The sequence below is a fragment of the Coleofasciculus sp. genome, from assembly GCF_046565525.1.
Taxonomy (GTDB): domain Bacteria; phylum Cyanobacteriota; class Cyanobacteriia; order Cyanobacteriales; family Coleofasciculaceae; genus Coleofasciculus.
The window spans coordinates 1-56,731 of the sequence record NZ_JBKHUP010000047.1 but is presented as its reverse complement, the minus strand read 5'-3'; the positions used below and the strand labels follow the sequence as shown (position 1 = coordinate 56,731).

The window sequence follows — 56,731 nt, the reverse complement described above, 5'->3', positions numbered from 1 at the left end:
CTATGACATCCTCTCAAGGCTCAATCAAAGACTGTAGGACAGACTTACAGCACAAAAGGTGAAATTCATCGATTACTGACCCCCTGAGAGTTGATATAATCGCTACTCGAACTACTATTACGAGTTGAGGGGGAAGCATCATGTCAGATTGGCGGGAAATTACAGGTGGCGTCACAGCACCGAGAGGATATCGAGCATCTGGAATAGTGGCTGGACTTAAGCCTTCAGGGCTGCCGGATTTGGCATTGATTATGTCTGATGTGGAGGCGATCGCAGCCGGAGTCTTTACTCTAAATCAGGTTTGTGCTGCACCAGTTACCTATTGTCGTCAGCGTTTGCATTCAAAAGCCAGCGCTCGTGCTATTTTAGTGAATTCGGGTCAAGCGAATGCGGCAACAGGGGAAGCGGGATGGCAGGATGCTTTGGACTGCGCTAAAGCATTGGCACAAGCCCTGAACATTTCTCCAGAGTCTATATTATTAGGCTCCACGGGTGTGATTGGAAAGCGTATTCCCATGGATACTCTTCTCGCCGGAATTCCCCAACTGGTGGAATCAGCATCAGAAGTGGGTTCCGATGCTGCAGCCCAAGCGATTATTACCACGGATTTAGTGACAAAATCCATTGCCTTGGAAACCACGATTGACGATCGCCCAGTACGGATTGGTGGAATTGCCAAGGGTTCAGGGATGATTCACCCGAATATGGCAACGCTGCTGGCGTTTGTTACCTGTGATGCGGTGGTTTCTACACCTTTATGGCAAAAAATGTTAAGTCGGGCGGCGGATAAAAGCTTTAATCAAATTACCGTCGATGGGGATACCAGTACCAACGATACCCTCATTGCTTTGGCGAATGGTCAATCTCGCACCTCAGCGATTACGGAAATGGGACCTCATGCCCAAAAGTTAGAAGCGATGCTGACGGCGGTATGTCAACATTTAGCCAAGGCGATCGCACGGGATGGAGAAGGGGCGACGTGTTTGATGGAAGTACAAGTCACAGGCGCACCCAATGATCAAGCGGCGCGTCAAATTGCCCGGACAATTGCGGGTTCATCCCTGGTTAAATCTGCCATATTTGGTCGTGATCCGAATTGGGGGAGAATTGCAGGTGCGGCGGGGCGTGCGGGTGTCCCTTTTTCCCAGGAAGCGTTGCGGATTCAGATGGGGGATTTTGTGCTAATGGACAAGGGTCAACCCTTACCCTTTGACCGAGATGCAGCGAGTGCTTATTTGAAAAATGCCGCAAGTGGGGCGTATTTGAAAGAGGATACTGTTTTAATTTCGGTGAGTATTGGCAATGAGCCGGGTACGGGTCAGGCGTGGGGCTGTGATTTGAGTTATGACTATGTGAAGATTAATGCCGAGTATACGACGTGAGGGCGATGGTTCGGTTCAGCTTCTACACAAACAAAGGGGCGATTGAAATCGCGGCTACACAAACAAAACCCGCCTGCGCGGGTTCAAGAGTTCAAGAAAAATGAGAGCAAATTCTATGTAAAATTATGCCAAGACCGGACATGATATTAGGTGCAATTAGAAATCATGGTTACAAAAACCAAACCCACCGGAGTTTACCCTTGAGCGAAGCAAAGGGCGGGTTCAAGAAATATGAGGTCTAATTTCACGCAGTTGTATCTCCATTGTGTTTGGGCAACTTGGAATAGATTGCCTTTGATTACGAGTGATATTCAAGAGGCAGTTTATGCAGCAATTATTAGGGAATGCCAACAGCTAAAATGTACAGTTATTGCCTTGGGCGGTATTGAAGATCATGTACATCTATTAATAAGTTTTCCCCCTACTCTAGCGGTTTCCAACTTAATCAAAAAAGTTAAAGGAAGTTCTTCTCATTTAGTTACCCATGAAATCAAGCCAGGGGAATTCTTCAAATGGCAAGGCAGCTACGGCGCATTCAGTGTTAGCCATGATAATCTTGATCAGGTAGCTAACTACATCAAAAATCAGCCGCTTCACCATCGCCAGAAATCAATAATTTCTACTTGGGAATTAATGGCTAACTGATTAATTAAATCATTCCTAGTAGTTATAAATCGCGTTTATAGGTAAAAACCTGCTTCTATTGGTTTCCGATAAAGTACAAGTTGTAAGTCCGCGAAGGCGGACTTTGTTTGTGTAGCTGCGAATTCTATTCGCCCAGCTTGTTTAATTGTTTCAATCCCTGATAGGGATTCAGGGGCGTTTCAACTGCCCGCCTCAGAAACGCTTGCTCTATTTAGTTTTCAATGTACAGATCCGAGAGCCTTTACTTAATCTATCATTTCCGGCTTCAGCCGACAAGATAAATCTTGGAGCCAACCGACTAAAACCCAATCCCAGTAATACTTTCAGCGTTTCCGAGAACCTCAATGTGACGCAAAATCCCTTAAACCCATACCACATAAGGAATACAGCCCTAAAATAAAACCTGCCTAGAAAAACACCTACCCCCTCTCGGATTTCATCCAAACTAAGAACTTGGTCATGTTTCACAGTCAACGCATCTCCATTATCGGCACATCAGGTTGCGGCAAAACTACCCTAGCCCGCCAACTCTGCCAACGTCTTGCCATTCCCCATATTGAACTTGACGCCCTTCACTGGGAAGCAAATTGGACAGAAGTCCCGACTAATTTTATTGAATCAATCCGCTTACGCCCATCTCAACCTTGTCCATCTCAAATTCCCCAGGCAAACATATACTTGGTTGTCGAATTTGGCAACATAGAAAGTGGGATAAGCTTATTCGCGATCGCTCTACCACTACCCCAAAATAATCATGCTTAAAAAAGTTGGTATAATCTGCCTAGCATTCCTTATAGGAATTCTTGTCTTTCCCCCTTTAACTTCCGCCCAATCCACCGCCGCTTTAGCCTCACGCATCTCTCGCCTAGAAACCGAGAATTTCCAGTTGCGATCGCAAATCAACCGCATCGAGTCTCAGTTTGCTACCTTCACTCGGCAAGTTCCCAGCCCAAATCGTAGTCCCAACCCACCAGCGCCAGCACCATCAGTCCCTCCCAGAACCCCGCCGCGAGTCTTATCATCTGATCCAATGTTTGACCGACTAGCCACCCTAGTCATCGAACTCAAGGAACGGATTCAAGACTTAGAAGCCCAAGTCGCTGAACTCCAGGAAAAATTATAATTGATTGGGGCGGGTTTAGTTATATTGGGGTCAGGGAAGAAACGATAGTAGTGAAAGTGAGCCCCTACAAACCATGCTTTTCCTACTCACTTTTTCGCCTGAATCACCTGCAAACTTCCCCCCGCATACAGACGCTGTTCACAGGATGTAAACCCTGTCTGCTTCAGCAATCCCACCAAATCCGTCTCCAATAACTGCCAAGCCGTTTCCGTTTCAAATAACCACAGAAACAGGGCGACTCCCGGTATAAATAAAACATTAGTCGGCTTGTGGAAATCCACCAACGTAAACACACCACCCGGTTTAAGCACCCGATACACTTCCTTGAGAATTTGCTGCAACACTGACGGCGGCATCTCATGTAGTGCTACACTGGTATGCACCAAATCAAACTGATTCTCGCCAAACGGCATATCCTCGGCAAAGGCTTCTACATACTTGGCTTGAGGTACATTCTTTTCGGCACGTTGCAGTGATAAGGGTGAAACATCTAGTCCGGTGACATTCTGGGAATACTCCACCAGAAAGCGGGTAGCCTGACCCCCGCCACAGCACAGGTCTAACACTTGCGTTTCTGAGTCAATTGTTAAACCTTGCAAAGGCAGATGGTGGAATCGCCGTTCTCCACCCACGCTTGTGGCGGCTAATCGAGAAATGGTGTCATAGAGCCACTGATACTTATAGCTTAACGGTCTTAATAGGGTTGCCATGGTTCTGCTAGGATCAAGATTCTAGATTTTTTCCGGGAAACTCAGACCATTACCAGCATATATTGTTAAAATCAGTAACAAATATGAAATATTTGGAATGCCGTGATCGCTATGGGTCGTGTTGGGGTATTATTACTTAACTTAGGTGGACCGGATAATTTAGAGGATGTCCGCCCCTTTCTGTTTAATCTATTTGCCGATCCCGAAATTATTCGCCTGCCCTTTTCCTGGCTGCAAAAGCCCCTGGCTTGGTTAATCTCGACAATGCGGGCAAAGAAGTCGCAAGAGAATTACCGCCAAATTGGTGGGGGTTCCCCCCTGCGGCACATCACTGAAGCCCAAGCCCAAGCTTTACAGGAGAAGTTAAAACAGCAGGGGCAAGAGGCGAATATCTATGTAGGTATGCGTTACTGGCATCCCTTCACCCAAGAAGCGCTAGCCTATGCCAAACGCGATGGCATTGAACAATTAGTTATTTTACCCCTATACCCGCAATTTTCCATCAGTACCAGTGGTTCCAGTTTCCGGCTTCTGGAACAACTTTGGCAGAATGATGCTAAACTCAACCAAATTGAATACACGGTTATTCCCTCCTGGTATCAAGAACCGGGCTACCTGCAAGCCATGGCGGACTTAATTGATGTGGAACTGCAACGGTTTGATGATCCTGACGCCGTTCATATTTTCTTCAGCGCCCATGGTGTTCCGAGTAGCTATGTCACAGAAGCTGGAGACCCCTACCAGCAAGAGATTGAGCATTGCACAGCCCTAATTATGCAGACGCTCAACCGTCCCAACTCTCATACCCTGGCGTATCAAAGCCGGGTGGGACCTGTGGAATGGCTGCAACCCTATACTGAAGACGCATTAAAAGAGTTAGGGAATCAAGGGGTCAAAAACTTGCTAGTTGTCCCGATTAGCTTTGTCTCTGAACATATTGAAACCCTCCAAGAAATTGATATTGAGTATCGGGAAATCGCAGAAGAAGCCGGGATTGACAACTTCCAGCGGGTTCCAGCCCTCAATACCCATCCCGTTTTTATTGAATCCCTCGCCACCTTAGTCGTAGACGCTTTAAACACGCCGCCACGAACATTTGCTGAAGTTGTACGTCCCAGCAAAAAAGTTAAAATGTATCCTCAAGAACGTTGGGAATGGGGTATGACAACGGCGGCTGAAGTGTGGAATGGTCGTTTGGCGATGATTGGCTTTCTGGCTTTAGTTTTGGAGTTAATTAGTGGTCAAGGACCCCTCCATTTTGTTGGCTTATTATAAAACAAGGGGGCAGGGAACAGGAAAAGAGAAGCTGAAGAAAGTGTCAAAAACCGCTAAGCTAACTCAGCAAATAGCGGAATCCCTACCCAAGTGTGTTAGCCGAGTAGGGATGAGGTTAATTTTATGGTTTTTGCGACTATACAAAACGACACCCCAATTGGGATGTCTGTTTGTATGAGAAGAAATTGAAAAATCCCTTAGCGGACTCTGCGCTTACGCCGTCTAGCCACCGCTTTGCGCTTTTTCTTTTCAATCGGCGTCTCAAAGTGACGCAAGCGCTTCATATCTGCAAAAATTCCTGCTTTGGACACTTGCCGCTTAAATCGGCGCAGCGCTGACTCAATTCCTTCATTTTCGCCTACAACCACTTGGGTCATATTATATCCTCCTTCTAGCGTACAGTAACTAATGGATGATGATCATCATCCAATTCAATCTCTAACAAAATTAGCCTATTGAAACCATCAGCGATGCTCATCACTATGTAACTTCGCTTAGGCGACACTTGCTCGACCAGTGAGTAATTCCAAGGTAACTTGGACGGTTTCACTCATGAAATTAGCACAAACACTTTAACCGTCTTGACAATTATTGGCTGCGATTGACTAACCCTGACACATAAGCATCAACCTAGTCATTTTAGAGGCGACTGGTACCGCTGGACACAGTTATTTGAATACTTTAACGACTGCTCCCATAGTAACGATTAGTTCATAAGGAATCAAACCTGTCTCCTTATCCGGTGAGACAGGACTGACCTGGGCTTGCCATCATCCCTAGATTACAACTTCGCGATCGCACTGTCAATCAACGTCACCCCCTGTTCCACAGTATCAATGCGACTAAGCTGATCTCGCAAGTCGCTGGCTCCCACAAAACTTTTAGTATACCACGCTAAATGTTTTCTGGCTTGCTGAATGCCGCGATCGCCTTTATACTCCCATAAAGCCTGTAAGTGTTGCTTAGCACAGGTTAGCCGTTCCGCCGTCGTCGGTGGAGTTAGTCGTTTCCCCGTTTTCAGAAAATGGTCAATTTCTCCCACCAAAAACGGATACCCCAACGTTCCTCGCGAACACATCACCCCATCCGCCCCCGTCTGTTCCAAACATTTCACGGCTGACTCTATCGAGAAAATATCGCCATTAGCAATAACCGGAATAGACAGAATCTGCTTAACCTTACCAATCCACTCCCACTTCGCCTCACCCTTATACCCTTGGGCGCGGGTACGGGCGTGTAAGGTTAGCATTTGCGCCCCCGCATCCTCCATACGCTTGGCGAAGTCGAGGATATTAATTTCATCATCACTCCAGCCAATCCGCGTTTTCACCGTAACCGGGATAGATACCGCCTCCACCACCGCCCGTACAATCGCCACCGCCGTTTCCGGTTCTCGCAGTAAGGATGAACCCCCTCCCTTTTTGGTAATTTTATTCACCGGACATCCCATATTAATATCCACCGTATCCGCACCTTCGGCTACGGCTCTCTGGGCGGCTTCTCCCAGAAAATCGGGGCGACAGTCAAATAACTGAATACTAATCGGCTTTTCATTCGGATCAACATCCATTATTTTGGATAAACCCTTGACATGATGCAATCCGGCTGCATGTACCATTTCCGTATACATCATCGACTCCGGCGCATAGCGGCGCACCAGGCGACGGAATACCAAATCCGTGACACCAGACAGAGGGGATTGGAGTACGCGACTCTTAACTTCAAACGAACCAATTTTCAGAGGGGTGGCGAGTCGCTGGTGTAATTGAGGGCAAAGAACACTCATGTTTGCTGAATAATAGTCGTTCCCGGTGACTGGTCATTAGGGGACTAAGGATTAAGTCTAAAATAGATTAAAATCAATCTATGTTGAGTATACTCCTAATTTCCGGGTAATGGATATTTAGAGAATAACTGAATAGTGAAGCGTATTTTTTTGATCAGGAAGGCGCAAAATGTCGTCAAATGCCAAAAATAAATGCCAAAAAGCGAAATAAAAAAACTTTGCTAGCTTTAATACCACAGAAGCCTTCAAGCAGTTAAGCCTAACTGAATTATTACTCTGGAATGTTGAGTATAAACCCATTGCACCTAGTCCTTTTTTTTAGGAAGGATGGGCTAGATTACAATGTTTTGATCGGCAAAAGTATGAGGAATCAAAATTTAAATTTTGTGTAGGGGCGGGTTTTACTATTACCGTTTCTTACCTCACAAAAGATGTAACTAAACCCGCCCCGACTGAGTGTAGTTGGAAATCTAGTGCAAGAAGGCAGAAATAACGCCAACAGCTAACATCTCCCCCAGCTAAGAGACGTAGCATGCTACGTCTCTACAACCCCAGCTCCCCCTGCTTCATCGTATCTACGAAGCTGCTCAAGTATTTCCATGCCCGCCGCAATAGCGCCAGCAATCACGCCATCGTACCCGTAAACACTCGCTGCGCGGGTCCTGTCATGTAAATCCGTTGATCAACTTGGGACCATTCAATATCCAAACACCCCCCAGGAAGTTCCACCGTACAGGCGCGATCGCACTTTCCAGTCAATACCCCAGCAACCACCGCCGCACAAGCCCCCGTACCACAAGCCAAGGTAGCTCCAGCCCCCCGTTCCCATACGCGCATCTTGATATAATCGGGGCGCACAATTTGAATAAATTCGGTATTTGTCCGTTTGGGAAAGGCTGAATGATGCTCGAACTTTGGACCAATACTTTCCAAAGGAATAGCCGTCACGTCTTCCACAAACGTAATACAGTGAGGATTGCCCATACTCACACAAGTGACCTGCCAAACCTTCCCCCCGACATCTAAGGGAACGTCAATCACCTTTTGATCAGCTTGAGCCAAGGTTGTCGGGATTTGAGATGCCAGAAGCTGAGGCATACCCATATTCACCTTAACTTTGCCATTTCCTTCCAGTTTTGGCGTAATCACCCCAGCTAAAGTATGAATCCGATACTCCGTTGAATCGGTGACTCCCTGTAAATCGGCTAAAAACTGAGCTAAACAACGAATCCCATTGCCACACATTTCCGGTTCTGAGCCATCCGCGTTGAAAATCCGCATACTATAGTCAGTACCCTCAAGTCCTGGTAGGGCAAAAATCACACCATCAGCACCGATGCCAAAGTTGCGATCGCACCACTGCACGGCTTGCTCTGAAGTGATTAGCGGGTCTGGCTTTGACCGATTATCAATCAGAATGAAGTCATTCCCCAAACCGTGGTACTTTGTAAATTCAATCGCCATTATCGTCTCCAGCTTAACCATCTAATTATGAGTGAATTGTCCACCAATCTACCTAGTGTTCGTCAAGTTCAAAGCTTGATTCGAGACGCCCAAGAGGTTGAACTCAAACTCATGACAAATGAAATCTTCATGGGCAGACTGCGCTGGCAAGATCAATCCTGCATCTGTCTTCTGGATGAACAGGAGCAGCCGATTATTATTTGGCATCATGCGATCGCCTATATCAAGCCTAAGGGAGGCGGTGGCGTAAATCGATCCCTGCAAGTACGCCAAGAGTCTGCCGTGGCGAGTACCCAAACGGCGGAGAGTGCTGACAATCCCTTTGAATTTGCCGAATAGTCTACGCATCAGCTAACATCATGAATTTGTTGATGAACCGGGACATCAGCGACACTACTATCAGGGAGTGGTGCTAACCAGTCCTGTAATTGATTTAGCGGATAACTTCCGCCACACAATAACAGGTGATCTTGCTCTCGGATTTCGGCATTCCCATCGGGAAAAGGGATAAACCTCCCTTCTCGGCGGATTGCTTGCACCTGAATCCCATATTGACGCCGCCAATGGAGTTGGGACAGGGTTTTGCCATGGGCGGGACTTTCTGGAGGTATCAACACCCATTGACAGGGACTGCTGGTGGCAGGATTTGTCATTTCTCCCTTTGCCAATTTCTTAAACGCAGACAGTTCATCGGGTTCACCCACCGCCAAAAGGCGATCGCCTTCCTCCAGAGTCGCCCCAGAATCGGGATAATCGATTTCCTCACCTTCAGCCCGACGAATCGCCACCAAGCTAACCCCAGTCAAACGGCGAATATCGGCTTGTTCTAACGTCATACCCGTCAGCGGAGAATCCTCTGGCAAGTCATACCACTTACTATTCATCATCTCAGCCGCTGCCCGCAAATCTCGGGCAATCTGAGACTGAGGTTGTTCGGGGCGCAAATCCAGATAATGAGAACTGCGAATTTTTTCCATTTCCTGCTGAATTACCCAATTGGGTACACCAATTCCTGACATCAAATGCGTCGCTAACTCCAAAGACGCCTCAAACTCTGGTTGCACCACCTCTCGCGCCCCCAGTTGGTACAAAAGTTCGATATCCCGATCCTTATTCGCCCGCACGACGATATCTAAATTCGGGTTTAATTCTAGCGATCGCTTTAAACATAACCGACTACTCATGGCATCAGACAAAACAATCACCATGGATTTTGCCCGTTCTACCCCAGCTTTATCCAAAACATGTAAACTAGCCGCATTACCGTAAACATAAGGAATTCCCGCGTCTCGTAATTGCCCAATTACCTGCTCTGACTGCTCAACCACCAAAATCGGATAATTATGTTCCTGCATCAGTCGCACTAAATTGCTACCGCTGCGCCCATACCCACAAATCACCACATGGTCTTTTAGCTGTTGGCTATTCACGGATATGTCTTTGGGAGCATCCATTGGTTCAAAATACCGTTTTAAGGGCGGGAAATTCTCTAACCAGTTCAATGCTAAGGGTGTTAATCGTAACAGAAACGGTGTCACAATTAACGTCACCGCCGTTGTTCCTAAAATTAAAAGATACACCGGGCGAGAAACCAGTCCCAAGGTTTGCCCTTCACTAGCTAACACAAAAGAAAATTCCCCAATTTGAGCTAACCCTAGACCTGCCAGAATTGCCGTTTTTAAGGGATAGCCAAATAGTTTAACGATTGGTGTTATAATTAAAGACTTACCCACCGAAACCAGCAAGACCAATCCCAAAATTAATTCCAGGTTATTCCACAGGAAAATAGGATCAATTAGCATCCCAATCGCCGCAAAAAATAGGGCAGCAAAGACATCCCGCAGAGGTTCGACATAAGTTAGGGTTTGATCGGCATATTCCACCTCGGAAATCATTAACCCCGCGACAAACGCCCCCATTTCAATCGAAAGTCCCAACTCTTCCGTCAACAGGGCAATTCCCATACATAAACCCACAACTCCAAGTAAAAATAACTCTCGGCTTTCAGTACGGGCAAGGAATCGTAATAACGAAGGAATCAACCATATCCCTACAGCGATGGCACCCGCTGCAAATAGACCAATTTTCAATAGGGCAAGTCCCACGGCTATGCCAATCACTTCAGTGGGTTGGTCTAAAGCCGGGAGTACCGCCAACATTAACCCCAATGCCAAGTCTTGCACCACCAAAATGCCTAGCATCACCTGCCCGTGGGGGGTTTCGGTTTCGTTGCGTTCCATCAAGCATTTGAGAACCACCGCCGTGGACGACAACGACAAAATTCCTCCCAAAAACACACCTTGGGCGGGAGACGTGACCCAACCCATACCCAGAGAGACTAATGTGGTGACTAAGATAGTCAGGACGATCTGGAGTCCACCACCACCTAAGGCAATCTTTTGCACTTTTTTCAGTTCCGCCAGGGAAAACTCCACCCCTAGGGCAAAGAGCAAAAATGCCACACCAAACTGAGCCAGGGTTTCAATTTGGATGACCTCTTTAATCAGACCCAAACCCGCAGGACCCACAATCATCCCCCCGACGATATAGCCCAAGAGCGGGGGTTGACGGCATGAGGATGCCAAGAGTCCGCCAGCCGCTGCTGACGCCAGAACAGATACGAAGTCGATAATCAGTCGGAAGTCTTCTTGCACCGGTGCGTTATCAAAATTAAAGTGCTATATCCTTCTAGGATACAAATTTTCTTAAGATTTCCAACATTTTGTTAACTCCAGCAACATTCTGTGTTAAAAAACCGGGTTTGGAGTCAACGGGCGGATCGAGCCATTCCTCGTCACTCGGCGACCTTCACCCTATCTAGGTTGTTGGTGATAGCTCTGTAAATCGCTATCGAGAGACCAGATGAAAACTTCACTCATCTCAAAACGGTCACAAGCCTTATCAAATTCCCGAATAATACTCAAATCCCCAAAACTTGTTCCTTCGGGTTTGTTATGAGCTTTGTTCCTACCCGCAAAATCGGGGAACTCCTCAATCCAGGAGAGAATCTCTTTCATATCGGGAAAAACGACAGGTTGCCAAGGTGCTTCACCAGAAAATGCGGCTTTAACAGCGACAACAAATCGTTGAGCTGTGGTTCGACGGATGTTGCCATCACCATTCTGGGCAATGTGATTACCTGTTTCAACTATTGTCACCATGGGTAAGAGAAAGGTACATCCAGCCTCCACATAAGTCTTAAAATCTTCGGTTACTTTTTCCTTTGATTCATTGCAGTTGGGGACATCTAGCAAGTTGAGAAATATGCTGGTATCAATCAGGCAAACGCTGCTCATTCGCCCTACCCCTGCAAACGAGCAAGCCAATCCATTGCTCGCTGTTTTCGTTCCTCAGGAGTGTGCGGTGATTTAATAAATCGATCAACGACTCCAGTTGTGACCAACTGCCCCAGTGGACCTTGAGATACGAGACCCGGAAATTCATCCATATCTCCGAGTCTGATCAGACGGCTATTTCCGTCCTGTGGATCACGAAAACAGAAGACAACATCTCCGAGGGCGCGATCGGGCAAAGCATTCATCAGCGCTGGATTATGGGTGGACAGGAGTACCCGCAAGTTACGGCGCTCAGCGATTGCCCGAATACTGGCGAGTAAATGTTCAGCTCTGGTAGGATGAACCCCATTGTCGATTTCCTCAATAACCACTAGGCTCCCTTCAGTGGCAGAAAGCATAGCCGCAGCAATTGCCAGTACCCGTAAGGTTCCATCCGATAATAAGGCAGCTTCACAAGGGCGCTCGATGTTCCCAAATGTCTCTGTGAGGCTTACCATTACCTCATCCCTGGGTCCAATCAAAAAATCCAATCCGGAAATTGCCTGTTCTGGGAGACTCTGGATAAAATCTAAAATTGCCTGTTGATTGCTAGCATTACCTTTCCATAACCGAAATAGTACGCTGGAAAGATTGCTGCCATCTCCTTGCAATCGCTTATCCGTCTTGAAGCTATACTCGCGCATTCTTGCCGGAATGGGATCGAGAAACAGAATGTTCTCCAACACACGTTGATAGTTACGGACGATTTCTGGAATAACCTGTTGAGACTTTTTGTGCTTAGCATTAAAACTAGCAGGGCTGTCCAGTTGAACGAATATCGCCATCTGATCGCTACAGGTGATGTGGGGCTTATTTCGTCCTCTGGCAAAGTTGTTATAAGCCACATCAACATCCGTTCCCATACCCTGAGAAGGTCTATCCAAATCGTAGAGTACTTGATCTGAGGCTCCAGTTATTCGCTCACTACTGATATGTAGATCGCCATCCCGAACAGTGAGAGTCAGGGTGAGTTCGTTCCATTCAGTCCGATCGAGCTGGCAACCGATAGTAAAACTTGATTCTTCTTGATAACATAAATCGCTGATCCGACCTCGAACAATGCGATCAGAACGGTTTGTCTCATATCGAATGCTGGAAAGTTTTTTCCCTTGAGCCAGCCAGGACAGAAAGCGCAAACCTTCTAATGCATTACTTTTGCCAGAAGCATTCGCACCAATTAGGACAGTCAGCGACCCAAGGGGTAGTCGTCCTTCACGGTAACTTTTGAAATTTGCCAGAGTGAACTCAGACAGGATAACGCTCATGTGACATCCTCTTAATAAACTGGCATTTCCAGATATCATGTATTTTAGTTCAACGGTTGGAACTTACCCGATCGCCTTATTTTGTGGTAACAGTTTGAATTGAGGTTCAAGACGCTAAATGGTTGAAGACATTGAAAAAGCCAGACTCAACACCCAGAGTTCAGGAATTCCCAGTCAACCGCCTCCGGTCACTCCGCGACGTTTCCCTGCCAAACCATTGAGGATCAAAGGACGGTGGACTACATCGCTAACTGTAGGTATAGCAACAGTTTTGGCGATCAAGAGTCAAGCTGCGATCGCGCTGCAAGTGCGAGTAACCCCAGAAAGTCCACAGTTAGGGGATACGCTGTCTGTGATGATTGAAACTCAAACCACGACTCAACCGCCTAGGGTGTCCATCGGGCAAAAAACCTATCCCACCTTTCCTGTCGCCGCTAATCGCTATCGCGCCTTACTCCCAACCAGTCCTCTGGATAAACCTGGAAGTCTGCAAGTTCAGGTGACTGGGGATGGTGAGGTGAGGAACCTGGCTGTATCCCTGAGAAATCGTTCGTTTCCTACCCAACGCATCCGACTATCAGGTGGCGCCAACCGCGCCGCCACCGAACTAGAACTCAATCGGGTTGCTGAGTTTAAAACATTGGTGACGCCCCAAAAGTTCTGGAATGGACCTTTGCTTAAACCTAATGCGGGTCGAGTGTCTACGGTGTTTGGCGTGCGTCGTTATTATAACGGAGTATTCGCTGAGGATTATTATCATCGAGGCGTTGACTACGCCGCCGGGACGGGTTCGCCTGTCGTTGCACCCGCAGCCGGACGAGTGGCGTTAGTGGGACGAGAATCCGAGGGGTTTCAGGTGCATGGCAATACAGTAGGAATTGACCATGGTCAAGGAGTATTGAGTATTATGCTGCACCTCAATCAGATCGACGTTCAACAAGGAGATTTTGTCCAAACCGGTCAAAGAATTGGTACAGTGGGATCAACAGGGGCTTCTACCGGACCGCATTTGCACTGGGGACTGTATGTTCATGGCATTGCCGTAGATCCAGTTCCCTGGAGATTTGAAGGTATCGAATAAAACCGTGTTTAAGTTTTTCTGAAGTTTTCCCGAATCTTATGCACTTGTGGGGTTGGTTTAACAAATCGTTTTCTGTAAATACTGGCAAATAAAGCCGAAAAAGCTGGTTTGTTGGTTGTTTCTGTAAGCGCTCATAAGACTTCACAAGATTGCTCCAAGTGCAACGAGAAAGTACCTAAAAAGCGGCATATTCGCACTCCAGACTGTCCTTATTGTGGTTGTAGACTTGACCGCGATCATAATGCAGCTATAAATATCAAAAACAGGGCTGAGGGTCATCCAGTCCTTAAAGTGCAACGCCTCAATAGCGATAGCCGGATTGGTTGCGAAGCCTAGCACAACCACCTGTACGCAGGTTGGTGTAGGAGATGTCACTTCATGGTAAACTCTGGTAAGTCTCCCCTGATCTGAGCGACGAATGGGCAACACAATCCAACTACCATGAGTATTGAAAAAATCGTAGAACAAGCTCTGCAAGATGGTTACTTAACCCCAGTCATGGAAACTGAGGTTGGACGTATTTGTGATACAGCATCAGAGCTTTCGATCGAAGAATATATGGCGTTGGATCGCCTGATGGGAGCGCTGTTGACGGGTGAAGTTGTCGCCGTTCCTCGCAAGCAGTTCATTAACGTGATGGAGGAGTTGGTACTCACCGAAGCGATCGCGCAAGTGGCGGAAATTGAAGCAACCACTGACCAAGTGCTGGATGTGGGTGATATCGCCGCCTATGCTCTGAATCGACTCCCCCCTCTGTATGCTACGACAGAAGAAGGGGCAAAATACCAACGTCAACGAGCCAAAGAAGAATTGCAAGAGTTGATAACTCAGCAAGTTAATACCGCGATCACGCAAAATCTGCATCGACCTGATTTTGGCTCTGAACGCCAAGCGATTCGTAGAAGTAGCGGCAAAGATTTGTTCCAGCAGGTGAGTTCCTTACTCCAAGATTACGCCCCCAACTTTGAACCCAAATCTGATCTCAAAAGTCAATAGAGACGCAGGGGGAGCAGGGGGAGCAGGGGGAGCAGGGGAAGCAGGGGGAGCAGGGGGAGCAGGGGGAGCAGGGGGAGGATGTCAATCTGTTCCCTAACGAATGACCAATGACCAATGACGAATCATTTCCGTACTAAGATAGGCGTTCCAACTTGAATTTGTTCATACAGCGCCTGAATATCAGTATTTCGCATCCGTAAGCAGCCGTGAGAAATTGGCTTACCCACGAGATCTTCATCATTAGTTCCATGAAAGCCAATCTGATGGTGTTCGTCAGACCAAAATCCAATCCAGCGATCGCCTAAGGGATTATCCGGTCCAGTCGGGATTAAATCACCAGTGATGGGTTGTCGCCAGATGGGATTACGCTGCTTGCGGAGAACCTTGAAGCTACCTGTAGGGGTTTCCCAACCCGGTTGACCCACAGCAACTGGATAGCTAGCGAGTTCTTGCTCCCCCCAGTAACTATACACCTTGGCATCACTCAAATCCACCACTAAGCGCACATTCAGAGCGGCTATTGCCTGGTTCAGATGGGGAGTCAGGGGTAATGCTTGTGCGATCGCGTTTCCCTCAGAAGAACCTGGATGAGGTAGAATTAATCCGGCTAAGGGAACAGGCGCATCTACTCCCCATCCCCAATCAAGCGTCATTCGCTTTCTCATCCATTCACCGTACTTCCCCAGTGGCTGGGGCGAATCCAAGTCACTCTCATTCTCTCCATCCAGAAATGTCCTCTGAACCGATTGGGCAATCTCAGAGGGGAGTGGTATCGATTGACTTTGTTGCCAAGCCACTGACAATAATAATCCTGCTGCTCCAAAGCAAAGCAGCATCAAGCTAGTTTTGAGTGAGAAGGTTCCGCCCATAATTGCTTAGGAGGGTATCACACCGGGACAAGTCTAACCTATCAAAACCACTTTAAACTTGACAGGAAAAACCGCCAAACCCTTTTTTCCGGATAGGATGTCTTTCCTCTAGAAGAATGATGATAGGCTTTTCCAGATGCCACAGTAGGACTTGACGGGAAACACTACCCGTTTGGAGGATGTATTTGGTAGGTTTGAATAGAGATAATTAAAAGTTAGTTTATTCACCCCAACCAAGCCTTTGCTAATCTGAGCGGGAACTCTACGTGAAGTCAGGCGTCTGTGGAGAGTAAGGATGTTCTAGCACCCATTCCATCCATGAGCCAATCGATTTCTCTATCCTGGTCACCGGTTGAGGTCACACCCAATAATGTGACGGTGCAACCTGACAAACTCTCGAACTACGATTTAATTTTGCGCTGTCAGGACGGTATTACTCCTGACCGGGCTGCTTTTGCTGAACTGCTGCGCCGATATCAGTCCCATGTGGAGAAGATTTTATACCATCTTGCTCCAGATTGGCAGGACAGACCCGACTTGGCGCAAGAAGTTTGGATTAGAGTTTACCGGAATATTAAGCGCCTCAATGAACCCGTCAAATTTAAGGGCTGGTTGAGCCGGATCGCGACCAATCTTTTCTATGATGAGCTGCGTAAACGCAAACGGGTAGCTCCGCCATTGTCACTGGATGCACCGCGTCAGATGAATGATGGTGAGATGGATTGGGAAATTGCTGCTGATGGGCCAAGTCCGGAAGACAATATGGCAACGCGGGAATTTTACGCCCAGCTACGAGAAGCTATCAAAGACTTACCTGAAGCATTCCGCACGACTATTGTCTTGCGAGAAATTGAAGGGATGGCTTATGAAGAAATTGCCGAAATTACAGGCGTATCCCTGGGAACCGTCAAGTCGCGTATCGCTCGTGCCCGCTCAAGACTACAATCTCAACTGCAACCCTATCTAGAGGCTTAATTGTCTCCAGATTATAATGGGGAAACTGTTCCCCTAAACCTTGGTTCATTCTATGATGGGATATATAACATCTTGGGTAAAGTAGTCCCAAATGCTTTGCTCCCAATCCCATGAAGGGTGTACTAGTTAACCCCAGTCTTGCGTTACACTGGCTAAGGTCAACTTTTAACTACTATTTGTCACGCTGCAAAAGCTGGCAAGTTATCGGTAAAAGCCAAACCTGACAACCCGATCAACTTTAAAAGTGGGGTGCTTGCATCTCCTCACTATAAAATGCCTCTAAGCGTAATTGCAAGATTACGACAAAGGAAGCCCACACCCTCTCTCGGCTAGAGTCAGTGTGGGAGGATGCTACAGACGATAACGGTACCCTATTTGAGCGCTTGTGAAGACTCGGTGGTGATCTAAAATGAACTCTAATTTTGATGCTCATAACGGTTCAGGGCAAGAAACTGCCAGAGAAATGGATAGTCTACAGCGCGATCGCTTTGAACTCATCAGCGCCTATATTGATGGTGAGGTCACAGCAGCTGAGCGCTATCAAGTGCAAGAGTGGCTGGCAAGGGATGCCAATAGCCAGCACTTGTATGCTCGACTGATGAAGCTACGCCAAGGGTTGCACCAGCTTCCCATACCGGCAAATCAGGTAACCGCTCGAGAGACGGCGAATCAGGTGTTTACCCGCATTGATCGCCGCCGGATGCGGAACACGATGGTTTGGGGTGGTGCTGCGATCGCGGCGATGTTTGTCAGTGCCTTTTCCGGGATTCTCCCTGGGAGTCAGTTTATGCCACGGTTGGCTCAAACTCCTCTAACAGAAGAGGCGGCGGAGCCTCTGATGATTGCTGTCAACCGTCCAGTTATCCAAATCCCCAAGGCGACAAGTGCATCGGCGGAAAATTTTATTGATTCTGCTATCCTCAACCCTTGATTTGGTTAGGTAGCCTGAAATTCCTGTCGCTGGCTGTGAAAACACAAAAGCATCTCCCCCTTATGCCCCATTTTCTGACGATGGGGTATTCATAATTAATCATTCAAGTGCGACTCCAGAAACCGGAAGAAATGAGTGTACCCCCTAAACGCTGCACTCGCTCAGGTTGCATGAGGTAAATCCAAGCCTGTCCTAAAGATTGGTGAGCCAGATCATAAATAGTCACTTGTTGTCGATAATATTGATTGTCCTCTGGGTTTCGCTGCGGATTGTAGTCTTCTAGCTTATCCAAGACGGTTAAAAGGGTTGGCTCAGTGAACGTCAGCAAAAAGCCCCGCACCGGACTCTTTCCAGGGATCATCGCCGGATAGCCGAGGGGCAAATCGAACAGTTGACCCAACGCGATCGCAGGTTGGGCGGCTAACACTTTTCCCTCACAGTAGCGCAGATAATTGACTTCCCCAGGTTTGAGAGTCCCGTAGACAAACACCCGGATTGACATGCTCCCCTCCTAATACTTTGACTGTCCTGGACTACGGTTTGAAAATAATTGATAAGATTTCATTATTGCCTTAATCAGAACAAAGTTACGACGGATGATTGAATCTATAGCCGTCGCCTGTACAATAACAGGAGTGATTAAAGTTTCAGGGGTAATGTCTGAATAATATTTCCTGTTTTGTGGAAAGTTGCCCACTGCATCAGGTGTGATCAATCCTGCACCTTTGCCAAAACTAATCATTAACTTCAGAAATTCTATTCCTATCGCTAGACCCCAAGTCAACCCTGGGTCTATGCTAGTCGCAAATTCGGGATATTCATCAATATTCCCACCGTGAGATTGCTGAAGGCTTCACATTTTGTTACAAATGTAAAGAGACAACTCGCGTGGATAACAGGACTACTATGCTCGGTGGCTTTGCCGGTTTAACCAACCCGTCTGGTACAGATTGGGGCGAACGGATGCTCAATACCGTCGCCAGCAATACGATTCGCCACCTCTTTACTCGCAGTGAGTCTGTCGAGGTTTCGGTGCGCTGCAATCCCTCCAGTAAACTGTTACAGGGTAGCATTGACAGCTTTAAGATGGAGGGGCGAGGCTTGGTGATACGTAGAGAGTTTCGGACTGAGGAGATGTCCTTTGAAACAGACGCTGTGTCCTTGGACTTCAGTTCTGTGCTCAAGGGTCAGATTCACCTGAAGCAACCTACCCAAGCGATCGCCCAAGTCGTGTTAACAGAACCCGATATCAACCAGTCGTTTAAAGCCGAACTGGTGAGAAAGCGCTTAGAAAATATTTCCATTCCCGAATTAGAGGATCTGACTGGGGGTCAGCCAATTTCCTTCACTGACGTGCAACTCAAGCTGCTTCCCAATAACCGGATTCAGCTTTTTGCCAAAGTTAACCTTCCCGATCAGGAATTAGTGCCGATTAGCATGACCTCAACTCTGGCTGTAGAAAAGCGGCGGCGGATTCTCTTCAAAGACTCTAAATTTGAACCAGATACTATTCCAGAGGAATTGCGAGGCAAATCTGAAGCCTTGACCGATGCCCTGGATAAGATTTTGAATAATATGGTGGATCTGGATCGCTTCAATCTTGATGGCGTTACGATGCGAATCAATCGCCTAGAAACTCAGGGACAACAGCTAATATTTAGTGGTTATGCCCAAATTGATCGCATCCCCAATACTCCTTAGCCATTCAGGGGAAACAGGGGTGTAGGGTGTAGGGTATAAGGTGTGGGGTGAACAACAGACAAAAAAATTTGCCCAATCACCTATTCCCTCCTCCCCAGTGTAAGATCTCATCTGAGGCAGTGCGTGTTGAGCCGTCAACCCACCCTTGAGTACGTTCAACTGTCGTTGTTCGACTGGTAGGGAATCCCCGTGCGTACCCGGCGGGAAGCAAGCTACACGCCGGGGAGGATGTCAACAATTGAGCAGCTGCATGTCATTAAACGCCTTTTTTTCCTTGGGTGGGGTAGTCATGTTGCCCCTGTTAGTGCTTTCTATCTTAGCGATCGCGCTAATTTTAGAGCGGCTAAATTTTTGGTGGCGAGTCACTCAGCGCCAGAATCGCCTGATGCGAGAGGTGCTGCACTTGTACCAACAAAATCCTCCAGAAGCCTTTCTCAAACTAGAACAAAATAGTGATCTGCCAATCGCACGAATTTTTCTAGCCGCGTTGGAACTCAAAAGTCCCACTCCAGAGAAATTTCGACTCGCCCTCGAAAGTTCCCTGCAAGCAGAGTTACCGATTCTCAAGCGGTTCAACACGGCATTTGAGACCATCATTAGTGTCTCACCTCTGCTCGGACTTTTAGGCACTATATTAGGATTAATTGACGCCTTTGCCGCCCTACAGATTGGCGATATTGGCGGTCAAACCACCGTGGGTGTGACAGGCGGGATCAGTGAAGCCTTAATTTCTACCGTCGCCGGGTTGAGTGTCGCGATCGCTACCCTGATATTTGCCAACACCTTTCGTGGATTGTATCGGCGTCAACTCAGCTTGATTCAGGAGTATGGGGGGAAGCTGGAATTGATTTATCTCGGTTATTATGAGCGAATTAAATAAACTCACTCTTTCTCAGTATTCTACTCAGGACTAATTACAAATTTATCCAGAAAATACCATGTTTTGATCAAATTCCCTTGCATCAAGGCAGCAATACCAGAAAGAGCTTGAAGTTCAGACAGATTTGGGTTGAGATTTAGGGCAGGCTTGAGCGCATTTTGGGCAGCTTTCCCTTGCCATTCATACAAATAAACGAAAGCAAGATAAGCATGAGCATAAGGATTTTTTGGATCAAGCTGAACGACTCGTTGTAATGCCGCGATCGCACCCTGAGAATCTACCTGCAAAACCTTAGATAAAGCTAGAGCATAAGCCAAATCTAGCCGTTGCGGTTCCAACTTTAACCGATGAGTTAACGCCAAATCTGCCTGCACGAGATAGTCCTGAATCGGGTCATACTGATTAATCCGCCCCGTTTGTTCAAAGATAGCCTCCAGGGAATCAGAACCCTTTGGCAAAGTAGCGGCTAATGTCCGAAATTGGGTAATTAAATCTAATTCCGGTGCAGGTGTTGTAGACGCTTTGGGGTCAATCTTTATCCTAACCGTTGGTACAGATATCGGATAGGTTTCCCCCGTCTCTCGATGCAAATAAGTAGCTTTTAATGTATACGTTCCGGCTGGGATATCTGCCCTAGGTAACATCGCCATCCGTTCAATAACTTGGTATTTAGGCAATTTAGGGTTAACGGTGGATAGCTGGCTGTTGATGGGTGAGTCAGGATATAAACTTCCCATCCCAATACCATGATCATGGAGCCATTGATATTGATATCCCCCTTCCAGCGAATGCCAGGTTAATAACACAATACCCGATTCTAACGATTGCCAATCCCCTGTCCATTCGTAAGTAACAGGTACAGGTAAACCAGGGGGGGCTGTCTCTGGTAAAATCACCCGATTTAACTGAATTTTATCTGACCCTTCGACTACGCTCAAGGGCGAGTTTTGTTGATACGTTATCAGTGAAAAGCCAGGTTTAGTGGCTAAACCCGCCCCGACAATTGACTGTTTACTATTGACTTTTGTTACCTTGACAAATGGCTGATGTCGATGATAGAGCTTGAGCAGACTTCCATCAGGTAAATCCCAAGTTTTCTGGAGTTGAAATTCGCCCCCTTTTTCAACCTTCTCCACTATAGCCGCTTGCGCCTCAGGGATAGAACCTTGATCACCTGTCTTCGTCACAAACCAAGACAGCGATCGCGCATCCTGTTCAACCTGTTTCTCCCGTACTCCCACCTGACGCCCATACACCTGAAAATCCCGCAACGCCCCATAATAATTTAAATTGTGCTGATTAATTTCCGGAGTTGAAGGCAATACCCCTAACGTTGTCTGTAAATTCGGAGATACTTGGATAATTTCATCAATCACCTGAGCCAGAGGAACAGGTTGTCCCAAATAAGGAAAATGTTGAACACGCGGCGAAAGAAAGTGGGTTAAAAAAGCGCCGCCCAAAGGAAACAAATTCAGCACCATTAACACAGACGCCAATCCCACCGTCCCCCAGCGAACCTGTTGTCCAAAACGACCTTGCCATAGAACCAAACCCGATGCTAAAACTAACGAAAATACAGGTAACAATGGCAAAATATACCGAGCATCCTTATTCACATTCAGAGAACACAACAGATAACCCCCGATCAAAAACACAGCCAGCCAACCGAAAGACCAACCTAACCCACCCAACCCATATCGTGTCTGAAACCCTCTGCGCCCCTCTGCGTTAACCTCTGCGCCCCTCTGCGTTGAAAAAACATCCTCCGTACCCAACCTTCGATCTTTATTACGCCAATAAAGAATCAAACCAACAATCGGTACAAGCAACAGAACCCAAGACACCAAATAAGGTAAAATCTTCCCATAATAAAGCCAAGCATCCAGAGTATTCAGAGCCGGATCACCCTCTGCGATCGCGGAATCTAACGTGGCTCGTTTCCCAGAAGTTAAAATGAGTAGCCAGTTGGTGCGATACCAGGAACCAAATATCAACACAGACACCAACAATCCAGCGATTAACTGAGCCAAGCGCCCCCAGTTTCGCCGTCGAATAGTCCCCACGATAACCCAGATAATTGGTATAAATAGAAAAAACAGCGCTGTTTGCTTAACCATTAGCGCCAATCCTAGGGACAAACCAAAGATCATTACCCAGAGTAGAGATTGGTAATTAAGTTGCGGTTTAGCAATTACAGGTTTTAAACTTTGAGTTCGCCAAACTGTGAGACAAAAGAAACTGAGTGTAACAACAGCAGTCAAGGGATAATCGAGGAGGAATTCCAAACGATAGCGATAGAGTCCCGGTAAAAGCACCGTTAATCCAGCCGCCCATAATCCAACCCGACGGTTGAAAAGTTGGACACCTAAGCCGTAAACTGAGCCGATAAGAATAGCATGAAAGAGTAACAGAACCAGCGTAGCTTGATCCGTTCCCCGACCCAAAACATGTTGAATAATAGCCGTAGCGATATAAGTAAAAGGTGGTATTTTAGAGGAAAGTTGCCATAAATTCGTCCACCATTCCCCAGAGAACCACTCAGGATGCTGCAACGCTTGCCAATAGTTTAACGAACCCGTCAAATAATCCGCCTCATCCCAAGCGGGGACAGAATTATCAACAGCAAACCACACGCGATCGCACAAAGCGCTGGCTAGCCAAATTAGTCCCAGAATACCTAGATATTTGCGGTTCCCCGTTTTCCACCACTGTAATCGTTTGTTCATAGTTCATCGTTCATTGTCCAATAACCAGTAACTACTCACTATAGCGGAATGTATTAAGTTACCTTAGAAAGAAAGCTGCCATCGTAACCGAGGTGTGAGGATGCTACAACTCCCAGATGTCGTGCATCAGCGTTATCAGCTTCAACAAAAACTGGGTCAGAATGCGGGTCGTCAAACCTGGTTGGCGATGGATCTTTCAGCGCAACCCAGCCAGCCAGTGATTCTCAAACTCCTCGCCTTTAATCCTCAGATGCAGTGGGAAGACTTGAAACTCTTTGAACGCGAGGCTCAAGTTCTCCAGCAGTTACAGCATCCTCGGATTCCCCGGTATCGAGACTATTTTTCCCTGGATAAGCAATCAGGAGGTGGCTTACCCTGGTTTGGTCTAGTCCAAGATTACATTCCCGGTGCTTCCTTGCAACAATGGCTAGAGCAAGGAAAACGCTTTACCGAAGTTCAAGTGCGCCAGATTGCGACAGAGGTTCTGGAAATTCTCGGTTATTTACACGCTTTGAATCCACCCGTTCTCCATCGGGATATTAAACCTAGTAACCTGATTTGGGGAGAAGATGAACGGGTGTATCTCGTCGATTTTGGTGCGGTGCAAGATCAGACAGCAGTTGAAGGGGTAACCTTTACAGTGGTTGGCACGACAGGTTATGCTCCGTTAGAACAGTTTTGGGGTAAGGCTGTCCCGGCGTCTGATTTATACGCTTTGGGAGCCACCTTAATTCATCTTGCCACAGGTTTGGCTCCGGCTGATTTACCCCAACGTCAAATGCGGGTTCAATTTAGCCATTACACCAGCCTCAATTCTACTTTGGTTCGCTGGATTGAAACCCTAACGGAGCCTGAATTAGAGCCACGCTATAGCAGTGCGAGTCAAGCGTTAGAAGACTTGAAATCTAATCGGGTTCGCCAGAGTTCCCCACCTGCTACCCGTCAGCCTCCACATTCACGGATTCGCTCTCACAAGTCTCCCCAGCAGTTTCGGATTCAATTTCCCGCACGCGGCGGGTTATTAACAACGGCGATAAAATTAGGGCTAGGACGAATTTTGCGGAAGGGTTTACCCCTGTTTTTAGGCGTGCTAACCCTTGCCGAGGTAGTAATTTTATGGTACTTAAAAATATTCTTTAGTCAAGGAAATCCATTATTCTTTCTACTGCTAGCGCTGACGATTCTTCTGGGTTGGTTGGGGACAATTGAATTTCGGGTGCTGAAGCATCTAGAACCGGAACGAGGTCATCAGAAATTGGCAAAATTAGGCGTTACGTTAATTTTCCGGTTAGGGTTTGGCTTGACGGTGGGACTTGCTGGAGTTGGCTGCGTACTCTTGGCGCTAGTTTCTACCTTTAATCAGGGTCATCCATCATTCTTTGTTTGGTTAGCGATCGCGGTTTTATTCGGATGGCTGATTATCAGAGGGTTTCCCAAACTTGCAACCCGATCAAATCCAGTCAGTTTTTTCCTTTTTGGACATCATCGCCTTGACTTAAAACGGGACAAGTTAAATATCCAACGTTGTTGGCTAGGGTTGTGTTATGACTCTCAGACTATAGACACTTCCCAGATTGAAACAATTAAAACGATCCCCTTCCAAGAAATCTTGATTTAAACCGAATCAACTCGTTGTACGGTGGCGCAAGAATTAACCGAACCTGAACGAGACTGGTTAGTTCAGGAAATCAAAGACTGGCTCAATGAATGATTAAGGATAACATTATGCTGAATCCCCAACAGATACTCAACGGACGGTATAAACTCAGACAACAGTTAGGACAAAATGCAGGGCGTCAAACCTGGTTAGCTGAAGACTTAGAAACTCAACCGCAGGAATTGGTTGTGGTCAAACTCTTGGCATTTAGTCCCCAAATGCAGTGGGAGGAGTTCAAACTCTTTGAGCGAGAAGCCCAAGTTTTGCAGCATTTAGACCATCCAAGAATTCCTCGTTATCGGGATTATTTTTCTATTGAAGAAACCGAATCAGAGTTACCCTGGTTTGGATTAGTCCAACAGTATATTCCCGGTTTATCCCTACGCCAACGGTTAGACCAAGGTCATAGTTTTAGTGAAGCTGAAGCCCAAACCATTGCCACAGATATTTTAAATATTCTTATCTATCTCCATGAACTCAGTCCACCTGTACTGCATCGGGATATCAAGCCGAGTAATTTAATTGTAGATGAGCAGGGACAGGTTTATTTAGTCGATTTTGGGGCAGTACAAGACCGCGCTAAGGCAGAAGGGGCAACATTTACTGTAGTGGGAACCAGTGGTTATGCGGCTCCCGAACAACTGTGGGGACGAGCAGTTGCAGCATCTGATTTGTATTCCTTGGGTGCGACGTTAATTCATTTAGTGACAGGGATAGCTCCGGCTGATTTACCTCAGCAGAATTTACGTTTAAAATTTGCCGATAGAGTCAACCTAAATCCCCGTTTTAGCTACTGGTTAGAAAAACTAATTGACCCCGCGACAGAACAACGATTTAGTAGCGCTCGTCAAGGGTTAGAGGCGTTGACAGCAGCCTTTGCTCCTGAAAATTCGACGAATCAGCAGCCGATTAGTCCGGGGGCCGCTTTTAGTATTATTGCTGTTTTGATTGCAGTTGTCGCTGGGGGAATTGGTGTTTGTTTTCCCATCGCAGATTATTTGAATAAACAACAAGTTAAAGCAAAAGAAGCTGAGGCAATACAATACTTATCATCAATGTATCGCGCTCAGGGAAGGTATTATTATGACCATAATACCTTTTTAGATTCGCTTGAAAACTTAAGAGTTTACACGAAGATGGAAACAGACATCAATATGGAAACAGAAACAGAGAATTATATATATTATACTCGTCATTCTACCGTTAATCGTCCGATGTTTGCAGCAATACAAGATAACCAGACAGGTCATGTTTTATTTAAACGTGAAAAAAATCAAGCATCGAACTCTCCTTTGTCTCATCAAGTCGTAAATTATGCAATATCTCGTCAGGATAACTTAAGAAGCTATGTAGGATTTGTATTTGAGGTAGGGTTTACCGGCATGCACTACGAAGATCCGGTATCTTTCATGTTATGTAAAGCAGACAATCCAGGTAGCATCTATCCTGTCATCCCAAATGATGAAACGGGTCACTTAGCTTGTGCTCCCGGCACAAGCGATGTTTTACGAAACTATTGATAGCACACAATACAGCGACACGACTGATTTGATTTCAGGAAACAAACCATGAAACGAGATGAGGTACTAGCCATTCTCGCGGCACATCGAAAACAATTACAGGACATGGGAGTAAAATCACTGGATTTGTTTGGCTCAGTCGCACGAAATGAGGCTGATGCAAATAGTGATGTAGACTTTTTGGTAGAGTTTAATCGACCAGGGGGGTTGTTTCAACTATTGAAAGTGCAGTATTATTTAGAAGATATTTTAGGGTGTACTGTGGATTTGGGAACTCAGGAAGCGTTGAAGGAACATTTGCGAGAACCTGTACTTAAGGATTCAATTCGTGCCTTCTAGAGATTGGCGGCTACGCCTTCAAGATATTCTCCAATCCATAACTGGAATTGAGCAACGTACAGCCCACATAACTTTTGAGGAGTTTCAAAACAATGAAACCCTTGTTAAAGCAGTTCTCTATGATTTTGTTGTGATTGGAGAAGCAACTCGAACTGTTTCTGATGAAATCCAGAACCGCTATCCTGATATTCCTTGGCGTCTGATGGCGGGGATGCGAAATATTGTCACTCACGAATATTTTCAAATTGATCTAGCCAGAGTTTGGGAAACCATTCAAGATGATCTACCTCGATTAGTATCCCAACTCCAAGATGTGCTAGAGTGGGAAACAAGGGAAGAATAGTTAATAAAATTAGCGCTCCTCCCTGGTAGCTTGTAGGGGCGACCCGCTTTTTTTTCATGAACAATTGGAATCCCCTCAATTTGATCGGGTCGCCCTATCTCGACGTGACACAGTTAAACGGTAAACGGGTGAAATAGATTTTACGGTTTTTTGGAGCGTAATTCTAATCCATCCGATTAAACCTTAAATCTAAAAATTAAGTAATTTGATCATCTTCAGATGAGAAATACCCGCTTCTTCAAATCTCTCTCCCTCTGGTAGAAAGCCAAGTTTTAGATAAAGAGATTTGACATAATCTTGAGCGTGAATAACCACTGTATTGATTTGCTTGTTGGCTGCAATGTTGAGGGCTTCTTCCATCAATCGCTTACCGATTCCTTGTCCTCGGAACTCTGATAAAACAGCGAGGCGTTCAATTTTAGCGGTTTGATGATCCAAATATCTCACCCTGACGGTTCCCACAGGCTGATTCTCGATATACGCCAGAATATGATCGGCGGTTTCATCTTTGCCATCCAAATCCAAACTTGGATCAACACCTTGTTCAATATGAAAAACCGACTGTCTCACCCCTTGAATAGCGGCTGAATATTCTTTATAATTAACAAGCTGGAACGTGATATGGCTCATCGCGATCGCTACACCTCAATTTACGCTTACACTGAACTTTGTGTAGCATAATTTGACACTCTCTCCCTCTCCCTTCTTCCAGTTGACTGATGAGGGTACGGCAGTGCCGTTCCCCTACAGAATAAAAATGTTTAATTCTTCAAAAACTGAATAAGCTGTTCCAATTTTGACCAAGCCGCCCCACTTTTCAAGATATCCTTTGCCTGTTCAATCCCAGCTTTATGATCCTCCAACGCCACAACCCCAGCCACTTGCAAGGCTAATGAGGTATTTAACGCCACCACATCCTGTTGGGCGGCGGTTCCTTTCCCCTGTAAAACATGGGTTAAAATATCCACATTTTCCGCCACATCGCCACCACGCAACGCCCCTGTGGGTGCTGAAGTCAAACCAAACTGTTGCGGATTTAGCGTAGACAGTCGCACCTCACCATCAGATAGCAGCGCCAAGTCGGTTTCGTCAGCCAATCCCGCTTCATCCAGTTTTTCTCGTCCATGGAGAACAATTCCCTGATGAATTCCCATTTGTTGTAAAGCATGGGCAACCGTTGATACTACATTGGCATCAAATACACCAATCACTTGACCAGTGGGGCGCAAGGGATTGACTAGAGGTCCTAACAGATTAAATACCGTCCGCACCTTCAGGGTTTGTCGCAACGGGGCTACCGCTTTCATCGCTGGATGCCATCCCCGGGCAAAAAGAAATGTAACGCCCACCTCATCCAATGCGGACTGGACTTTTTCTGGTGGGGCAGATAAATTGACGCCCAAAGCCTCTAAAACATCGGCTGAACCCACTTTCGAGGAGGCTGAACGATTCCCATGTTTGGCAACCCGTACACCAGCCGCCGCCGCCACAAATGCTACAGCCGTCGATATATTAAAGGTGGATGCACCATCGCCACCGGTGCCACAGGTATCAATAACTGGCGTTTTATGGTCAAGGGTTTCCTGCTGTAAGGATTGATCCTGCAACACTTTAGCCATTCCTGCCAATTCTGATGCCGAGACTCCTTTTGCCTGAATCGCCGCCAGAATCGCCCCGGATAAAACAGGCGGAATGTCCTCATTTAGCCACCCCTGCATTAATTGGGAGGCTTGCTCACGGGATAATGATTGTCTGTCGAGGATTTGTTGCAGCAGGTTAGACCAGTTGGTAGGAGTTTGGAGCATTGCTTAATGTTTGTTTACCTGAGAAAATAGGAGCTTGGGGAAATTATGAAGACAAATTCTTAATTAACGATTGCTATGACTAGGTGTATTATTATACCGGATAGCAGGAGATACCATTATTGAACCAATAATCTACATAAGTACAAAAAAGGTGTTATCTGAGTCCAAGCGCTAAATTCAAACAAAGACGTAGTCGGCTACGTCTCTACATGGCTTTTCCAGCGCTGTGTCCTCCGCCCGCCGTCTCAACCGAAAACTTTTTCATCCTCCGAATGTTATCATAGGCATTTTAAAACCTGACGGCACATTAACTTGGTTTAGCGTTAACTCAAAACCCTTGTTTTATTCCAACCCCACCCGACCTAATACAGCTAGAACCTCTGTTGTGGACATTCCATCCAAACCTGTTGAGGCACAGCTAAATGAATGTGATGATCGCTTCTGTGATACCTTTGAGCAAGCAGCCGTTGGCATCAAACACTTATCGACGGATGGTAAAATAATTCGGGTCAACCCTAAGTTTTGTGAGATCGTTGGCTACAGCCGTGATCAAGTCCTCACACGCACCTGGCAAGACCTAACCCACCCCGATGACTGGGCAAGCGATCGCGCGATAATGGAGTTACTCTTAGCCGGTACCCTTGAGAGTCACTGTCAACAAAAACGCTACCGACACCAAAATGGCAGCATTGTCTGGGTACAAATCACTATATCCGTAGTGCGATCGCCTCAAGGAAATCCGAAGTACTTTTTGCACGTCATTCAAGATATGAGCGCCTGTCAAGCGGCTGAATCGGCTCTGCAACGCTCAGAAGCCCGCTTGCGCGAAAAAGCTCACCAAGAAGCCTTGCTCAATCGCCTCTCAACCCAAATCCGCAACAGTTTAGACCTAGATACGATTCTGAAAACAACTGTACTAGAAATCCGCCAGCTATTGCGAATCGATCGCTGTCAGTTTATCCGGTATCATGCTGAGCAAGTGCCCGCTTATTGGGAAGTTGTCACCGAAGATAGAGAGTCTTCGCTTCCCGATTTGACAGGCTGCTATTGGGCGGACACCAATGAAGTTCTCACGCAGCAGTTATACCATCTGAACATGATGCGGATTGATACCGTGGAAACGGTGAGCGATTCCTTATTACAGGAATTTATGCGATCGCTCGATTATCAGTCTCTATTGCTTATCCCCCTACAAACCCCTTCCGGAATCACCGGGGTGATTAGTTGCAGCCACACTCAGGAAACTCGCCCTTGGATAGATAGCGAAGTTGAACTCCTCGAAGGGGTGATCTCTCAACTGCTCATGGCAATTCAACAAGCTGAACTTTACGCCGCTAGCTGTCGAGCCACAGAACATGCTCGAAAACAAGCCGCACAATTGTCAAAAGCTCTCCACGATTTGCAGCGCACCCAATCTCAGCTGATCCAAAGTGAAAAAATGTCCAGTTTGGGTCAGCTTGTGGCGGGTATTGCTCACGAAATTAACAATCCGGTTAATTTTATTTATGGCAATCTTATTTATGCCCAAGAGTATTACCAAGATCTCATCGCGCTGGTACAACTTTACCGCACTGCTTATCCTAATCCTCCAGCCATTCTTAAAGAGCGGATCGATAGCATCGATTTGGACTTTATATTGACCGATTTTGCTAAACTTCAATATTCAATGAAGGTTGGCGCTGAACGGATTCGAGAAATTGTTCAATCTTTGCGGACTTTTTCTCGTTTAGATGAGTCAGGGCGCAAAATAGTAGATATTCATTCGGGTATTGAGAGTGCTTTGATGATTCTGCAATATCGACTTAAGGAGAAGCCGGGATCAGCCGGAATCTGTGTGATTAAAGACTATGGAGATTTGCCCCCCATCGATTGTTGGCCCGGACAGTTAAATCAAGTTTTTATGAATATCTTGACCAATGCGATTGACGCGATCGAGGAAAAGGCAAGTCATTATTCGTCTTCAACTGAGGCAGAGTTTTTGGACGGGATGGGACTATTTTCACCAACAATTACGATTCGCACAGGTATTAGCCAAACAGACTCGGTTAAGTCTCCAATGGCTGATGATGTAGCCGAGGAAAATTCTAAGGGAGAAAGGGACGATTCTGAACCAGATACTCCTTATGTTTTTATCCGCATCACAGATAACGGAATCGGGATGAGTCCACAAACGAAAAAACGGCTCTTTGATCCCTTCTTTACTACGAAACCTGTGGGTTTAGGGACGGGTTTAGGGTTGGCGGTTAGTTACCAAATTGTTGTCGAAAAACATGGCGGTAAGCTGTGGTGTAATTCGACACTTGAACAAGGATCTGAGTTGGTGGTTGAGATTCCGATTCAACAACCGCAGAACAAGCGGTGATTGGGGAAAATTTAATCCGGCTCCCCCAGCTTCCCCAGCTCCCCCTGCTCCCCCAGCTTCCCCAGCTCCCCCTGCTCCCCCAGCTCCCACCACAATACTTATTCAGCAGACCCTAGTTATATTCTCTGACTAGGGCTTGACCTTATACCTAAGTATAAGGTTTATGATTAAAGCATTGGATTCTGATATGAGCTGAGGCAATATGCTTCAAGTTGGTGAAGTGGCGCGTAAGTTGGGACTTAATCCCCAAACCCTTTACTTTTATGAACGGATTGGATTGATTCCGAGTCCGAAACGTACAGAGGCTGGATATCGCTTGTTTGATAACCAGGATATTGAACGGTTGTCCTTTATTAGTCGGGCTAAGGCGTTAGGTTTAAGCTTAGACGAAATTAAAGAATTACTGGTATTGCAAGATGGAGAATCTCTGTCTTGTGGTGAAGTTTATCAGATGTTGCTGAAAAAAGTTCAGCAAATTGAAGACAATATCCAGCAATTGCAACGGCTACGAACAGAATTATTGCCTTTGCTCAATCGTTGTCAAGAAAATGCACAACGGTTGGGGAAAGAACGCCCGTGTATTGTCTTCAAGGATGTTGGTTTTAAGGGTGAAGACAATTCTGATAAATTTGAGTACAATTCAAACTATGATGAGGCTTTAATTATGGATACGCTTACGGTAGAAATTCTGGGAACGGGCTGTAAAAAATGCCATCAATTAGAAGAAAATGCCCGAAGTGCGATCGCGTCTTTGGGTATTGAGGCTGAAGTCCTCCATATTACTGACCCTGTGGAGATTGCGAAACGGAGTGTTATGTCTACTCCAGCCTTAGCTGTCAATGGCAAAGTAGTGAGTAAGGGAAAGGTGATGTCTCCAGAACAAATTAAACCGTTGTTGCAGTTTTAGAGGGGTTTTGGCAGGGGTCAATTTAAGTTAATACCTTCTCCGTTTCTCGTTTCCAGCTAAAGGATAAGTTATGTTTGATGTATTTTATCCCTTTGATTGGTTAGCTGCCCAAATTGTTACTAAGGTTTTGGGGTTATCGTTGCATTCGTCTCTGGGGTCAGCGCTACATTTCTTTTTCTACGATGTCCCCAAAGTTCTGACTCTATTAATTGTGATTAGTTTTATAGTGGGAACGGTGCAAACCTTTCTCGAACCGCAAAAGATTCGCTACTGGATTAGTGGCAAGCGGACGATTTTTGGCAATGGTTTAGCGGCAACAATTGGCATTGTCACGCCTTTTTGTTCCTGTTCCGCCGTGCCCTTATTTATTGGGTTTTTAGAGGCGGGTGTGCCTTTGGGGGTCACGTTTTCCTATCTGATTGCGGCACCGATGGTGAATGAAGTCGCGGTTATTTTATTATGGGGACTGTTTGGGCTAAAGGCAACGGTGATCTATATAGCCTTTGGGGTGGGATTAGCGATCGCGGCGGGTTATATTATTGGGATGCTACACCTGGAAAAGTGGGTGGAACCCTTTGTCTGGGCGTTGCAGAAGTCTCGCCAAGGGTCAGATTGTGATCGGGATCAGGGCGATGAGATGAAACTGACTTGGAAAGAACGATGGGAACAGGGTCATTATTCGGCGAGTGAAATTGTTAAGTCTGTCTGGCTTTATGTGGTGGGTGGAATTGCGATTGGGGCGGGAATTCATGGGTATGTTCCTGCCGATATTATTACACAGTGGGCGGGGGCGGGGAATCCTTTAGCGGTGCCGATCGCGGTGGTGATGGGGGTGCCGCTGTATGCTAATATTGCTGGGGTTTTACCGATTACTGAGGCGTTGGTGAATAAAGGGTTGCCTTTGGGGACGGTTCTATCGTTTACGATGGCTGTTACGGCGTTATCATTGCCGGAAATGGTGATTCTCAGGAAGGTGTTGCAGCCTGAGTTATTGGCTGTCTTTATTGCGTTGATGACGATGGGAATTATTAGCGTTGGCTATCTTTTTAATATTTTGTTGATGTGAATTTAGGCGATAGGGGATTGTTCACTTGATTAATGTATTAGGTTAAGGGTATTTGTAGGGGCTCTTTCATTGCCCATCCGTGTCAACTTAAGACTTTGTATTACTAGCGCTCAAAGTTTAGATCCCCCTAAATCCCCCTTCAAAAGGGGGACTTTGATTAATTTCTGGTTCCCCCCTTTTTAAGGGGGGCTAGGGGGGATCTCTTATTAAGTAAGGGTTTCAGCCTTAAGTTGATACCAATGGGCATTGCCGTATCCTTACCGTTTCTTGGGGATATTGATTTTTAATGGATAAGGGTTTCAATCCCTGATAGGGATTCAGGGGAATTCCAAGCTTCCCGCCATTTATTTAGGAGGAACATGATAAGGTTTCAATCCCTGATAGGGATTCAGGGGAATTCCAAGGTGTAAAGCAACTTCCTCAGCGTTTGTCGGGGACAGCGTTTCAATCCCTGATAGGGATTCAGGGGAATTCCAAGTTGCCAAAACAATAATTATGGGTTCATTCCACCAAGTTTCAATCCCTGATAGGGATTCAGGGGAATTCCAAGGCAATTGACTTTGGTGTTCGGGCTTTTGATACCCGGTTTCAATCCCTGATAGGGATTCAGGGGAATTCCAAGCATAAATGTTGCTAGGCTGCAAGAATTATTGGCTGTTTCAATCCCTGATAGGGATTCAGGGGAATTCCAAGCAATTACCCGGGCCAGGTATGGTCGTATCCTCTCGTTTCAATCCCTGATAGGGATTCAGGGGAATTCCAAGTCGGGCTGAAGCAGTTTTCTCAGCCAATCTTCAATCCATTCCGTTTCAATCCCTGATAGGGATTCAGGGGAATTCCAAGAGAGTTAAGCTTAGATTTCAATCCTTTTTTAAAGCAAGTTTCAATCCCTGATAGGGATTCAGGGGAATTCCAAGTAGCTTTATCCTTTTCATTAAATCCGAACAGGAAAGTTTCAATCCCTGATAGGGATTCAGGGGAATTCCAAGGGCAGCATCTCAGAACCCTTACTGTATTTAGTTTTCAAGGTACAATGGCGACTGGCTGATATAACTATAGCATTTCAGCCATCGCCTTTGACAAGACCCCTGGAACAAAATAGGCTCAAATCCTTTATCCATAAGCCTTTCAGACTTGGCGACCGCCCCTAAATAATAAAATAGGCGGCAAACCCTGACGGGATTTGGGATACAGCCTCAAATTTTAACTCGTCGGAAAAAACACCCACAGGTGGTCGCATCTAGACCGAGAAATTGGCATGATTGGGTAAAGGTTCACTGGCGAGGTATCCTACGTGATAGCGTTCTCTCTTGTTAACCGACACCGAGCAAAGGTCAATTCAGTTGTGGCGATTCTTCCCAGACTCATAGGATTGGGCTTAATCATAGTCTACTGCTTTTGGACAAATCCAGCACTAGCCGGACAATTAGCCGATCGCGTGGCGCAATTCCCCGATTGGCAAACTAAACCCCCGGTGATAGAGGCGACTGGGGATTTGGTTTACCCCGAGAGGACGAATTTGTTCATGTTAATAATACGCAAACGCACACTGGGGGGTTATTTTTGCCGCGCTGGTCTAGAATGTTCCCAACCAATACTTTCGCCGGATCAAGCCACCCTATTTCAATGAATCTTGATAGGCTTTTATTTTTTCGTATAAACTAGCAACAGTTTCTTGTTCAAAAAGCTTGTCTTTGTGCTTAAGATAATTTCCTTCTCCTAGTTTGCAAGCTGCTACGAAACGCGCTAACTTAGCGGGTTCTAGATGTGAAATCAATACGTCTAAGCCATCTTGCAAAGCTTGTTGATCGTTAATTACCTTGATTGTCATCTTCTATTTCCAAAATAAAGTCAACTGGATTAAGAGTTTTTAGGGGTAATCCCTGACAGCGATTAATTAAGCGCTTGTCACAGGTGATAAAGTAATCGCTATTGGCGGCTTCTGCACAGGATTGGGTAAAGGTTCACTGGCGAGGTATCCTACAGTGAGAGCGCTCTCTGTTGTTAACCGACACCCAGCAAAGGTCAATTCAGTTGTGGCAATTATCCCCAGACTCATAGGATTGGGCTTAATCCTAGTCTACTGCTTTTGCACAAATCCAGCACAAGCCGGACAATTATCCGATCGCGTGGCGCAATTCCCCAATTGGCAAACTAAACCCCCAGTAACGGCGGCGACTGGGGATTTATTGTACCCCGATTGGATGGAGGGAACCTGGAATGTTACCAGCACCCTCGTCGAACAAATTGCACCCTTAGCGCCAGAAGTGGTAACACCGGGGATGAAGAGTAATCGCCGCTATTTAAATCAGCCGATGCAGTTTCGGGTACGGTTTGAACGGGTTGATCAGGTGCAATCTAAATCTCGCGATCGCATTATACCCCTTCCCCGGCAAACGGAATCCGGCGTTGTTGCTGATCGAGTATTCAATGGGTTAAATATCGCCCAAGCTTATCTAGGCGATAGCGCTATTCGTTCGGTGAAGGTAGATCCCGCCTCTGTGAATCGGCAAATCACCGAATTGCGATCAGGACGCCAAATTATCTCTATTGTGACAGATCGAAACACAGAAACCCCCAGCCGCGATCGCTTTATTGCTACAGAAGTAACTAATCAATACTTTCGCGGTACAAACCAACCCTATTTAAATCAGGTGGAAACCACAACCGCTTATCATCAATTACCTTCACCCGATTCCGGAATTGAAGCATGGCAAATCACCGCCATCTACCTTTCCCCTCAAGATCCTGATTATTTTAAAGCTTTAGATAAACCCGTCGCCTTGTATCGGTATCGACTCCAGTTAGAACCCATATAATAGTTATAGTCAGACACCATGACATCAAAGTACAGCGCGGAACTTCTCGCCAAATTAAGTTAAAAATCCCACATTCCCATTAAAGTTCCCGGATTGGCAGATGAGGTAATCCACCGACAAGCTAATTTTTTTTTCCTCAGAGGCGTCACATCCATCAAGAAGGGTTTGGTGGTTAATTGCGAACCATTATAAATCGTCTCTTGGCGGGCTTGCTCTTTCACTCCTTTCATTCTTTGGCTCCTGAGTTAATGATATAAAGTAACCTCAGCTTAACTCCTTTGCCAAGCTTCTTGGTGAAGCCGGAATGAAGGTTGAAGTCAAAAATGTAAAGCTATTATTTTGTCTTTGGAAAGATTATTGATCCTAAATCCGATGAAGTCACCCCCTAGGTCTTTTTTCCTAGTCATTTTAAGGCGTCCCATCGATTAGGACAAGCGAACTGTTGTTCCAGACGCTTCTTGCATCGCGTCTGGAACTCTGGCGGAATGTCTCTACCATAAGATGTATCCTAACCGCTATGGCGGTTGCTATAGTCAGCGCTTGTTTTATCAACTTTTTCAGTCTAAATTAAGCCGATTTTCAGCAAAAACTCATTGAACTCCTGTTTAATTGCTCCAGACTCAAACTAAATGATTTATTATAGACCCAGCCAGCCGAGATGGGTTGGGCTAGCTAGATGCTGAAGTTAAGATGTATTTCCCGGAATTTAACCAATGACACAGACAGCCACATTCGCCGTAACCCCGTTTAACCAAAAACTAACGACACCTTTAACCAAAAATCAAATTACTGTTGTTCAAATTAATCTGGGAAAACGCTGTAATCTAGCCTGTACCCATTGTCATGTAGAAGCGGGACCCAAACGCACTGAAGAACTTACCCCCGAAATCTGTAACCAACTCATCCAACTAATTCATCGCTTTCCTCAAATCCAAACCATTGATTTAACGGGTGGCGCACCCGAAATGAATTATGGGTTTAAACACTTAGTTGAAGCGGCGCGTTCAACGGGAAAAGAAGTGATTGTCCGCTCAAATTTAACCATTTTCTTTGAACCGGGATTCCATGATTTGCCCGAATACTTTGCCCAGCATCAGGTGAGAGTTGTCGCCTCCCTTCCCTGCTATTTAGAAGAAAATGTGGATAAAATGCGGGGGAAAGGAGTCTATAATGATTCGATTCGGGCAATTCAACGGCTGAATCAATTGGGCTATGGAAAAAATCCCAACTTAACCCTGGATTTGGTCTATAACCCATCATTACCCGTGAGTGAAAACTTTTCCTTAACGCCGAATCAAGTTAAATTAGAGCAGGATTATAAACGGTTCCTTAAGGATAATTTTGATATTGACTTTAACCAGTTATTCACGATTACGAATTTACCCGTTGGCAGAACTAAGTTTTACCTGCAAAAGACAAAGCTATATACGCCTTACCTGAAGTTTCTGGAAGATAACTTTAATCCGACTACGGTGGAACATTTGATGTGCCGTAACGAACTTTCCATTGATTATCGTGGAAATATTTACGACTGCGATTTTAATCAAATGGAAGAGATACCCGCCAAGTCTCGCACTGGGGAAGCTTTAACGGTGAATAAACTATTAGCCGCAGGAACATTAGATATCATTAACGAAATTCGTACCGCCTCCTATTGTTACGGTTGCACCGCTGGGTGTGGTTCCAGTTGTGGCGGTGCGCTGACTTAAGTTAAGTTTGTAATCATTCGTACAATTCACAAATTGACAATGGATAATGACCTCTCCTAAAAATAAGAGGATTGAAATTAAGGAAAATCTTTTTTAATTTCTTCGTAAATGAAGATGTCTTAGACCCAATTAATCAATTGTCAATTATCAATTATTAATTATCCATTGATAAGCAATTGAATGTAGGGGCGCAAAGCTTGCATCTGTGTCAACTTAAGTTTTGGGCTATTTACCCGCACCCATCGAATTGCTCCACCTTCATCCCCTAGCTCCCATCCCCCCTAGCCCCCCTTTGAAAGGGAAAAAGGAAAAAGGGAAAAGGGAAAAGGGGAAAAGGGAAAAGGGAAAAGGGAAGAGGAGGTGTCATGCTTAGTCAATCGCCAACGGGTAAATTGAGGGAAATCAAATGGTTCAATTGTGCAAAAGCCGCTTTAATTCCAAGCTGAAACGGGTACTAATGGGGGGTTTGGTTTTCCTTCTGATTATTACCACCCAATATTTCGACATCCGGGAACTTATACCCACCTCATTACTTTGGGTAGAAAGCCTTGGTGTGTTAGCTCCCATTGTGTATATGATCATCTACAACTTAGGCACAATGCTGTTTATACCAGGTTCTCTGTTGACAATAAAAGGAGGTTACTTGTTTGGCGTAGTTTGGGGTTCCATCTATGTCATAATCGCGGCAACTTTTGGAGCTATCGGTGCTTTCCTGATTGGACGTTACCTATCGCGGGATTGGGTTTGCCAACAGATTGAAAAGCATCCCAAATTTAAAGCGATTAATCAAGCTGTGCAGAAAGAAGGATGGAAAATTGTCCTGCTGACTCGCCTTTCTCCTCTGTTTCCTTTCAACCTAATCAATTATGCGTTTGGTGTTACCCAAGTTTCCCTCCGAGACTATGTTTTGGGTTCTATTGGTATGGTTCCAGCTACCGTGGTATACGTTTACATCGGTTCCCTGGGTAGGGATTTAGCCACAATTCATAATTCCAATCAACCCACTACGACAGAAACTCAAATTGCCCAGTGGGGGATTCGGATCATTGGCTTAATGGCTACGATTGCCGTAACGTTCTACATAACACATCTTGCCCAGAAAGCGTTAAATGAAACTGTTGTCCAGGAAGAAACACACCCCGCGCTAAATCAGAAATAAACTGTAGTTAATGTGTTTTAATTGTAGTAAAAGTTAATCCTTGACCAAACAAGCTGCAACTAGAAGTAGGGAATACAGGCTACAATTTAGTCAGAGGGCGATCGCGGGGTGGAGCGGACATGAGAAAGTCTGACGGGTTGGTTTTAATAGCCTTAGGAATAATCTGTGCGATCGCGGTGATCGTTTTTCACCCGAAACCCCAACCAGCCATTCCCCAGGAACCCAGTTACGCCCTGAGTCAGTCAACGGGCAATCAATCGTCTTTTTATCCCCTTGAACAAGATATTGATCCGAATTTGTATCACTCCGTTGGTGATTGGGTAGGACGATTAATTTTACCAAATCCTGAAGAAATACAAGCCAATTCAACCTCCGATTGGGTTTGGTTTCAAGTGTACAACGCCCCTACCACCGCCCAAGAGTTAATTGGTGAGAAAGTGCGTCTCGAATGGCAGGAAACGCCCCAAATTAAAACCTATCTGGACGCTGTTACCACCGCTATCGAATTTAACCAAACTACCCGCAATAGCCAGAAAAATGGTAATATTCACCCCAATCGCCTGAATGGTTGGTCACAGGTGGGTCCATTGCAATCGTTGGCGGGAGCAAGACCTAAAAATGATGTGATTGTCCGCTTAGAAGAGGTGATTTGGGCGGAAAATAGGCTGAAAATTGCTCGTTCTCCGATTCAAGTCTCCGGGGGATTTTATGGTTTAGTGTCGATTGTCAGCACCCAGGGAGAATGGTTAACGGTACGTCATTACAACCCCGAATCGGGCAGATTTGATGGTGTTGAAGAAGTCATTCACTTCCCTCAGCATTTGTTCTCAACACCACAACAGCTTGAAGCGTCGCCCGCAGGGGAGGCGGGGTGGTATATTTACGGGGCGAAGGATAAGCAGGGCATTTTTACTGTACAAGCCATTGCACCGCGATCGCTGTTTCAATTGCAACCGGATCGGGTTATTTTACAAGATAAGCTGCCAAATTTGTGGGAGGATACAGGCGATCGCCAGGGAACTGTGGCGACAGTGTTAATCGATCCAGAGGCGAAAACCCAACCCGATGCTATTTCAGCTTGGCAAGAAGGCGATCGCGCTTTAATCTTACATCTGTTTGGTGGGATTGGCGGCGAAAATGGCGATCAACAGACGATTTGGGCGACGGTAACGGGTCACTTTTCGTTTGGCGTGGCTGAAATCATTCGTGATCCGTTTACCGATGAGTTGCGCTGGGAGATTGTGTATCAACAAGTTTATGCCCACAACCCTGACGGTATTATTGCCGCAAACGCGACGTGGGCAAATTATATGGGGGATTTACAACGGGGATGGTTGGGGAAACGCCCTGTAGTTGATGTTTTAATCAAACTCGAAGCCGTAACTCAAGACTATAACTTCGATGGCGTGATTATCTCACCCTTGCAGGCGCTGCAGCAACAGTTAAACGTGATGATGTCCCGCTATCGCACAGGAGATGGAACCGGAAGTGCGATTGTCACCCCGGCTACGTCTTGCGTACAGGATTCTAACCAAGCCTTGTATATTGCCATTGAGCAGATCAAGGAACAGGTGGCGACGACGCCTCAGATACAGGCTTGGCTACAGCAGCATCCCAATCATCCCCAAACCCAGCGATTTCAGGAGTTAGTGACGTTAGGGGAAGAACTAGAACAGAATTTAACACCCTTGGGGGTAGTGCGTTCTGACTGGAAGCACAACGCCGAAACATTGGCGGGTGTGGGCGATCGCTTTATGCAGGATAATCAGTTATTAGCCGGGATTTTGAGTTGGCGGACGATTATGCCCCGTCGAGGACAGGATATCATTGCCGATTTGTTGCTTGACAAAAATGCGAAACTGTGGGTGTTACAAACCTTTCAAGTTCCTGGGGGAGATGGATCAATTTTCCCGGTTGCGCCAACGGTATTATTAGGAAATATTCCAGTTTTGTCAACGCTGTTAACTCGCTTAGTTGCGGGGTTAACCACACTACCGAGTGGGTGGGGGTGGCTAATTTGTGCTGTAATTGCCTTAGGGTATGCCGCGATCGCGATTCCCTTCGGTTTGATGACGGGTTTTTTACAATTCCGTTGGGATTTCAATGGGGTTCAGTTCTTTTTAACCTTGGTTTTCCCTGCATTTAGCGAAGAGTTAGTCTTTCGGGGGCTGCTGCTTCCCAGTTTCCTGGAAAATGCATCGGCGGGGGCGTGGTTGTTTTGGTTGAGCCTGAGTACAATTTTGTTTATCCTGTATCATCCCTTGAACGGTCGTTATTTCTACCCTCGCGGTTATCCAATGTTCTGGGATTGGAGATTTTTAGTCTTAGCGGGATTTTTAGGAATTGCCTGCGCGGTTAGTTATGGTGTGACGCGATCGCTTTGGTCTGCTGTTATTTTACACTGGCTAGCTGTGAATATTTGGCTATTTGTCTTTGGGGGGAAAGGCAAACTTCAACTTATATCAAGTCCGGTAGCATCGGACTTGCATAGTGAGGAGAGGGTAGAAGGGTAATGCTTTTGGGCAAATATTAGACTAAACCTAAAATGACCATCACCAATCACCACTTCCCACACTCTCTAAAATTTGCCTTCCGAGCCATTCGCTGATTGGGGGGACAACGGCGTTGCCAAGGAGTCTCCCTCGACGACTGTCCATCCGGGGGGAAATCCCATGAGTAGCTCCCACTCTGTCCACGTCAAGTTTCTCGCCACAGAGTATTGGTCGGTCTGAATGACCGCCTTGATGTCTTCCAGTTTGGGCACGTAGCGTGGGGCAGATGCTTTTTGCCAGGGTGTACCCGAAGCCACCGCGACGTTGTACCACAAGCGGATGGTCTGCGAAAGTGCTTTGACGAAAATGGGATCGAGTTTTCGATTGGCTCGATTTTCGCGACGAAGTATCCCTAGACAATTCGCTGCTGTTAGTAAAGAAGTGATAGGCACATTCTGATCTAAAACTTGCGATAAAGAATACTCGGTCTCGGTTGTGGGGTAAGCCCGCATGGAGAGCGTTACACGATACCCATCCCCCCAAATACCCATTCGCTTCCAGCGTGTCGATAACTGTCTCAAGAGCGGTTCCTTGCTCCGCGCAGAGCAATCCCGGCACATTTTCCATGACCAACCACGTTGGCTGAACTTCTCTAACCAAGTCCATAAACCTGAAAAATAGCCCGCTTCGTTCTCCTGTAAGTCCTTTTCGCTCGGTGTTGGCATTGCTGAGGTCTTGGCAGGGCCATCCTGCACACCATAAATCAGAGGGAGGGATAGTTGTTGGATTGAGGGTTGAGATGTCGTCATGAAGGGGTACGTGGGGCCAATGGCGTTTCAGTATCTGTTGACAAAACGGATCTATCTCACATTGAAACACAACCTGCATACCTGCTCTTTCAAAGCCAAGATCAAAACCGCCAATACCTGCAAAAAACGAAGCAACACGCATGATGAAACTAGAGATAAAGCCTGATCGTGACGACCATCATAAATGATTGCTTTGCCAAAATCCACTGTAGACGAAAATCGTCTACGAATAATTTGATTACTCGGTAACATTTCGACCATGGGTTTGAAATGTTCACCGTGGAGAAAAAACAAAACATCAGCGGCTTGAGAATTCGTCAAGTCAGATTACAGCGTGGTTTAGACCAGGTTGAATTAGCAGCGGCTCTAAATGTCGATTACGGGGTCAAGCTGGAGCAATCCGATATTTCAGAAATTGAGCGTCAAGTGCGCTGTGTGAAAGACTATGAACTTAATGCCATCTCCGAAGTATTGGATATCAATCCGGTATGGTTACTGCGGGGGGATAAGTGATGGCTGCAAGTCGTAAACATCGAGGCAGACAAAAGTTTTTATCTCTTGCTCCTATTAGTAAAGCATATGTTCCAGGAAATGTGAGTCGGGAAGAATGGTTAGAAGAAGTATGTCAAAGTTTTGTGTCTCCCAGCAGAGCGAATAAATCGTATTATCGAGTTCTTTTAGAAGAACTGTGGCCCCCCGGACATGGTATTCCTGGACCTCTTATACGTGAAGAGCAGTTGAGAGAAGCTATTGAAAATTTCAGAAAAAGCCAACATTCAGGTCGCAAACCATACAAACCTTACGTCGATGTATTCCGGCGTCTGCGAGAACTCCAAGGAGAAGAAGGAATCACCGGAATTGGACGAGAAGGCAAAACCTATCAACTTGTCAGTTTAAGATTAAGTGAAAAAAGGGTTCCGCGAATCAAGTTATCTGATTTAGATTGGCAAAAAATTCTGGAACAATACAACCATAAATGTGCAGTTTGTGGTCGTTCTGAACCAGAGGTTAGATTTCAGCAGGATCATAAAATTCCTCGGGCTAGAAGTGGTGGCAATGAGGTGAACAATTTGCAACCTCTCTGTGATGAGTGTAACAACTTTAAGAGTACATCATGTCGTGGATGTCAGCTTGAGTGTAAACAGTGCAGTTGGGCATTTCCTGAACGTTTTGCTCCGCTTCTTTTATCTTCAAACAATATTTTAAAGTTGAGACAGTATGCCGCTATCACAAACTCAGATCCTCACGAATTACTGAATCAGGTTGTGAGTGAATTTTTGCAAAATAGGTCGGCTGAAGTTGAATAAACTGGCTGAAGCTAAAAAAATTCTAATTAGCATCTTTTGTCACAAGGGTAATGATAGTTTGGGAGGACACAGTCCTAGACATAGGACTTCTAAATAAGTTGTGAGAGATCCTGTTCCCTGGGGGTGCATATCAACGAGAGTAGGTTGGGTTGAGCAACGAAACCCAACTTATCCGGTTAGCTGGAATATTGCGTGCTTTCCCTGACATGCTCCCGTTCCCTGTTCCCTTGAAAAATTACTATCCCCTCGTTTGACTTTTCTGGACTTGCGCCAATAATTGTTCCTGGGTATGAGCCGTGGGTTTACAACTGAGTCCCTGACAAACTAACCCAATCGCATCCTCCGGAAGACTGGTTTCTAATCGATACATACTTGCCGGAAAATACTGAATCATTAGGGATAAAATCTGATCTGCGCTGGTGCGAATTAGGGTAGAATTGCGGAACCAATCGAGAGCCGTAAACAGACTGGGACAGGATTGGGGCGACTTATTCATCACACTCCCAAACGCATTGAGGGCAAGTTCTGCGCGATCTAGATAGGATAAATTTTCAGTAAGTAACGTCAGACGCACCAAATTCGCGATCGCGACTCCATTCGCCGCAGGTGTGGCATTATCGGTATAACTTCGTTCCCGTACCAATAAATCCCCACTACTATCATTAGCCGCGTTATAGTAGCCTGCGAGTTCTACACTCCACAGATATTCGTCAAATTCTTCTTGTACCTTGATCGCCTCCTCTAACCAGATATCAGGGATTGGCGATTGGGAAGACTCCTGTGTAGTGGCTAATCCTAGTGAAGCTTGATGCAAATCCAATAAGGCTTTAATAAATAAAGCATAATCTTCCGACTGTGCCAATACAGACGCTTGACCTTCGTAATTCAGCCGATGGAAACGCTGATCAACCCATTGATTCTCTAAAATAAATTTAGCTGCCGTTGTGGCTAATTCCAGGTATTCTGGTTTACGAAATACACCATGTGCCTGGGCTAAACCGGAAATCATCAGGCTATTCCATGCCACAATCATTTTCGTATCCGTAACTGGGGGAATACGACCTGACCAATTCCTAGTTTTTGCCTCCTGATTATTCTGGGCTGGGGGGAAGGTTTCTATCGTATTGGGTGGGGAACCATAACGGGCAGTAAACAGTTTAGCTAATGCCGTTTCTAAGGTATCACTTAACTGATCCGAGTAACGGCGCTGCAAAACATTTTGTCCTTCAAAATTGCCCTCAGACGTCACCGTAAATTGTTCTTGCAGTTCTGCCAATTCTTCAGGGGTGAGGAGTTGCTGCAATTCGGCATAACTCCAGACATAAAATGCCCCTTCCTCCGGTTCGACGGCGCCAGGTTCAGTAAAGCTATCAGCATCTTGGGCGGCGTAAAAATAACCTGAAGATGAGGTCATTTCCCTTGTCAGCCATTGCACTGTCCCCGATATTGCCCGTTCAAAGGCGGCTTCCTTAATCCCCGCACTCCACAGATTTGCCAGATACTCGACAATCTGCCCATTATCGTAGAGCATTTTTTCAAAGTGGGGCACCGTCCAAGTGGCGTCTACGGTGTAGCGATGAAAGCCGCCGGCGACGTGATCATAGATTCCCCCTTTGGCTAAATCTAACCCACGCGATCGCGAAGCTTGGTAAGCATCAACGTCTGTCGTCTTGTCGAAGCGAATTCCCCGTAATGCTAAATCCGCATAAGGAATCATGGGAAAACTTGGTCCATAACTCCCACTAGCCACAATTTGGATAGTCTTGTCCATCCCTTGGTGGAGTAACTCAGCCGTGAGTTGTCCTGAGGCGGGGAGGATAACCGACTGTTGCAGATGACCAAGAATTTCTGCTTTAAAGTTTTGCAGCTTGGTTTTTTCAACATCATAGAAGCGGCGAATTGCTTGTAATACCTGTAAAAAGCCCGGACGCCCATAGCGTGGTTCGACAGGGAAATAAGTACCACCGTAAAAGGGAACTCGATCATCTGGCGTCAGAAAGATATTTAGGGGCCAACCCCCTTGACCGGTCATCATCTGCAACGCCTGCATATAAATGCTATCAATATCCGGGCGTTCTTCGCGGTCTACCTTAATCGGTAAGAAATTAGCATTCATGTACTGCGCGATCGCTGGATCAGAAAAAGCTTCCCCTTCCATCACCGTACACCAGTGGCAGCTTGAGTAACCAATCGACAGGAAAATCGGCTTATTGTCTGCCTTGGCGGTGAATAACGCTTCATCACTCCAGGGCCACCAATCGATGGGATTTTCCGCATGCTTACGCAGATAAAGGCTTTGGCATTGGGCAAGGCGATTGGTCATGACAACTCAACTGTGGTTACTCTAGATGCTCTCTGGTTTAGTTTATCGCGGTTTGCGGTTTTGTTCGTAGTTCGTAGTAAGGGATGCGAGCCCTTCCCGTTCGTAGTAAGGGCGCGAGTCACATCCCTTGTGCAACCGAAAAGCTAGTCGTGAAAGTGAACCCCGACACAGGCGCCCGGTTAGGAGAATGCAAGTCTATATCTCTTTCACATACGCTTTAACTAAAGCTTGAACAGCGAACAGCGATTCTCCGTTATCGGTTATTTTTTCAATTAAACCCCGTTTTCTCAAAGACTGTACCGCCTTCAAAAAATCGGAATCAGACAACGCTAATTCTGCGGGTTTGTGGGAAATGTCTGCCGCATTTTGGTGCGCTAACCAAAGCATTACCATTTTCTCCGATTCAGATAACTGTTGATACTGTGCCTGTAATCTGGGTTCTAAGTCTCCCAAAAATAGACTGGGATAGGATAAGAAGCGATGAACGCTACCGTTAAATAAATCTTGGATAGTAGAGGCAATTATATTTAACCAGGAGGGATTACCGCCGTAACGTTTGATAAGTTCCAACCATTTATCCTCATCGGTTAAGCCTTTGTCCGTCAAGAGTTCCGCCGCTGAATCTGCCAAACCACCAAGTTTTAACGTGCGGCAGTGGCGGTTTTCTCCTTCTAAACTAGCAATTTCTGTGGGTTTTTCCCAACTTATGAGTAGGAAGCAACTGTGGTGAGGTGTTCGCGCCATTTGTTGCCAGAATTTGCTGTAATTTTCACAGTCTGGCAGATATGTGCCTGCTAATTCTCCAGGGGTAAATAGTTCTTGGAGATCGTCGATGATGATTAGGCAGGGATGCGATCGCAGATAGTCAATTAGGGAGGGGAGTTTGGTTTCTCTATCTTGGGGAAAAAACTGAATTAAGTTAGTTTGTAGGCATTTCAGCGTCAGGGTTTCAGTACAGTTGCACCAGAGGATATAATCAAAATTATCTTTAATTTGTTCGACGAGTTCTCTAGCAAGGGTGGTTTTGCCGATACCAGGCAATCCAAAGATAGTGACAATGCGGATTTTTTCTTGGAGTATCCACTGTTTGAGGGTGGTTAGTTCTGTGGTGCGGTTGTAGACGCGATCGCATTCCGGTGCTTCGGTTAAATCATGGCGTTTTTCAGGTTGGGTACTGGTGGCGTTTGAGGGGCGCGATCGGTTTTTTGCTGTGGGATTAGGGCAATCTCCTTTACAGAATTTAATGTCACCGATTTTTACGCCATCACCAGAACCAAAATATAAGACATTGGAAAATTCTACTTGTTCTAAAATAGCTCGAAAATTAGATTGCCTAACATCTTCTCCCAACTCTGCCGATATTAACTGCCATAATTCTCTTGCCACTTGTTTGATGCGATCGTGAGTACGGTTGCAATTCCTAGCAATTTCTGGGTATTTTTGCCGCTGCCAAGTCCCCTCAACTACAGCCTTTTGCAGAGAGTCGAGATGTTTTCCCGTTTTTGAGAACACCAAGTTATCCGTCCAGTTTAAGACTTCTTGAACATCCATAGCTGAAAGTGGATTTGAGTCTAGCATTACACTATATTACACTCTTTTTCACTTTTAGCGACTAAATTACTCTTTTTTACGCCAAATAAAATTTGCAATCAAGTTATCATTCTACACTAAATTAACCTAATTAAGCTTGCCGCTATAAAAAAGGCGTGCCACAATGATAGTTATATAGCTATTTTGTGAATCTGAAAAATACCTAAAAACCTCTCTGTATCCATTCCTGGGTTAAGGGTAGAGTTGAGTTTGAATAGTGAAACGATTTTACAAATCATTTGTAATTCCTTGTTAGATAGCAATTTTTAAGACTAACGACTTTAGCTCATAAGGGAAATTATGCAATTATGGTAAACTGGTTTCGTAAGGACTCCTCTGATAGAGATAAAAAAATAACTCGCGAGGATGAACAGCGAATAGCTGCTCGGTTCAATGAATGGTTGCCGCGAATTCTGGCAATGCCGGAAATACAGGCACCCGTAACTTTTGAGCAAGTGATGACTTTTTTTGAGACCGATCGCCCAGCCGACTTTACTGTTTACAAAGGTGTAATTATTCGTCAAGAACACGTTGAAGGTCAAATCTTGGGGCAGGTATTTTTAGACCAACATAACCGGACTATTTGTCGTAAAGATGGTACTCCCTATGGTCGCCAGCTAGTTGCAAAGTATTTAGATAAAAAACTGGCACAAACTTTTGATGGTCGAGAGTTAATTTTTGTTAAATTAAGAAATAAAAAATTTCCAAATCATAAATTTAATCAGGATATATTTGCTCAATTGGGCGAGTTATGGCGCGACATTCTGACATTACCAGACATTATACCATTGATAACCTATGAAGAGGCAATCACTTATTTCGTAAGCAATCGCCCCAATGATGCCAGGATAAAGAGAGGGGCTATACTAAGTCAACCTCATCACCGAGGTCATCATATCGTCCAAATGTTTCTAGATAAAAATAATGAATTAGTTTGTGATTCTGCTGGTAAACCTTATGGTCGGCAGCTAGTGGCTATTAAATTGGACGAAGAGTTGCTGGATAATTTTGGTGACAAAAATGTAATTATAGTGGAATAAGGAGGAAATAATGGAACCATTATCACTGCTATTATGGGCTGCTGTATGGGCGGGTGTTAACGCCGGAATTTATGTAGGTGTTTACTTTGCAAGCCTAACTCTAGAAAAACTAGCATATTGGTTTAAAAAGTTTGCTTATTTGATAATTGAAAATGATCGCAGAAATCTAAAAGATAGAGAGTATCTTGCATTTACTGTAAAACAAGCGATTGACACTGGAAATTATAAATACGCTCAGGGCATTTTCAATACACAAAAAGAAGAAATTCATGATGCTAGAGGTATTGAGGCAGGTTCCGTGGATTTAAAAATACGAAATGCACACCTTTTCAATGAAGTAGCATTTTGGTAATAAACATTTTTTTATTAGAATGGACATAAACAATGGATTTATGGTCTGTATTTTCTGCCGGATTTTATGTAACTGTTTACTTTTGCTACCTAACTTTACAGAGCTTAGTAAATTGGTTTAGAAAATCCGACTATTTGATGGTTAAGAATGAGCATAAATCCATAAAAGATAGATAGAAAATAGGCTTTACGGTGCAAAAAAATATTGAAAGCGGAGACTCTGTTGATAATAAAATAAAAGAGGCTCATGGCTACAGCAGAAAAGAACTTGTAGTTTGGATATAGAACCACAAACAATTGACATAATTATAGGTTTTACCGTATATGAATGAAGTTCCTTCTCTTTTTGTAAATGGTATTCCCAATCAAGTCCCTGAAACTGTCGCTGCGCTTTGTCGATCCAGACTTTTAAACGCAGTCACTAAGCTACTGGAAGAAACCAATCTTGAAACTATCCAGCTTATCGTAGGGACTAAATCTGAAATACAAAGAAACAGCCAAAAACTATCTGCTGCATCTAGCGATTCTGCGGATAAAAAATATGACTACAATCTGTCCCCTGAAGAACGCGCAAAAAAATACAAAGCTAGCAAACCTTTATTTACCTTCGAGCAATTAGTCGTTCCCAATGAAGTAGAAGAAGACTTGCTTTTGGCTGTTGACTTAATTCAGTTAGAGTCCAAAGTTTTCGATGAGTGGGGATTGCGGCAAATTGAACCTTTTCCTCGTACTGCGCTCAATTTTCATGGAAAACCGGGAACCGGAAAAACCTTGGCAGCACACGCGATCGCCTCTAAAATTAACCGTCATATCTTAGTTGCCAGTTACGCTCAAATTGAGAGTATGTATCATGGCGAAGGACCAAAAAATGTTGAGGCAATTTTTATGGCAGCCGAGAGAGAAAATGCCTTGCTGTTTATCGATGAAGCTGATTCCTTACTTTCTAAACGATTAACTAACGTCTCTCAAGGTTCTGAGCAAGCCATTAACTCCATGCGGAGTCAGTTACTTATATGCTTAGAACGATTTCGCGGAGTTGTCATTTTTTCTACTAATCTAGTTCAAAATTATGATAAAGCGTTTGAAACGCGAGTGCGCCATGTAAACTTTCCCATGCCAGATGAAATCTGTCGTCAAAAAATTTGGGAGAAACATCTTCCCCTCAAAATGCCAAAAGCAAAAGATGTGTTAGTTGAAGAACTAGCTAAAGTCGATGATGTTTGCGGTCGCGATATTAAAAATGCCGTGATTGACGCGGCTATGAGAGTTGCACGCCAGGGAAAAAAACAGATCGAACTAACTAATTTACTCAAGTCTATCGAAGGCATTAAAAAATCCCGGATTAATGTTGATTCAGAATCCAAGAGTTTGACTCCAAAAGAAAAAAAGCAAATCGGTGAAAAAATTAAAGCAGCTATAGCCAGGGAAGGAAATTGTGATGAGGAATGACGAAGAAGAAATTAAGCGAAAGATCCTTATCGCCTTGCAAAAACACCAGCGACCCAAGTTCTTTAGCAAAAAAAGGTTGATATTTTCAACGATTGCTAGTTTTCTGATTGTGACAGGCTATGGACTATTTCAATTATTTACTCCTCAAGAAAAAATTGAAAGTAATACGATTAAAAAAACTTCGGCATTTGATTTTCCTATGAGTTTCTGTGGCGATATCAGTGCAGGTGGAACGAATACATGGTATCGTGTTTATGTGAATTATACTGACTCAAATTTGCAAAGAATTCGCAAGTATTACTGCTGTGATGCTTACGCTAATGCTGCTAATCAAATCACAGTAGCCTCGTTCTACAACCGCTCAAAGGCGAATAAATTTGTAACGGAACTTAAAAGTCGTGGTTTCAATGCCCGTAGAGGAACTGGTGCAGTAGTGACTACTACTCGAACTAGGAATGTTAACCATTGCAAATAGCTCTGACCTCACCAGTGCAGCAGCATAAGCGATCTCAGAGCGAAAAGTTAGATATTATTCGACAATATTTTATAATGTCAATCCTTTCTCAAGCTAAATATATGGTTAATAATGCCTAGCTTACTTGGCTTTTTTGCAATATTAAAGTAAAAAATTATAAGGAAATTGCTCATCGGCATAAAAACGTGCCATAAACTATGCCGCTTCGTTGCGTTGAATGGCGCATTCAATTTCATCAGGGTAGGCTTGTGCATAAGCCCAAGCATTGGCTATATCGGCGGCAGAAAGGGTTGGATAGCTCTTCAGGAGATCATAATCACTATATCCAAGGCGACAAGCTTCCACGAGAACCCAAATCGGAATTCGAGTATTGATGATACGAGCGTCTCCACCACAAACACCAGGAGTTTTCTCGATTCCTTGCCAAGTATTACCCAAGCTCTGAGCGAGTAGTTGAATGGCTTTTACCTTTTCAGACGGACTTAGGGCTAACAGATGTTGTTTTAGCTCTTTGAGAGTCATAGGAATGGCTTCCTTTTCCTTCTTGTTGTAGTGCTTCCTACTCTGAATTTTAATTGAATAGTATTGAATAGTAATGATATCATGTCTGGTTGAACACCAAGGAAAATGCCTGAAACCTTTGCTGTTAAAGCCTTGCAATTATGGGCAATCATCAGGATATGCCATGAATAGCTGAATTAGCCCTCAGCCTCTTGACGCAATGCTGTAATAATCTGACTATTAGCCTTGGGGAACGGAAACTGGTCAATTTCCTCTAGAGTTACCCAACGGATTTCATCGCATTCTAAGGCTTGGGGGACACCAGACAGATGACGACAGTGATGAACCATCAACGTCACCCGAAAATGGCTATAGGCATGATCAACCGTGATTACGCGATCGCCTACTTCGATCTCGATTCCCAATTCTTCCCGAATTTCCCGCTTAATACAGTCTGTCACAGTTTCATCTGGCTCAATTTTGCCGCCAGGAAACTCCCATAATCCACCTAGTAACCCCTGAGCAGGGCGGCGGTCAATTAAAATTTGTCCTTGGTCATTCCGAATAACGGCAACACCAATGATTTTGTGAGGTAAGGGCGTAGAGGCTTCACGCATGGGTAACTTAGATGCAATACCTAGATTGTACGCCTGACAGTGAACCTGCCAAGGACAATGAGAACAATCGGGGTTTGTGGCGCCTCTCGTGTGTAGGGGCTCTTTTCACGAGTATCTTTTCGGTTCTACAACAGATGTAACTCGCGCCCGCCCCGACTCAGAGGTCTACACTTCTAGGGAGGGGTTTTTCCCCTAGTTAAACCAATCATCCTTTACTTCAGGGCTTACTCTCTGCCGGAGGAATCGGTCTTTTGCAGAGACTTTTCAAACGTCATGCGTTGTTCAGCGTTACGTAGAAAATAACCACTGACCATTGCTGAGGCTAATAAACGTCCGAGATTCTCGCGGCTAGTATTAATGGTGACATCAAAGTGGTCTGAAGGAATATTCCCCAACAATCCCATCACATTACGTTCGATGACCTGAAACACATCAGCCGAGGTGGGTTTGGATAAATGGGAAACGGTTTCTGGACTCAGGGATTGTACGTACTCCCACAAAAGATTATTGTCTCCATTGCCGTCAAAAAATTCTGGTTCGCGATCAGATTGCTTGTTCACCGTTTACCTCCGAGCAATAGCTCTCTATCTGTCATTTAATTTAACAAGGGACTGTTGATCATCAGGTAGTTGGAACCGAACCTCACCTATTGGGTTGTCCCACAAAACATAAGACATAAGACATAAGACAAACTAACTTACTGCAATATATTCGCGCATTTCGGCTTGGCGCTTGCGAAGCTTAGACAGGGCTTCCCGTTCAATTTGTCGGACTCGTTCACGGCTGATTTTGAGTTTATCGCCAATCTTGGCGAGTGTCATGGGTTGACCATCGACTAAACCAAAGCGTAGCATTAATACCTGACGTTGCTGCTCGCTCAAATCCGCCATCAGCTTCTCCAGATCGACTTGCATGGCTGAATAGGTGGCAAAATCTTCTGGCGAAGGTCCGCTGTCTTCGAGAAGTTCTCCGAGTTCCGTATCTTGATTATCGCCAACCCGTAGATCTAACGACAGAGGTTGACGCGCTTTCTCCAGGTACTCCCGGACTTGCTTTGGTGTCAGGTCTAATTCTGTCGCCAATTCCGATACGGTGGCTGCACGCCCTAGCTGCTGGGAGAGTTGGCGTTGGGCTTTTTTGATTTTGTTGAGCTTTTCTGTGATGTGGATCGGTAAGCGAATCGTTCGTCCTTTTTCTGCGATCGCACGGGTAATGGCTTGGCGAATCCACCAGTAGGCGTAGGTGGAGAAACGATACCCTTTGGTCGGGTCAAATTTTTCTACACCCCGTTGCATACCAATTGTACCTTCCTGAATCAAGTCCAGCAAGTCTACATTGCGCTTGATATACTTCTTCGCCACGGAAACCACCAGACGTAAATTGGCTTCTACCATTTTGCGCTTAGCGACTTGACCCGCCCTAATGCACGCTTGTAACTCAGTTTCCGATAGGGACGAGGCTTTCGCCCACTCACACAGCGTTGGTTCGTAACCCAATTGTTCAAACAGCGACTCCTTGATTTGCTCTAGGGCATTTAAACGCTGTACTTGTTTTCCGTATAATATCTCTTGCTCGTGGGTCAATAGAGGTACACGACCAATTTCTTGGAGGTAAGTCCGAACAAGGTCTGTAGAGGTCTGAGCAGTTTTCATAGCGATCGCTATATCATGAGTGAAGTTCAAGCAACTAAGCTCCTTTTCAGGAGGGTTCACCTCAGGCTTGGGTGAACGCTTCTCTATGAGAGAAATGTTAATTTTTATTTCAATAGGGGGAGAATAGATTGATTAGAAAACTCAAAACATGGATGAAGAGGGTAAGTCAAATCCCCCATCCATAATCCAACTTTAGGGCTGGCTATCCGATTTGTTTGTTTTTGCCTCTGCCTATTTCATAAGTTATCTGCCACAATCCAACACTTCGTTAAATATTGTAACATATCTTAATCAAAAGCCGTTCATCTAAAAAGGAAGACAGGGGTGCAGGGTTGTAGGGGCGGGTTTTACTGATAACGTTTTGGAGAAAACCTCTAACCTCACTAAACCCGCCCTTCTTAGAGAGCAAGAGCGCAGGTTCTTGATGTGCTATGGCGCTATGGCGAGCGGTTTTCCTGGATTTTTTGTATTATCGGTTATTTATATCATGACTCAAACCGTCTGGATTGCCCGACACGGAAATCGCCTCGACTTCGTTAACCCGGAGTGGTTTAACACAGCTCAACGTCCTTACGATCCCCCTTTATCGGAAGATGGCGTTGGTCAAGCACAGGAATTAGGTCAACGGTTAAGCGGTGAGACCATCAAGCATATTTTCGCCTCACCGTTTTTGCGAACGGTACAAACAGCGAACCAAATCGCTCAGATTCTGGACTTACCCATTAAGATAGAGGCGGGTTTGAGTGAATGGCTGAATCCGGAATGGATGCAAACGGAGCCAGAACGACTGTCTGTTGAGGAAATGCAAAAGCGCTTTCCCTGTATTGATTCGGGTTATACCTCCCGCGTCATCGCTCACTATCCAGAAACCAACGAGAAGGTGCTAGAACGCACCGCTCAAACAGCACGCCGACTGACCACAGAATTCACAGACGATATCTTATTAGTAGGTCATGGTGCCTCAGTCGTCGGTGCGACCTGGGGATTAGTTGGGGGTCAACCCGAAGTGAACGCGACTTTATGCTGTTTAGTCAAACTCGTGGGTCATGGGGAAAAATGGGTGATGGAACTCAACGGGGATACATCCCACCTCAGTCAAACTGAGAAGGTAATTCGATTTAATTAAAGTTAAGATTCTATGACATTAATACTGGCAGGAGATATCGGCGGGACTAAAACGATTTTGCGACTGGTGGAGGAAAAACACTCTCAATTGTTGCAGGTTCTTCATGAAACCCGTTATCCTAGCCGTGATTTCCCAGACTTAGTACCGATCGTCGAGAGGTTTCTATCGGAAGCGGGACAAAAGCTACAGCGGCAACTGACCATCGAAAAAGCCTGTTTTGCGATCGCAGGTCCTGTGGTCAATGATACCTCCAACCTGACCAATTTGGCGTGGGTACTGGACGCCAGACGCTTAGAGGAAGAACTCGCAATCGCCAAAGTCACTCTAATCAATGATTTTGCGGCGGTTGGTTACGGGATTCTCGGTTTAGACTCGGACGATGTATGTACTCTACAATCGGTTACTCCCCAATCCGAGGCGCCAATTGCGCTACTCGGTGCGGGTACAGGTTTAGGACAAGGATTTCTGATTCAGAACCAGGACAGGTATCAGGTTTTTCCCTCTGAGGGCGGACATGCTGATTTTGCCCCCCGCACTGAACTGGAGTTCCAACTTTTACAATATTTACGCGAGAAATACGATATCCAGCGCATTTCCGCTGAACGAGTCGTTTCCGGTCAAGGAATTGTTGCCATTTACCAGTTTTTGAGAGATCGGCAATTTGCCCACGAATCCCCAGAAATTGCCCAAGTCGTCAGAACCTGGGAACGAGAAATGGGACGCAGTGAGAAAAGCGTTGATCCGGCGGCGGAGATTTCTAAAGCGGCGTTGCACAAGAGCGATAGCCTCAGTGAACAGACTTTAAAAATGTTTGTGGAAGCCTATGGTGCTGAAGCGGGGAATCTGGCGATCAAACTCTTACCCTACGGTGGGCTATATATTGCTGGCGGGATTGCGGCTAAGATTTTGCCCTTGATGCAGGATGGTACTTTTGTGCGAACTTTTACTGAAAAAGGTCGGGTTAGTTCCCTGTTGGAAAAGGTTCCGGTTCATATTGTGACCAATCCCCAGGTTGGGCTAATTGGTGCAGCAATATGCGCCTCTCGATTATAAATTGCTCGAAACGTTTTCGGGTGTTGCGATCGCACAGGAAGCAGGAGAAGCCATGTATAGATGTGCCATGGCGCGTCTTTGATCCGGGGAGACTTGTGGCACAACAGAGTTAAACTATTGTCAAGTCCTGGACTTAGGTTAAAATCTAAGCCTGATCAGCAAACAATCTGTTATTCCAAAAAACAGAAGCTTGACGATTAGTGTTTCACCTGAGAAAACAGGAACAGTTGTACTTACAGTAGGTTTTAGGACAGCGACAGAAATAATTATGAATCAGCGCGGTGTAACAATATGGTTCACAGGTCTAAGTGGTGCGGGTAAAACTACGATTACCCAAGCATTAGCCAAAACCTTGCAAGACAAGGAATGTAAGCTAGAAGTGTTAGATGGCGATATCGTTCGCCAGAATCTCACCAAAGGATTGGGCTTTAGCAAAGAAGACCGCGACGAGAACATCCGTCGCATCGGTTTTGTATCCCACCTACTTACCCGCAATGGTGTAGTTGTCTTGGTATCGGCTATCTCGCCCTACCGTGAGATTCGAGAAGAGGTACGCCAAAAAATTGGTGATTTTTTAGAAGTTTACGTCAATGCTCCTCTGGCAACTTGTGAAGAACGAGATGTCAAAGGATTATATAAACGCGCCCGCGCTGGAGAAATTATAGGGTTTACCGGAATTGACGATCCTTACGAACCCCCCCTCAACCCAGAAGTGGAATGCCGTACTGATCAGGAGGAGTTATCGGAGAGTGTCGCCAAAGTGCTGCAAAAACTGGAAGAGTTGGGTTATCTACCAAAGCAGCTTGCTGCCGAAAGCGCTTAGAGACTAGTAAAAGAAGGCTCCAAGGTTCCAGGGCAGTAATTGGTATCTGCTTTTTAGTCTACTGCACGCTTTGCATAGCGGACGTGTAAACACAGCCGTCACCCGAAGTAGAGACGTTGCATGCAACGTCTCTAAAAAATGATGTCTCCTAACCGCTATGGCGGTTGCTATCAAAACGTGGGGGATTGGGGGAGCTATAGAACTCCATCCTCAACGAAACGGAGTGAAGTAGGGTGGGGGTACATTGGACTCCCCCAAGGTAAATTCAATCTGGTCAACCCCGATTGAATTTA

Annotated in this window: 53 protein-coding genes, 5 pseudogenes and 1 CRISPR repeat array; of the genes and pseudogenes, 35 read left to right on the top strand and 23 right to left on the bottom strand. The window is 45.5% G+C overall.

Annotated features, from left to right (window positions below; genetic code table 11):
- Positions 1-140: 140 nt before the first annotated feature.
- The 4 genes and pseudogenes from argJ to ACLGGO_RS17915 all read left to right on the top strand — a co-directional run bounded on the left by argJ (position 141) and on the right by ACLGGO_RS17915 (position 3,150).
- Entirely contained in the window at positions 141-1,382 is a 1,242-nt protein-coding gene (gene argJ, locus ACLGGO_RS17930) for a bifunctional ornithine acetyltransferase/N-acetylglutamate synthase (RefSeq protein ID WP_446420323.1), read from the top strand.
- A 231-nt stretch (positions 1,383-1,613) separates the two neighbouring features.
- Complete coding sequence (gene tnpA / locus ACLGGO_RS17925; RefSeq protein ID WP_446420322.1) at positions 1,614-2,027, top strand: IS200/IS605 family transposase; 414 nt, start codon at positions 1,614-1,616, stop codon at positions 2,025-2,027.
- Between the two features lie 459 nt (positions 2,028-2,486).
- A pseudogene (locus ACLGGO_RS17920) lies at positions 2,487-2,645 on the top strand (AAA family ATPase); the annotation flags it as partial.
- A 136-nt stretch (positions 2,646-2,781) separates the two neighbouring features.
- On the top strand, positions 2,782-3,150 hold the full coding sequence (locus ACLGGO_RS17915) for a hypothetical protein (RefSeq protein WP_446420321.1): 369 nt from the start codon (positions 2,782-2,784) through the stop codon (positions 3,148-3,150).
- Positions 3,151-3,236: 86 nt separating this feature from the next.
- Here the strand turns inward: ACLGGO_RS17915 and ACLGGO_RS17910 are convergent, their stop codons facing one another.
- Positions 3,237-3,860 carry a class I SAM-dependent methyltransferase gene (locus ACLGGO_RS17910; RefSeq protein WP_446336185.1) on the bottom strand — a complete coding sequence of 208 codons (624 nt, stop codon included), beginning with the start codon at positions 3,858-3,860 and terminating at the stop codon, positions 3,237-3,239.
- A 111-nt stretch (positions 3,861-3,971) separates the two neighbouring features.
- Here ACLGGO_RS17910 and hemH point away from each other — a divergent pair, with 111 nt between their 5' ends.
- Positions 3,972-5,135 (top strand): ferrochelatase, encoded by a 1,164-nt coding sequence (gene hemH, locus ACLGGO_RS17905; RefSeq protein ID WP_446420320.1) that lies wholly within the window; start codon positions 3,972-3,974, stop codon positions 5,133-5,135.
- A gap of 197 nt (positions 5,136-5,332) precedes the next feature.
- Here hemH and rpsU read toward each other — a convergent pair whose 3' ends face one another.
- From rpsU to dapF, 3 genes are all read right to left on the bottom strand, one after another.
- Positions 5,333-5,512 (bottom strand): 30S ribosomal protein S21, encoded by a 180-nt coding sequence (gene rpsU / locus ACLGGO_RS17900; RefSeq protein ID WP_006098158.1) that lies wholly within the window; start codon positions 5,510-5,512, stop codon positions 5,333-5,335.
- Positions 5,513-5,916: 404 nt separating this feature from the next.
- Complete coding sequence (gene dusB, locus ACLGGO_RS17895; protein WP_446336187.1) at positions 5,917-6,921, bottom strand: tRNA dihydrouridine synthase DusB; 1,005 nt, start codon at positions 6,919-6,921, stop codon at positions 5,917-5,919.
- Positions 6,922-7,545: 624 nt separating this feature from the next.
- A complete protein-coding gene (gene dapF / locus ACLGGO_RS17890) occupies positions 7,546-8,385 on the bottom strand; it encodes a diaminopimelate epimerase (protein ID WP_446336188.1) in 840 nt (279 codons plus the stop codon).
- A gap of 27 nt (positions 8,386-8,412) precedes the next feature.
- On the opposite strand from dapF, the gene ACLGGO_RS17885 reads away from it, so the two are divergent.
- The gene (locus tag ACLGGO_RS17885; protein ID WP_446420319.1) at positions 8,413-8,724 is read left to right on the top strand and encodes an Hfq-related RNA-binding protein; all 312 of its coding nucleotides are present in this window, start codon (positions 8,413-8,415) and stop codon (positions 8,722-8,724) included.
- Positions 8,725-8,732: 8 nt separating this feature from the next.
- On the opposite strand, the gene ACLGGO_RS17880 is transcribed toward ACLGGO_RS17885, so the two are convergent.
- From ACLGGO_RS17880 to ACLGGO_RS17870, 3 genes are all read right to left on the bottom strand, one after another.
- The gene (locus ACLGGO_RS17880) at positions 8,733-11,039 is read right to left on the bottom strand and encodes a cation:proton antiporter domain-containing protein (RefSeq protein WP_446420318.1); all 2,307 of its coding nucleotides are present in this window, start codon (positions 11,037-11,039) and stop codon (positions 8,733-8,735) included.
- Positions 11,040-11,198: 159 nt separating this feature from the next.
- Positions 11,199-11,681 carry a hypothetical protein gene (locus tag ACLGGO_RS17875; protein ID WP_446420317.1) on the bottom strand — a complete coding sequence of 161 codons (483 nt, stop codon included), beginning with the start codon at positions 11,679-11,681 and terminating at the stop codon, positions 11,199-11,201.
- A 5-nt stretch (positions 11,682-11,686) separates the two neighbouring features.
- Entirely contained in the window at positions 11,687-12,985 is a 1,299-nt protein-coding gene (locus ACLGGO_RS17870; protein WP_446420316.1) for an AAA family ATPase, read from the bottom strand.
- A 118-nt stretch (positions 12,986-13,103) separates the two neighbouring features.
- On the opposite strand from ACLGGO_RS17870, the gene ACLGGO_RS17865 reads away from it, so the two are divergent.
- From ACLGGO_RS17865 to ACLGGO_RS17855, 3 genes and pseudogenes are all read left to right on the top strand, one after another.
- Positions 13,104-14,066, top strand: coding sequence for a M23 family metallopeptidase (locus ACLGGO_RS17865; RefSeq protein ID WP_446420315.1), 963 nt, complete (start codon positions 13,104-13,106; stop codon positions 14,064-14,066).
- Positions 14,067-14,144: 78 nt separating this feature from the next.
- Positions 14,145-14,402: pseudogene (locus ACLGGO_RS17860) on the top strand (zinc ribbon domain-containing protein); the annotation flags it as partial.
- 105 nt (positions 14,403-14,507) lie between these two features.
- Positions 14,508-15,062, top strand: a complete 555-nt coding sequence (locus ACLGGO_RS17855) for a late competence development ComFB family protein (protein WP_446336193.1) — start codon at positions 14,508-14,510, stop codon at positions 15,060-15,062.
- Positions 15,063-15,184: 122 nt separating this feature from the next.
- Here ACLGGO_RS17855 and ACLGGO_RS17850 read toward each other — a convergent pair whose 3' ends face one another.
- On the bottom strand, positions 15,185-15,931 hold the full coding sequence (locus ACLGGO_RS17850) for a L,D-transpeptidase (protein WP_446420314.1): 747 nt from the start codon (positions 15,929-15,931) through the stop codon (positions 15,185-15,187).
- A 318-nt stretch (positions 15,932-16,249) separates the two neighbouring features.
- On the opposite strand from ACLGGO_RS17850, the gene ACLGGO_RS17845 reads away from it, so the two are divergent.
- Both ACLGGO_RS17845 and ACLGGO_RS17840 read left to right on the top strand, forming a co-directional pair.
- Positions 16,250-16,906 carry a sigma-70 family RNA polymerase sigma factor gene (locus ACLGGO_RS17845; protein WP_446336195.1) on the top strand — a complete coding sequence of 219 codons (657 nt, stop codon included), beginning with the start codon at positions 16,250-16,252 and terminating at the stop codon, positions 16,904-16,906.
- A 409-nt stretch (positions 16,907-17,315) separates the two neighbouring features.
- Positions 17,316-17,837, top strand: coding sequence for an anti-sigma factor family protein (locus tag ACLGGO_RS17840; RefSeq protein WP_446420313.1), 522 nt, complete (start codon positions 17,316-17,318; stop codon positions 17,835-17,837).
- Between the two features lie 103 nt (positions 17,838-17,940).
- Here the strand turns inward: ACLGGO_RS17840 and ACLGGO_RS17835 are convergent, their stop codons facing one another.
- Positions 17,941-18,339 (bottom strand): gamma-glutamylcyclotransferase family protein, encoded by a 399-nt coding sequence (locus ACLGGO_RS17835; protein ID WP_446420312.1) that lies wholly within the window; start codon positions 18,337-18,339, stop codon positions 17,941-17,943.
- A 9-nt stretch (positions 18,340-18,348) separates the two neighbouring features.
- The gene (locus ACLGGO_RS17830; RefSeq protein ID WP_446420311.1) at positions 18,349-18,579 is read right to left on the bottom strand and encodes a hypothetical protein; all 231 of its coding nucleotides are present in this window, start codon (positions 18,577-18,579) and stop codon (positions 18,349-18,351) included.
- Positions 18,580-18,743: 164 nt separating this feature from the next.
- On the opposite strand from ACLGGO_RS17830, the gene ACLGGO_RS17825 reads away from it, so the two are divergent.
- Together ACLGGO_RS17825 and ACLGGO_RS17820 are read left to right on the top strand one after the other, a co-directional pair.
- Positions 18,744-19,538 carry an LmeA family phospholipid-binding protein gene (locus ACLGGO_RS17825; RefSeq protein WP_446420310.1) on the top strand — a complete coding sequence of 265 codons (795 nt, stop codon included), beginning with the start codon at positions 18,744-18,746 and terminating at the stop codon, positions 19,536-19,538.
- 250 nt (positions 19,539-19,788) lie between these two features.
- The gene (locus ACLGGO_RS17820) at positions 19,789-20,418 is read left to right on the top strand and encodes a MotA/TolQ/ExbB proton channel family protein (protein ID WP_446337704.1); all 630 of its coding nucleotides are present in this window, start codon (positions 19,789-19,791) and stop codon (positions 20,416-20,418) included.
- 20 nt (positions 20,419-20,438) lie between these two features.
- Here the strand turns inward: ACLGGO_RS17820 and ACLGGO_RS17815 are convergent, their stop codons facing one another.
- Positions 20,439-23,144 (bottom strand): phospholipid carrier-dependent glycosyltransferase, encoded by a 2,706-nt coding sequence (locus tag ACLGGO_RS17815; RefSeq protein WP_446420309.1) that lies wholly within the window; start codon positions 23,142-23,144, stop codon positions 20,439-20,441.
- Between the two features lie 100 nt (positions 23,145-23,244).
- Between ACLGGO_RS17815 and ACLGGO_RS17810 the strand changes: the two genes are divergently transcribed.
- From ACLGGO_RS17810 to ACLGGO_RS17795, 4 genes are all read left to right on the top strand, one after another.
- The gene (locus tag ACLGGO_RS17810) at positions 23,245-24,762 is read left to right on the top strand and encodes a serine/threonine protein kinase (protein WP_446420308.1); all 1,518 of its coding nucleotides are present in this window, start codon (positions 23,245-23,247) and stop codon (positions 24,760-24,762) included.
- Positions 24,763-24,869: 107 nt separating this feature from the next.
- Positions 24,870-26,321, top strand: a complete 1,452-nt coding sequence (locus ACLGGO_RS17805) for a protein kinase domain-containing protein (protein ID WP_446420307.1) — start codon at positions 24,870-24,872, stop codon at positions 26,319-26,321.
- Between the two features lie 48 nt (positions 26,322-26,369).
- Entirely contained in the window at positions 26,370-26,660 is a 291-nt protein-coding gene (locus ACLGGO_RS17800; protein ID WP_446420306.1) for a nucleotidyltransferase family protein, read from the top strand.
- Positions 26,650-27,003 carry a HepT-like ribonuclease domain-containing protein gene (locus ACLGGO_RS17795; protein ID WP_446420305.1) on the top strand — a complete coding sequence of 118 codons (354 nt, stop codon included), beginning with the start codon at positions 26,650-26,652 and terminating at the stop codon, positions 27,001-27,003. The genes ACLGGO_RS17800 and ACLGGO_RS17795 overlap by 11 nt, the downstream gene beginning before the upstream one ends.
- Positions 27,004-27,192: 189 nt before the next feature.
- Here ACLGGO_RS17795 and ACLGGO_RS17790 read toward each other — a convergent pair whose 3' ends face one another.
- Both ACLGGO_RS17790 and trpD read right to left on the bottom strand, forming a co-directional pair.
- Positions 27,193-27,633 carry a GNAT family N-acetyltransferase gene (locus ACLGGO_RS17790; protein WP_446420304.1) on the bottom strand — a complete coding sequence of 147 codons (441 nt, stop codon included), beginning with the start codon at positions 27,631-27,633 and terminating at the stop codon, positions 27,193-27,195.
- A gap of 131 nt (positions 27,634-27,764) precedes the next feature.
- On the bottom strand, positions 27,765-28,808 hold the full coding sequence (trpD, locus tag ACLGGO_RS17785; protein WP_446420303.1) for an anthranilate phosphoribosyltransferase: 1,044 nt from the start codon (positions 28,806-28,808) through the stop codon (positions 27,765-27,767).
- Between the two features lie 337 nt (positions 28,809-29,145).
- Between trpD and ACLGGO_RS17780 the strand changes: the two genes are divergently transcribed.
- The 5 genes and pseudogenes from ACLGGO_RS17780 (at position 29,146) to ACLGGO_RS17760 (ending at position 34,773) form a co-directional block, all read left to right on the top strand.
- Positions 29,146-31,170: a PAS domain S-box protein gene (locus ACLGGO_RS17780; RefSeq protein ID WP_446420302.1), complete on the top strand. Its 2,025-nt coding sequence runs from the start codon at positions 29,146-29,148 to the stop codon at positions 31,168-31,170.
- Positions 31,171-31,372: 202 nt separating this feature from the next.
- A pseudogene (locus ACLGGO_RS17775) lies at positions 31,373-31,681 on the top strand (heavy metal-responsive transcriptional regulator); the annotation flags it as partial.
- 153 nt (positions 31,682-31,834) lie between these two features.
- Positions 31,835-32,077: a thioredoxin family protein gene (locus tag ACLGGO_RS17770; protein WP_446336422.1), complete on the top strand. Its 243-nt coding sequence runs from the start codon at positions 31,835-31,837 to the stop codon at positions 32,075-32,077.
- A 70-nt stretch (positions 32,078-32,147) separates the two neighbouring features.
- Positions 32,148-33,143, top strand: coding sequence for a permease (locus ACLGGO_RS17765; RefSeq protein ID WP_446420301.1), 996 nt, complete (start codon positions 32,148-32,150; stop codon positions 33,141-33,143).
- A 296-nt stretch (positions 33,144-33,439) separates the two neighbouring features.
- A CRISPR array of direct repeats spans positions 33,440-34,132; the repeat unit is 37 nt; unit sequence GTTTCAATCCCTGATAGGGATTCAGGGGAATTCCAAG.
- Between the two features lie 356 nt (positions 34,133-34,488).
- Positions 34,489-34,773, top strand: a complete 285-nt coding sequence (locus tag ACLGGO_RS17760; RefSeq protein ID WP_446420300.1) for a hypothetical protein — start codon at positions 34,489-34,491, stop codon at positions 34,771-34,773.
- Here ACLGGO_RS17760 and ACLGGO_RS17755 read toward each other — a convergent pair.
- Positions 34,762-34,974 carry a hypothetical protein gene (locus ACLGGO_RS17755; protein ID WP_446336372.1) on the bottom strand — a complete coding sequence of 71 codons (213 nt, stop codon included), beginning with the start codon at positions 34,972-34,974 and terminating at the stop codon, positions 34,762-34,764. The genes ACLGGO_RS17760 and ACLGGO_RS17755 overlap by 12 nt on opposite strands.
- Positions 34,955-35,095: pseudogene (locus tag ACLGGO_RS17750) on the bottom strand (PIN domain-containing protein); the annotation flags it as partial. The pseudogene ACLGGO_RS17750 and the gene ACLGGO_RS17755, both read right to left, overlap by 20 nt.
- Before the next feature lie 90 nt (positions 35,096-35,185).
- Between ACLGGO_RS17750 and ACLGGO_RS17745 the strand changes: the two are divergent.
- Complete coding sequence (locus ACLGGO_RS17745; RefSeq protein WP_446420326.1) at positions 35,186-35,962, top strand: DUF6816 family protein; 777 nt, start codon at positions 35,186-35,188, stop codon at positions 35,960-35,962.
- 59 nt (positions 35,963-36,021) lie between these two features.
- Here ACLGGO_RS17745 and ACLGGO_RS17740 read toward each other — a convergent pair whose 3' ends face one another.
- Positions 36,022-36,192, bottom strand: a complete 171-nt coding sequence (locus ACLGGO_RS17740; protein WP_446336369.1) for a hypothetical protein — start codon at positions 36,190-36,192, stop codon at positions 36,022-36,024.
- Between the two features lie 483 nt (positions 36,193-36,675).
- On the opposite strand from ACLGGO_RS17740, the gene arsS reads away from it, so the two are divergent.
- The 3 genes from arsS to ACLGGO_RS17725 all read left to right on the top strand — a co-directional run bounded on the left by arsS (position 36,676) and on the right by ACLGGO_RS17725 (position 41,343).
- Positions 36,676-37,671 carry an arsenosugar biosynthesis radical SAM (seleno)protein ArsS gene (arsS, locus tag ACLGGO_RS17735; protein ID WP_446420299.1) on the top strand — a complete coding sequence of 332 codons (996 nt, stop codon included), beginning with the start codon at positions 36,676-36,678 and terminating at the stop codon, positions 37,669-37,671.
- A gap of 406 nt (positions 37,672-38,077) precedes the next feature.
- A complete protein-coding gene (locus ACLGGO_RS17730) occupies positions 38,078-38,830 on the top strand; it encodes a TVP38/TMEM64 family protein (RefSeq protein WP_446420298.1) in 753 nt (250 codons plus the stop codon).
- Between the two features lie 119 nt (positions 38,831-38,949).
- Positions 38,950-41,343, top strand: a complete 2,394-nt coding sequence (locus ACLGGO_RS17725) for a CPBP family glutamic-type intramembrane protease (protein ID WP_446420297.1) — start codon at positions 38,950-38,952, stop codon at positions 41,341-41,343.
- A 39-nt stretch (positions 41,344-41,382) separates the two neighbouring features.
- On the opposite strand, the gene ACLGGO_RS17720 is transcribed toward ACLGGO_RS17725, so the two are convergent.
- A complete protein-coding gene (locus ACLGGO_RS17720; protein ID WP_446336365.1) occupies positions 41,383-42,273 on the bottom strand; it encodes a DNA cytosine methyltransferase in 891 nt (296 codons plus the stop codon).
- Positions 42,274-42,401: 128 nt separating this feature from the next.
- Between ACLGGO_RS17720 and ACLGGO_RS17715 the strand changes: the two genes are divergently transcribed.
- Positions 42,402-42,644 (top strand): helix-turn-helix domain-containing protein, encoded by a 243-nt coding sequence (locus ACLGGO_RS17715; protein WP_446420296.1) that lies wholly within the window; start codon positions 42,402-42,404, stop codon positions 42,642-42,644.
- Positions 42,644-43,438, top strand: a complete 795-nt coding sequence (locus ACLGGO_RS17710) for an HNH endonuclease (RefSeq protein WP_446336363.1) — start codon at positions 42,644-42,646, stop codon at positions 43,436-43,438. Before ACLGGO_RS17715 ends, ACLGGO_RS17710 begins: the two co-directional genes overlap by 1 nt.
- Before the next feature lie 238 nt (positions 43,439-43,676).
- Here ACLGGO_RS17710 and ACLGGO_RS17705 read toward each other — a convergent pair whose 3' ends face one another.
- Entirely contained in the window at positions 43,677-45,761 is a 2,085-nt protein-coding gene (locus ACLGGO_RS17705) for a thioredoxin domain-containing protein (protein WP_446420295.1), read from the bottom strand.
- A gap of 195 nt (positions 45,762-45,956) precedes the next feature.
- Complete coding sequence (locus tag ACLGGO_RS17700; protein ID WP_446420294.1) at positions 45,957-47,312, bottom strand: NB-ARC domain-containing protein; 1,356 nt, start codon at positions 47,310-47,312, stop codon at positions 45,957-45,959.
- A gap of 347 nt (positions 47,313-47,659) precedes the next feature.
- Here ACLGGO_RS17700 and ACLGGO_RS17695 point away from each other — a divergent pair, with 347 nt between their 5' ends.
- The 4 genes from ACLGGO_RS17695 to ACLGGO_RS17680 all read left to right on the top strand — a co-directional run bounded on the left by ACLGGO_RS17695 (position 47,660) and on the right by ACLGGO_RS17680 (position 50,666).
- A complete protein-coding gene (locus ACLGGO_RS17695; RefSeq protein WP_446420293.1) occupies positions 47,660-48,391 on the top strand; it encodes a hypothetical protein in 732 nt (243 codons plus the stop codon).
- Between the two features lie 10 nt (positions 48,392-48,401).
- Complete coding sequence (locus ACLGGO_RS17690) at positions 48,402-48,743, top strand: hypothetical protein (protein ID WP_446420292.1); 342 nt, start codon at positions 48,402-48,404, stop codon at positions 48,741-48,743.
- A gap of 323 nt (positions 48,744-49,066) precedes the next feature.
- Positions 49,067-50,191: an ATP-binding protein gene (locus ACLGGO_RS17685; RefSeq protein ID WP_446420291.1), complete on the top strand. Its 1,125-nt coding sequence runs from the start codon at positions 49,067-49,069 to the stop codon at positions 50,189-50,191.
- Positions 50,181-50,666 (top strand): SPOR domain-containing protein, encoded by a 486-nt coding sequence (locus ACLGGO_RS17680; protein WP_446420290.1) that lies wholly within the window; start codon positions 50,181-50,183, stop codon positions 50,664-50,666. Before ACLGGO_RS17685 ends, ACLGGO_RS17680 begins: the two co-directional genes overlap by 11 nt.
- Positions 50,667-50,861: 195 nt before the next feature.
- Here the strand turns inward: ACLGGO_RS17680 and ACLGGO_RS17675 are convergent, their stop codons facing one another.
- From ACLGGO_RS17675 to ACLGGO_RS17660, 4 genes and pseudogenes are all read right to left on the bottom strand, one after another.
- Positions 50,862-51,188 carry a DUF433 domain-containing protein gene (locus ACLGGO_RS17675; RefSeq protein ID WP_446336360.1) on the bottom strand — a complete coding sequence of 109 codons (327 nt, stop codon included), beginning with the start codon at positions 51,186-51,188 and terminating at the stop codon, positions 50,862-50,864.
- 176 nt (positions 51,189-51,364) lie between these two features.
- Positions 51,365-51,859: pseudogene (mutT, locus tag ACLGGO_RS17670) on the bottom strand (8-oxo-dGTP diphosphatase MutT); the annotation flags it as partial.
- A gap of 149 nt (positions 51,860-52,008) precedes the next feature.
- Positions 52,009-52,344 (bottom strand): DUF760 domain-containing protein, encoded by a 336-nt coding sequence (locus tag ACLGGO_RS17665; protein ID WP_446336359.1) that lies wholly within the window; start codon positions 52,342-52,344, stop codon positions 52,009-52,011.
- Between the two features lie 132 nt (positions 52,345-52,476).
- Complete coding sequence (locus ACLGGO_RS17660; RefSeq protein ID WP_446420289.1) at positions 52,477-53,436, bottom strand: RNA polymerase sigma factor, RpoD/SigA family; 960 nt, start codon at positions 53,434-53,436, stop codon at positions 52,477-52,479.
- 487 nt (positions 53,437-53,923) lie between these two features.
- Here ACLGGO_RS17660 and ACLGGO_RS17655 point away from each other — a divergent pair, with 487 nt between their 5' ends.
- From ACLGGO_RS17655 to cysC, 3 genes are all read left to right on the top strand, one after another.
- Positions 53,924-54,562: a histidine phosphatase family protein gene (locus ACLGGO_RS17655; protein WP_446336357.1), complete on the top strand. Its 639-nt coding sequence runs from the start codon at positions 53,924-53,926 to the stop codon at positions 54,560-54,562.
- 12 nt (positions 54,563-54,574) lie between these two features.
- Complete coding sequence (locus tag ACLGGO_RS17650; protein WP_446420288.1) at positions 54,575-55,615, top strand: glucokinase; 1,041 nt, start codon at positions 54,575-54,577, stop codon at positions 55,613-55,615.
- A gap of 268 nt (positions 55,616-55,883) precedes the next feature.
- Positions 55,884-56,438: an adenylyl-sulfate kinase gene (gene cysC / locus ACLGGO_RS17645; RefSeq protein ID WP_446336355.1), complete on the top strand. Its 555-nt coding sequence runs from the start codon at positions 55,884-55,886 to the stop codon at positions 56,436-56,438.
- Positions 56,439-56,731 lie beyond the last annotated feature (293 nt).

Bases quoted from the DNA above. Each gene is read 5' to 3' on its own strand.
- argJ (WP_446420323.1), top strand. From the start codon at position 141: ATGTCAGATTGGCGGGAAATTACAGGTGGCGTCACAGCACCGAGAGGA.
- tnpA (WP_446420322.1), top strand. From the start codon at position 1,614: ATGAGGTCTAATTTCACGCAGTTGTATCTCCATTGTGTTTGGGCAACT.
- ACLGGO_RS17915 (WP_446420321.1), top strand. From the start codon at position 2,782: ATGCTTAAAAAAGTTGGTATAATCTGCCTAGCATTCCTTATAGGAATT.
- ACLGGO_RS17910 (WP_446336185.1), bottom strand. From the start codon at position 3,860: ATGGCAACCCTATTAAGACCGTTAAGCTATAAGTATCAGTGGCTCTAT.
- hemH (WP_446420320.1), top strand. From the start codon at position 3,972: ATGGGTCGTGTTGGGGTATTATTACTTAACTTAGGTGGACCGGATAAT.
- rpsU (WP_006098158.1), bottom strand. From the start codon at position 5,512: ATGACCCAAGTGGTTGTAGGCGAAAATGAAGGAATTGAGTCAGCGCTG.
- dusB (WP_446336187.1), bottom strand. From the start codon at position 6,921: ATGAGTGTTCTTTGCCCTCAATTACACCAGCGACTCGCCACCCCTCTG.
- dapF (WP_446336188.1), bottom strand. From the start codon at position 8,385: ATGGCGATTGAATTTACAAAGTACCACGGTTTGGGGAATGACTTCATT.
- ACLGGO_RS17885 (WP_446420319.1), top strand. From the start codon at position 8,413: ATGAGTGAATTGTCCACCAATCTACCTAGTGTTCGTCAAGTTCAAAGC.
- ACLGGO_RS17875 (WP_446420317.1), bottom strand. From the start codon at position 11,681: ATGAGCAGCGTTTGCCTGATTGATACCAGCATATTTCTCAACTTGCTA.
- ACLGGO_RS17870 (WP_446420316.1), bottom strand. From the start codon at position 12,985: ATGAGCGTTATCCTGTCTGAGTTCACTCTGGCAAATTTCAAAAGTTAC.
- ACLGGO_RS17865 (WP_446420315.1), top strand. From the start codon at position 13,104: ATGGTTGAAGACATTGAAAAAGCCAGACTCAACACCCAGAGTTCAGGA.
- ACLGGO_RS17855 (WP_446336193.1), top strand. From the start codon at position 14,508: ATGAGTATTGAAAAAATCGTAGAACAAGCTCTGCAAGATGGTTACTTA.
- ACLGGO_RS17850 (WP_446420314.1), bottom strand. From the start codon at position 15,931: ATGGGCGGAACCTTCTCACTCAAAACTAGCTTGATGCTGCTTTGCTTT.
- ACLGGO_RS17845 (WP_446336195.1), top strand. From the start codon at position 16,250: ATGAGCCAATCGATTTCTCTATCCTGGTCACCGGTTGAGGTCACACCC.
- ACLGGO_RS17840 (WP_446420313.1), top strand. From the start codon at position 17,316: ATGAACTCTAATTTTGATGCTCATAACGGTTCAGGGCAAGAAACTGCC.
- ACLGGO_RS17835 (WP_446420312.1), bottom strand. From the start codon at position 18,339: ATGTCAATCCGGGTGTTTGTCTACGGGACTCTCAAACCTGGGGAAGTC.
- ACLGGO_RS17830 (WP_446420311.1), bottom strand. From the start codon at position 18,579: ATGATTAGTTTTGGCAAAGGTGCAGGATTGATCACACCTGATGCAGTG.
- ACLGGO_RS17825 (WP_446420310.1), top strand. From the start codon at position 18,744: ATGCTCGGTGGCTTTGCCGGTTTAACCAACCCGTCTGGTACAGATTGG.
- ACLGGO_RS17820 (WP_446337704.1), top strand. From the start codon at position 19,789: ATGTCATTAAACGCCTTTTTTTCCTTGGGTGGGGTAGTCATGTTGCCC.
- ACLGGO_RS17815 (WP_446420309.1), bottom strand. From the start codon at position 23,144: ATGAACAAACGATTACAGTGGTGGAAAACGGGGAACCGCAAATATCTA.
- ACLGGO_RS17810 (WP_446420308.1), top strand. From the start codon at position 23,245: ATGCTACAACTCCCAGATGTCGTGCATCAGCGTTATCAGCTTCAACAA.
- ACLGGO_RS17805 (WP_446420307.1), top strand. From the start codon at position 24,870: ATGCTGAATCCCCAACAGATACTCAACGGACGGTATAAACTCAGACAA.
- ACLGGO_RS17800 (WP_446420306.1), top strand. From the start codon at position 26,370: ATGAAACGAGATGAGGTACTAGCCATTCTCGCGGCACATCGAAAACAA.
- ACLGGO_RS17790 (WP_446420304.1), bottom strand. From the start codon at position 27,633: ATGAGCCATATCACGTTCCAGCTTGTTAATTATAAAGAATATTCAGCC.
- trpD (WP_446420303.1), bottom strand. From the start codon at position 28,808: ATGCTCCAAACTCCTACCAACTGGTCTAACCTGCTGCAACAAATCCTC.
- ACLGGO_RS17770 (WP_446336422.1), top strand. From the start codon at position 31,835: ATGGATACGCTTACGGTAGAAATTCTGGGAACGGGCTGTAAAAAATGC.
- ACLGGO_RS17765 (WP_446420301.1), top strand. From the start codon at position 32,148: ATGTTTGATGTATTTTATCCCTTTGATTGGTTAGCTGCCCAAATTGTT.
- ACLGGO_RS17755 (WP_446336372.1), bottom strand. From the start codon at position 34,974: ATGACAATCAAGGTAATTAACGATCAACAAGCTTTGCAAGATGGCTTA.
- ACLGGO_RS17740 (WP_446336369.1), bottom strand. From the start codon at position 36,192: ATGAAAGGAGTGAAAGAGCAAGCCCGCCAAGAGACGATTTATAATGGT.
- arsS (WP_446420299.1), top strand. From the start codon at position 36,676: ATGACACAGACAGCCACATTCGCCGTAACCCCGTTTAACCAAAAACTA.
- ACLGGO_RS17730 (WP_446420298.1), top strand. From the start codon at position 38,078: ATGGTTCAATTGTGCAAAAGCCGCTTTAATTCCAAGCTGAAACGGGTA.
- ACLGGO_RS17725 (WP_446420297.1), top strand. From the start codon at position 38,950: ATGAGAAAGTCTGACGGGTTGGTTTTAATAGCCTTAGGAATAATCTGT.
- ACLGGO_RS17720 (WP_446336365.1), bottom strand. From the start codon at position 42,273: ATGCGTGTTGCTTCGTTTTTTGCAGGTATTGGCGGTTTTGATCTTGGC.
- ACLGGO_RS17715 (WP_446420296.1), top strand. From the start codon at position 42,402: ATGTTCACCGTGGAGAAAAAACAAAACATCAGCGGCTTGAGAATTCGT.
- ACLGGO_RS17710 (WP_446336363.1), top strand. From the start codon at position 42,644: ATGGCTGCAAGTCGTAAACATCGAGGCAGACAAAAGTTTTTATCTCTT.
- ACLGGO_RS17705 (WP_446420295.1), bottom strand. From the start codon at position 45,761: ATGACCAATCGCCTTGCCCAATGCCAAAGCCTTTATCTGCGTAAGCAT.
- ACLGGO_RS17700 (WP_446420294.1), bottom strand. From the start codon at position 47,312: ATGGATGTTCAAGAAGTCTTAAACTGGACGGATAACTTGGTGTTCTCA.
- ACLGGO_RS17695 (WP_446420293.1), top strand. From the start codon at position 47,660: ATGGTAAACTGGTTTCGTAAGGACTCCTCTGATAGAGATAAAAAAATA.
- ACLGGO_RS17690 (WP_446420292.1), top strand. From the start codon at position 48,402: ATGGAACCATTATCACTGCTATTATGGGCTGCTGTATGGGCGGGTGTT.
- ACLGGO_RS17685 (WP_446420291.1), top strand. From the start codon at position 49,067: ATGAATGAAGTTCCTTCTCTTTTTGTAAATGGTATTCCCAATCAAGTC.
- ACLGGO_RS17680 (WP_446420290.1), top strand. From the start codon at position 50,181: ATGAGGAATGACGAAGAAGAAATTAAGCGAAAGATCCTTATCGCCTTG.
- ACLGGO_RS17675 (WP_446336360.1), bottom strand. From the start codon at position 51,188: ATGACTCTCAAAGAGCTAAAACAACATCTGTTAGCCCTAAGTCCGTCT.
- ACLGGO_RS17660 (WP_446420289.1), bottom strand. From the start codon at position 53,436: ATGAAAACTGCTCAGACCTCTACAGACCTTGTTCGGACTTACCTCCAA.
- ACLGGO_RS17655 (WP_446336357.1), top strand. From the start codon at position 53,924: ATGACTCAAACCGTCTGGATTGCCCGACACGGAAATCGCCTCGACTTC.
- ACLGGO_RS17650 (WP_446420288.1), top strand. From the start codon at position 54,575: ATGACATTAATACTGGCAGGAGATATCGGCGGGACTAAAACGATTTTG.
- cysC (WP_446336355.1), top strand. From the start codon at position 55,884: ATGAATCAGCGCGGTGTAACAATATGGTTCACAGGTCTAAGTGGTGCG.